Here is a 56907-nt window from a genome sequence, read left to right as displayed (position 1 = left end):
GCGCGTGACCCACGTCGTGTAGACGGATACGGTGAGCGTCTGCACGCCGAGGAACTCGGACGCGCCGACGTCGTTCAGCGTCTCGAGGAGGGCGAGGCTCACGCCGACCGCGATCGCCGGCCGCGCGAGCGGCAGCACGACGCGCAGGAACGTCTCGACGCGGCCCGCGCCGAGCGTGCGCGCGGCTTCGATCAGGCTCGCCGATTGCGTGACGAACATCGCGCGCGTGCACAGATAGACGTACGGATACAGCACGAAGCCGAGCACGGCGATCGCGCCCGGCAGCGAGCGCAGGTCGGGCAGGCGGAATTCGCGCGGGCTGTCGAAGCCGAGCATCCAGCGCAGCGCGGACTGCACGGGGCCGATCGGATGGAGCAGGTCGAGGTACGCGAACGCGACGATGTACGACGGTACCGCGAGCGGCAGCAGCAGCGCCCATGCGAGCGTGCGGCGTCCGGGGAAGTCGTAGGCGGTGACGAGCCAGGCGGCGCCCGTGCCGACGCACGCGACGATCGCGCCGACGCCCGCGAGCAGCGCGAGCGTGTTCGCCGTCGCCTGCGGCAGCACGAATTCGGCGAGGTGGCGCCAGTGCGACAGATCGGCGCCGAGCGCGGACCACGCGAGCGCGGCGAGCGGCGTCGCGACGAGCGCCGCGATCGCCGCGGCGGCGGCGAGCCACCCGCGCGCGGCGACACGCGGGGCGAGCGCGCGCAGACGCTCGCCGACGCCCGCGCGAACACGCGCGAGCGGGCGGCGCGCGACGGCGGCGTCAGTTGTCAAAGCCGACCTTGTCGACGAGCTGGCTTGCGCGCCTGCGGTGCTTCGCGATCTCGACGAGCGGCAGCGGATCGACCTTCAGCGGCCCGAAGCCGGCGATCACCGGATCGAGCGTCACGCCCGCGCGCACCGGATACTCGTAGTTCGCCTGCGCGTAGAGCGCCTGCGCGGGCGGCGACGCGAGGTATTCGAGCAGCTTCACCGCGTTGTCCTTGTTCGGCGCGTGCTTCGCGACGGCCGCGCCGCTCACGTTGACGTGCGTGCCGCCGCTCTTCGCGTTCGCGAACGTCGGGCGCACGACCTTGATCGCGTCGCCCCACTTGCGCGCGTCGGTGCCCGGCTCCGCGTGCTTCATGTGACCGACGTAGTACGCGTTCGCGAGCCCGACGTCGCAGATCCCGCCGAGGATGTCGCGCGCGACGTCGCGATCGCCGCCCGTCGCCTTGCGCGCGAGATTCGCCTTCACGCCGCGCAGCCACTGCTCGGTCGCGGCTTCGCCGTCGTGCGCGATCATCGCGGCGACGAGCGCGGTGTTGTACGGATGCTGGCCCGAGCGGATGCAGACCTTGCCTTTCCATTTCGGATCGGCGAGCGACTCGTACGTGATCGCGTCGAGCTTCATGTTCTTGTCGACGTACAGCACGCGGTCGCGCAGCGACAGCGCATACCAGTCGCCGCGCGCGCTGCGCAGGTTCGCGGGGATCGCGTCGTCGAGCGGCTGCGAGCGCACCGGCTGCGTGAGCCCGCCGTCGACGAGATCGAGCAGGTTGCCGATATCGACCGTCATCAGCACGTCGGCCGGCGAGCGCGCGCCTTCCGCCTTCACGCGCTCGAGGAGCCCGTCCTTGACGAACACCGTGTTGACGGCGATCCCGCTTTGCTTCGTGAACGCGTCGATGAGCGGCTGGATCAGCTTCGGCTCGCGGGTCGTGTAGAGATTGACTTCGTTCGCCGCCTGCGCGGCGGGCGCGACGGCGGCGAGTGCGAACGCGAACGCGAGCGTGCGCAGCAGCGGGCGGGCTTGCTTCAGGAACATGGAGGGCTCCGGCTAGGGACGTGCGATGGACGGACGCTCCGGCAGGCGGGGCGTGCGGCCGTCGCGGAATGAAAATTACAAAATGAAAGATTTGGATTGTAATGCGAAACGGGAACGATTCCCATATGCGAATCGTTCGCAAAACATCTGACGAATGGCGCGCGGCGGGCGGCACGGGCAAGGCGGGCGGGGCGGGCGGCGACGCGGACGCGGTTGCGCGTAGAATGCCGGCTTGACGATTTTTTGACGGAGCGCAGCAGGCGATGAACGACCCGCGCAGCAAGAAGAATCCGGTGTTCGGCGTGGCGATTCTGATCGTCGTGGCCGTCGTGCTCGTGATCGGCACGATCCTGTACAACGCGATTTCGCAGAAGCACGAATACGACGAAGCCCATCCGCAGGGGGCGTCGGCGAGCGCCGCGTCCGCGCACGGCTGATCGCGCGCGGGCGCCGCCGGCGCGCCGCGCGCGTCGCGCGTCAGCGCGCGACGGCCGGAAGCCGCGGCCTGACCCGCGTATAGAACACGAGCGCGAGGATCACGAGCCACGCGGCGCCGACGAAGAGCGCGATGCGCGTATCGTCGAAATACCCGAGCATCGCGATCACGAACGCCATGAACGCGATCGTGAGCGCCGGGCCGATCGGCCAGAACGGCACCTTGAACTTCAGCGCGGCGGTCTCGGCCGGGCTCAGCCGGCGGCGCATCGCGACCTGCGACAGCAGGATCATCAGCCAGACCCAGACCGTCGCGAACGTCGCGATCGCGGCGACCATCAGGAACACGTCCTTCGGCATCAGATAGTTGAGCACGACGCCGATGAGCAGCGCGCCCGCCATCACGAGCACCGTGACCCACGGCACGCCGCGCGCTGACATCGCGGCGAGCGCGCGCGGCGCCTGGCGCTGCAGCGCCATCCCGTACATCATCCGGCCCGCGCCGAAGATGTCGCTGTTGATCGCGGAGATCGCCGCGCTGATCACGACGAGATTCAGGATCTCGGCGGCGGAACGCACGCCGAGCGCCGAGAAGATCTGCACGAACGGGCTGCCGCTCGAGCCGACGCCCGTCCACGGGAAGATCGACATCAGCACGACCATCGTCAGCACGTAGAAGAGCAGGATCCGCACCGGCACGGCATTGATCGCGCGCGGAATCACGCGCTCGGGGTTCTTCGCCTCGCCCGCGCTCATGCCGATCACCTCGATTCCGCCGTACGCGAAGATCACGACCGACAGCGACGCGACGAGGCCGCCGACGCCGTTCGGCAGGAAGCCGCCGTGCGACCACAGGTTCGACAGCGACGGCGCGCCGCTGCCGCCGAGCTTCATCCCGGTGAAAAGAATGGCCGCGCCGCCGCCGATCATCGCGACGATCGCCCCCACCTTGATGATCGACAGCCAGAATTCCAGCTCGCCGAACACCTTCACGTGGCACAGGTTGAGCCCGCAGATGATCGCGACGACCGCGAGCACCCAGATCCATTGCGGCACGTCCGGAAACCAGAAGCCCATGTAGATGCCGAACGCGGTGATGTCGGCGATCGCGACGATCACCATCTCGAGCGTGTAGGTCCAGCCGGTGACGAAGCCCGCGAACGGGCCGAGGTTCTCGGTCGCGTAGTGGCCGAACGAGCCCGGCACGGGCTCGCGCACGGCCATTTCGCCGAGCGCGCGCATCACCATGTAGACGGCCGCGCCGCCGAGGATGTACGTGAGGATGACGGCGGGGCCCGCCAGCTGGATCGCGGACGCCGAGCCGTAGAAGAGGCCCGTGCCGATCGCCGAGCCGAGCGCGAGAAAGCGGATGTGCCGCGCGCTCAGGTGGCGCTGCAAGTTCTTCATCGTGTCTCCGAATGATTGATGTCGTCGGCCGGACGCAGCGGCCCGGCGCTCGCGCTCGAAAAGTTGTATAGACAACTTGGCGCGCGAAAGATCATACCAATCGGCGCGCGCGGGCAGTAGTCAGGGAATCCCTGAGTGCCCGCGCGGCGCGAAACGGTGGAAAGGCAGGGGTGACGCGGACGGCTCACTCGGGCAGGCGGATCACGCTCGCGTCCTTGCGGATCAGCAGCGACGACGCGAGCATCTGCTTGCACTGGTGCGCGAGCACCTTCAGGTCGTGCGTGAGATCGGCGCTCGCGTCCGAGCGCTCGGCGTCGACGACCATCGAATCGAGCTCGCGCGTCAATTGCCGGGTCGCATCGGCCTGGTTCGACGGCGGCGGGGTGCCGGCCTCGGCCAGCTCGAGATGCTCGCGCACGGCGGCCATTCCCCGCTCGAGCGCGGGCGGGTTGCTTTCCGCGCACGCATGGCGCAGGAGCGGCGCGGCCGCGGTGATCTGCGCGCCGAGCACGTGGGTCTGCACGAGCAGGTCGTTCAGCTCCGGCACGAACTTCTGGTGCGCCTTCGGCTCGAGCATCATCCGCTGGAACGCCTGGCCCAGGTTCGCGAACGCGATGTGCACGTTCTTGCGCGCGAGCCGGTATCGATAGTCCGCGTCGAGGCCGGGCGCGACCGCCTCGACCGCCGCGGCGACCGCGGGCACGGCCGCCACGCCGTCGGCGACGGGCACGGCGGGCGCGGTCTTGCCGCGGCCCACGCGCCACGTCGCTTCGAAGTACTTGCGGGTCGTCGCGAGCACCTCGGCGACGAGATTGCCCATCGCGCGGTATTCCCAGTACGGGAAGAGGCGGCTCGCCGCGATCGCGATCATGCAGCCGACGACGGTGTCGATCGCGCGCTCGCCGATGATCCGCATGTTGCCGGGCGCGAGCAGATGGAAGAGAAGCAGCACGTACGACGACGTGAACACGACGCTCGCCGCGTAGTTGAAGAGCAGCAGGCTGTAGCTCATCACCATCGACGCGAACATGAACGCGATCAGCACGTGCGGCTCGCGGACGGTGTAGATGAGCGCGAGACTCGCCGTGCAGCCGATCAGCGTGCCGACGATACGCTGCGCGTTGCGCTGCTTCGTCAGCGAATAGCCGGGCTTCAGGATGATGATGCTCGTCATCACGATCCAGTACGCGTTCGTGAGCGGCAGGAGGCGCCCGAGCCAGAAGCCGACCGCGACCGCGATCGTCACGCGCAGCGCGTGCCTGAAGCTCGGCGACCCCATGTTCAGGTTCGAGAAGATCAGAAGCGGCGACATCCGGCGCTTCTGCAGGAAGCGCGACAGCGCCTTGTCGATCTTCAGTTCGGTCTGCTGCGCATCGGCGCTGCCCGACAGGTTGCGGCGCATCTTGTCGATGAGGCGCGTGGCGCTCCAGATCCGGCGGAACGTCGCGAGCACGGCCGCGTAGGCTTCCGGGTTCGCCGCCGCGAACTGCTTCTTGCGCATCAGCTCGATCTCGTATTCGATCGCGCGCAACTCGGCCTTTACGCTGATCCGCGAATGCGGCAGCCGGTTCTCGAGCACCGCGAAGCCGATCTCCTCGAGATCGGCGGCCGCCTTGCGGATCAAATCACGGTAGAAGATGATCAGGTCCGAGCCGCCGAACGTGCTGCGCACGAGCGGATAGTCGGTGTGCGCGCCGACGAACATCTCGTGCAGGTCGACGCTGTTGATGAACAGGTTGAACATCATCGTGCGGCCCGGGTCGAGCTTGCCGCGGCGCAGCTTCGGCAGGTTGCGCAGGACGATGTCGCGCGCGGTCTCCTGCGTCTCGACCGCGGTGATCTGCTTCGCGACGAGGTTGCGGTAGCATTCGTCGAGATCCGCGTCGAGATCGTAGAAATCCGCCCGCGCGAGCAGGTACGACGCGCACGCGAAGAGGCTCTCGGCGAGCGCCTGCTGCTCGATCCGGCGCGCCTGCCAGCGTGACACGAGCGTCGCCCAGTACGTGTACCAGAGCCCGCCCGCGAGGATCCACGCCGCGTTGACGAGCGCCTGCAGCGGCGTGAACTTTTCTTCGAGCGTCATCACCATCATGAACAGCGTCGCGAAGCTGATCTGCGGCCAGCGGTTGCCGTAGACGACGATGAGCGACAGCGCGAACGTGAGCGGCACGATCGTGAGCCACAGCGCGAAGATGTTCGGCGTCGCGAGCCCGGTGGCGAGCGCGGAGAAGAAGCCGATCACGCTGCACGCGAGCATTTCGTTGTGCTTGTACTTGAGCGGGCCCGGCATGTCGACGACGCACGCGCCGAGCGCGCCCGTCGCGATCGTGAAGCCGAGCTCGCGGTCGTGCAGCACGATGAGGCTCAGCACCGCGGGCAGCGACACGCCGAGCGCGATCCGTAGGCCGCCGAAGAAATACTGGCTGTAGAAGAACTTCCTGATTTCGACCGAATAGCGCATCGATGGGCGAGTGAGCTGGCGACGAGGCGCCGGGGGTGTTCTGATTGGCGACGAGTCTATCGTATTTCCGCGACGCGAAAACCGGTGTTTCGGGGCGTTCGGCGTTCGGATTCAGACCGCGGCGCGGGGCGCAGGTTCAGCGCGTCGCCCGCGCATCGCGGTCGCGATGCCGGCCCGGCGCCGTCCGCGATCCGACGGCAGCGCGGCGCGGCTTGCGTCGCCGCGGCGACGCGACGGGTGCGATCGGCCGATCGGCCAGGTTCTCGCGCTGTCCTCCCTTTGCTATCCTTGGCTCCTCGACTTGCCGGGTATCCCCCCGGCGTCCTTCGCTCCGTTTCATGCTCCATCTTTTCTACTCGAACCGCCACGAGACGCTAGCCGACGCGCTGCTCGACGATCTTGCCGCCGCGTCGGACGGCGCGGGGCCGTGGGCCGCGCAGCAGGTGATCGTGCCGAGCGCGGCGCTGCGCCGGCGGCTCGAACTCGACGTCGCGAAGCGGCACGGCGTGTGCGCGAACGTGCGCTTCAGCTATCTCGCGCAATGGCTGTGGGCGCAGATCGGCGAAGTGCTGACGGTGCCCGTGCATTCGCCGTTCGCGCCCGATCGTCTCGTGTGGCGCTGCTACCGGCTGCTGTCCGACGACGGCGCGGCGCCGTGGCGCGCGTCGCCGCGGCTCGCCGCGTATCTGGCCGCGGCCGATGCGCCGATGCGCCACGAGCTCGCGCACCGGATCGCGACGGTTTTCGACCACTACCTGACGTATCGCCCGGAGTGGCTCGCGCAATGGCAGGAGGGCGAATCGATCTTCGCGCTCGAAGGCGCGCCGCGCCACGGCGGCGATGCCGCGCGCGACGACGAGACGTGGCAGGCGGCGCTCTGGCGCGCACTGCTCGCCGAGCTGTCCGACAGCGGAATGCCGCCTGCGCACCGGTTCCTGCGCGATGCCGGCTCGCTCGATCTCGACATCGTCGCGCATGCGAAGTGGCCGGAATCGGTCAGCGTGTTCGCGCTGCCGACGATGCCGCCTTTGCACATCGCGCTGCTGCGCGAGCTGTCGCGCTGGATCGACGTGCGCATCTACGCGCTCAATCCGTGCCGCGAATTCTGGTTCGACATCGTGACCGCCGCGCGCGCCGAATCGCTCGACGCGGCGGACCAGCTCGACTATCAGGAAGTCGGCCATCCGCTTCTCGCCGAATGGGGCCGGCAGACGCAGGCGCAGCTTCACATGCTGCACGAGCTGACCGAGAGCGCGGCGGCGAGCGACGCGTCGCGCTACGCGGAGAATCCCGCGCCGACGTGGCTCGCGCGCGTGCAGAACGCGATCCTCGAGCTGCAGCCGGAGGACGCGCTCGGCGAGCCGCCCGAGGGGCGCGGCATCGAGGTGCACGTATGCCACAGCCTCGCGCGCCAGCTCGAGGTGCTGCACGATCGTCTGCTCGCGTGGCTCGACGCGGATCCGAGCCTCGCGCCGTCGGACGTGCTCGTCGCGATGCCGGATCTCGCGGCGGCGGGGCCGCTGATCGACGCGGTGTTCGGCACCACGTCGGGCGCCGACGCGGCGCGCATCCCGTATCGGATCACCGGCCTGCCGCCGTCGCAGGCGAATCCCGTCGCACGCGTGCTGCTCGATTGGCTCGCGCTGCCCGAGCGCAACGTCGGCGCGCCGGAGCTGATCGAATGGCTGCGCGTCGACGCGGTCGCCGCGCGCTACGGCATCGACGCGGCGGCGCTCGAGACCGTGCAGACGTGGCTCGCGGCGGCGGGCGCGCGTCGCGGGCTCGCGCCTGACGCGCCGGAAAATGCGAACACGGCCGTGCCCGCGCTGCGCCATACGTTCGCCGATGCGCTGACACGGCTCTTCCTCGGCTACGCGATGCCGGACGGCGCGGCGCCCGTCTCCACGTGGTTGCCGATCTCGGGCGCGGAAGGCGGCGAGGCCGAGCTGCTCGGCCGGCTTGCACGCTTCACCGACGATCTCGACGGCTTCGCGCAGCGGATTGCCGGCGACCTGACGCCGCAAGGCTGGGGCGACGCGTTCGCCGACGCGCTCGCGCGCTTCTTCGATTCGGGCCCGGCATTCGCCGACGCGCTGTCCGGCGTGCGCGACGCGCTCGACGCGATGCTCGCCGCGATGGCGGAAGGCGCGGGCGGCGCCGAATTGCCGGCCGCTGTCGTGCGCGCGGGCCTGGCGGCGGCACTCGACGATCCGGCGCGCGGCGGCGTGCCGTGGGGCGGCGTCACGTTCTCGTCGCTGACGAGCTTGCGCGGGCTGCCGTATCGCGTCGTGTGCCTGATCGGGATGGACGACGGCGTGCTGCCGAGCCTGACGCGCGCGGACGAATTCGACTTGATGGCCGTGTTCGCGAAGCTCGGCGACCGGCAGCGCCGCGACGACGAGCGCAACCTGTTCCTCGATTTGCTGCTCGCGGCGCGCGACCGCCTGCTGATCGCCTATACGGGCCGCAGCATTCGCGACAACGCACCGCTGCCGCCCGCAGCGCTCGTCGACGAACTGCTCGACCATCTGGCGACGGTGTCGGCGGGGCCGGACGCGCCGCCCGACGCGATCGACGCCGCGCGCCGCGCGTTCGTGATCGAGCATCCGCTGCAGCCGTTCTCGGCCGAGTACTTTGCACCGGGCGGCACGCTCTTCACGTACGACGCGTCGCGCGCGACGCTCGCGCGTCTCCTTGCCGAGGGTGCCCAAGCGGCGGCGCAGCCGTTTTTCTCCAGGCCGCTGCCGGCCGAGCCCGCGGAGCCCGTCGCCTTCGCCGATTTCGAGCGCTTCTGGCGCCATCCGGCGCGCGCGCTGCTGCGTGCGCGGCTCGGCATCGCGCTCGCGGACGCGCAGGCGGAGCTCGTCGACACCGAGCCGTTCGAGCTCGATTACGCAGGCAGCGACGCGCTCGCCGAGCGTGTGCTGCCGCTTCTGATCGAGACGGCCGATGCGGCCGCGTTCGAGCATGCGCTGCGCGTCGCCGACGCGAGCCCCGAAGTGCCGGGCGGCGCGACGGGCGCGGTGCGGCGCGATCACGAGCTCGACGCGCTCGCGCAGCTCGCGGGCAACGTGCGGCGCGCGCTCGCCGACGGCGCGACGCGCGTGCCGTTCGCATTCGAAATCTCACCCGCCTGGCCCGCGGCCGGCGATGCGCGATGGTTCGGCGCGCACGATGCCGAACTCGCGTCCGCGGCGACGCGCGAGCCGTTGCGCCTGCATGGCGCGCTCGCGCGGCTGACGGCGGCGGGGCAGGTGATCTACCGCTATGCTCGGCCGGGCGCCCGCGACTATCTGTCCGCGTGGCTCGCGCATCTCGTCTATTGCACGATCGATCCCGACGGGCCGCGTCGCACGCTGTGGTTCGGCAGCGGCGATACGTTCGAATTCGCGCCCGTCGCCGCGCCGCTCGAGCAGCTTGCGCCGCTCGCCGCGCTGTTCCGCGCGGGCCGCCGGATGCCGCTCGCGTTTTTCCCGAGGAGCGCATGGGCGCTCGTGTCGGAGAGCGAATCGAAGGCGGCGGGCGTGTGGATCAACGATCGCGTCGCGGGCGAAGCGGACGACGCGGCGCTCGCCCTCGCATGGCGCGGCGCGAATCCGTCGCTCGACGAGCCGTTTGGCGCGCTCGCGCATCTCGTCTTCGATCCGCTCGTCGAGCATCTGCGGAGGGCGTCATGAGCCGCGCCGCGCAATCCGGCCTGTCGACGAGCGAGCTCGACGTCTTCGCGTGCGCGCTCGACGGCGTGAACCAGATCGAAGCGTCGGCGGGCACCGGCAAGACCTGGAACATCTGCGCGCTCTACGTGCGCCTGCTGCTCGAAAAGGATCTCGGCGCGGACGAAATTCTCGTCGTCACCTTTACGAAGGCAGCGACGGCCGAGCTGCACGAGCGGATTCGCGGGCGCCTCGCCCAGCTCGCGCATGCGCTCGACACGGGCGGCGACGGCAACGATCCGTTCGTCGCGCGCCTGTTCGAGACGACGCTTTCGCCCGAGCGCGGCATCGATCCGGAGACGGCCGCAAAGCGCGTGCGGCGCGCGCTGCGCGCGTTCGACCAGGCGGCGATCCACACGATCCACGCGTTCTGCCAGCGCGCGCTGCAGGAAGCGCCGTTCGCGGCGGCGATGCCGTTTGCGTTCGAGATGGAGGCGGACGACGGCGCGCTGCGCTTCGAACTTGCCGCCGATTTCTGGCGTACGCGCGTCGAGCCGGTTGCGGCGGCGCATCCGGCCTTCGCCGAGTGGCTCGTCGAATACGGCGCGGGTCCCGCGGCGCTCGACGCGCAACTCGCGCGGCGGTTGAAAAAGCCGCTCGCCGAGTTGCGCTGGGACGGACTGCACACGGGCGACGACGATGCGGAGGCCGCCGCCCGCGAGCACTTCGACGCGGCGGCCGGCATCTGGCGCGCCGAACGCGGCGCGCTCGACGCGCTGCTCGCCGACGCGCAGCCGTCGCTGAACCAGCGCTCGCACAAGCCGGAGGCGGTGGCCGAGGCGCTCGACGCGTGGGCGCGCTACTTCGAGCAGGCGAGCGCGGTGGCCGCATTGCCGCGCGCGGCGCTCAAGCTCACGCAGGCCGCGCTTGAAAAAGCGACGAAAAAGGGCGGCGCGACGCCGCGGCACGCGTTCTTCGACGTCGCGCAGGCGCTCGAGACGGCCGTCGGCGCGGTCGAGGCCGCGCAGCGCGCGCGCTGGCTGTCGCTCGTCGCGCAATGGCTCGACACCGCGCCCGCCGAGCTCAAGCAGCGCAAGCGCACACGTCGCGTCGTGTCGTTCGACGATCTGCTCGCGAACCTGCATCACGCACTCGAAGCGCATCCATGGCTGCGCGAGACGTTGCGCGCGCGCTATCCGGCCGCGCTCATCGACGAGTTCCAGGATACCGATCCGCTGCAGTTCGCGATCTTCGACACGATCTTCGCGCCTGCCGGCCCGCTCTTTCTCGTCGGCGATCCGAAACAGGCGATCTACAGCTTCCGCGCGGCGGACCTGCATACGTATCTCGCCGCGCGCGCGCGGGCGTCCGCGCGCTACACGCTCGCGGTGAACCAGCGCTCGACGCCCGCGATCGTCGACGCGTGCAACCGCGTGTTCAGCGCGAATGCCCGCGCGTTCGTGCTCGACGGGCTCGATTACGAGCCGGTGCGCGCCGGCGCGCGCGCACGCGCGCCGCTCGTCGATACGACGGATCCGCTCGCGGGCGCGGGCGACTTCCGTGTATGGACGCTGCCCGCCGGCGACGGCGGGTTGACGAAGCGCGACGCGCAGCGGCAGGCGGCGAATGCGTGCGCGGCCGAGATCGCGCGGCTGATGCGCGGCGCGCGCGAGCGCGCGGTGACGCTCGGCGGCGAGCCGCTGGCGGCATCGGGCATCGCGGTGCTCGTGCAGACCCACCGGCAGGGCAGTCTCGTGAAGCGCGTGCTCGCCGCATGGGGCATCGGCAGCGTCGAGCTTGCGCAGGCGTCGGTGTTCGCGACGATCGACGCCGAGCAGCTCGAGCGCGTGCTCGCGGCGATCGACGCGCCCGGCGACCTGCGGCGTCTGCGCTCGGCGCTCGCATCCGACTGGTTCGGGCTCGATGCGGCCGCGCTCTGGCGTCTCGAGCAAGGCGACGCGGCGCAGGGCGACGCCGAGGGCGCCGCGCGCGATGCCTCGGACGACGGGCGCGCGCGCGCATCGGCGAGCGCTACCGCGTCGCCTTCCGCGGATGCCGACGCGATGGGCTGGGTCGAGCGCTTTTCCCGCTATCGGCTGTTGTGGCGCGAACGCGGCTTCGCGGTGATGTGGCGCACGTTCGCGAACGAGCTGCGGATCGCCGAGCGGCTGATGGCCGGCCAGGACGGCGAGCGGCGCGTGACCGACGTCAACCATCTGGCCGAGCTGACGCAGGCGCGCGCCTCCGCGCAGCCGGGCATCGCGCCGACGCTGCGCTGGCTCGCCGCGCAGCGGCTCGAAGGCGGCGGTGACGATGCGCAACTGCGGCTCGAGTCCGATCGCAACCTCGTGCAGATCGTCACCGTGCACAAGTCGAAGGGGCTCGAATACGCGATCGTGTTCTGTCCGTTCCTGAACGACGGCGGGTTGCGCGAGCCGAGCGGCTCGGGCCTGCCCGATGCGCGCGAGTATCACGACGAAGCGGGCAGCGCGGTGCTGCATTACGGCTGCGACGACGAGGCGGCCGAACGCGCGTCGCGCGAAGCGATGCGCGAGCAGGCGGCGGAGCGCGCGCGGCTCGTCTACGTCGCGCTCACGCGCGCCGTCTACCGCTGCTATCTGGTCGCGGGCACGTATGTGTCGTCGCGCTCGACGAAGGAGGCGCGGCGCAGCGTGCTGAACTGGCTCGTCGCGGGCGAGGGCCGCGATTTCGACGCGTGGCTCAAGGAGCCGCCCGAAGACGCGGAGCTCGCCGAGCGCTGGCAGGCGCTCGCGGGCGGCCCGGTGACGCTCGGCGCGCTGCCCGTGCCGGCGCATCGCGAGCCGCTCGCGGCCGGCCACGAGACGGGAGCGACGCAAGCGGCGCGACGCGCGACGCGCGGGCTGCGCGACGCCTGGCGAATCGCGAGCTTCAGTTCGCTGACGTCGGCGCTCGCGCGCGAAGAGGGCGGTATTGCGAGCGTCGCCGACGAAGAGACGCGGCCCGACCACGACGCGCTCGCGGCCGCGGTCGGCACGGACGCGCCCGACGCCGCCGCACAAGCGGCGGCTGCCGTCGCGCACGAGCCCGCCGAAGACGACATCCTTGCATTCCCGCGCGGCGCGGCCGCGGGCGAATGCCTGCACCGGCTGTTCGAGCTGAGCGATTTCTCCGATGCGTCGACGTGGCCGGCGGCCGCGCTGCGCGCGCTGCACGAGCGCCCGGTCGAAGCGGAGCTCGCGCTCGCCGAGCGGCTGCCCGCGATGATGACGCGGCTCGTCGCCGATCTCGCCGCGACCGAGCTCGTGCCGGGCATGCGCCTTGCCGCACTCGATCCGGCGCGGCGCCTGACGGAAATGGAATTCCTGTTTCCCGCGCCCGCACTCGATTTCAACGCGTTGCGGCGGCTGCTCGCCGCGCACGGCTATCCGGACGTCGCGCTCGAAGCGGGCGCGCTTGCCGGATTCGTCAAAGGATTCATCGACATGATCGTCGAGCACGACGGCCGCTTCTGGATCGTCGACTGGAAGTCGAATCATCTCGGCACGACGCCCGATGCGTACGGCCCGCGCGCGCTCGACGCCGCGATGGCGCACCATGCGTATCACCTGCAGGCGCTGCTCTATACGGTCGCGCTGCATCGCTATCTGCGCGTGCGGATGCGCGACTACGACTACGACGCGCACATCGCCGGGTATCTGTATCTGTTCGTGCGCGGCGTGCGGCCCGGCTGGCGCAGCGGCGACGCGCCGGCGGGCGTGCACGCGCGACGGCCGGCGCGTGCGCTCGTCGAAGCGCTCGATGCGCTGATGCGCGAGGGGGCGGCATGAGCTCGGTCGACGAACGCTTCGCGTGGACGGGCGGCCTGGCCGACCGTCTGCCCGAGCCGGCCGATTTCGGCCTCGCGCTCGCCGAAGGCTTCGCGCGCCGGATCGGCATGCTGTCGCGCCGCCTCGGCGCACCTGCCGCGGCGGCGCGCTGGGCGGCGCGCGCGGCGTTCGCCGCGAGCCGCGCGACGGCGGCGGGGCACGTGTGCGTGTCGCTGCACGCGCTCGCGCAGCGCTACGACGAGCCGTTCACCGACGTGCGCGACGCGCTCGCGGCGAGCGGCGTGATCGCATTCGGCGGGATCGCTCGCGGCGGCGAGTGCCCGCTCGTCGTCGATCGCGACGGGCGCCTGTATCTCGCGCGCTACTTCGAATATGAGACGCGGCTCGCGACCGCGCTCGTCGCACGAGCCCGTTCCGGCGATGCCGCGGCGGGCGGCGCCGGCGAGCTCGAGCCCGAGGCGCTCGGCGAGCGGCTCGTTCGCTATTTCGGCCCGCAGAAGGAGCGGGGCGTCGACTGGCAGCGCGTCGCGGCGCTCGTTGCGCTGACGGGCCGTGTGACGATCGTGAGCGGCGGGCCGGGCACCGGCAAGACGACGACGGTCGTCGGCGTGATCGCGTGCCTGCTCGACGCGCATCCGGACTTGCGGATCGCGCTCGCCGCGCCGACCGGCAAGGCGGCGCAGCGGATGCAGGAGGCGCTGCACGCGCGCGCCGGCAGCTTGCCGGCCGAGCTCGCGATGCGCCTGCCGCAGACGTCGTACACGCTGCACCGGCTGCTGGGCGGCGGTCCGGGCGGGCGTTTCGCGCATCACCGCGACAACCCGCTGCCGTACGACCTCGTCGTCGTCGACGAAGCGTCGATGATCGACGTCGCGCTCGCCGCGCACCTGCTCGATGCGCTCGCGCCGAACACGCGCCTCGTGCTGCTCGGCGACAAGGATCAGCTCGCGGCCGTCGAAGCGGGCGCGGTGTTCGCGGAGCTGAGCGCGCAGCCCGCATTCAGCGCGACGGCGTGTGCGACGATCGCGCGCGCGCTCGGTATCGACGAGGCCGAGTTCGTGGCGGCGCTGCCGGACGGATTCGTCCGCGGCGCGGCGGGGATCGAGAAGGCGGGGGCGGGCGCGGGCGCACGCGCGGCCGTCATCGATGCGAGCGCGGCGGCGCGCGCTTCGGCCACTGCGGCCGCGCCGGCGGCGCGAGCCACGGCTACGGCGGCCGCCAAGGCCGCTGCCGAACCTGCGCCGCGCGCCGGCCGGCGCGGCGGCGCACGCGAATCGAAACGCGCCGCCGACGACGCGCAGGGATCGCTGTTCGCGTTCGACGACGAAAGCGCGCCGGGCGACGACGCGTCGGGCAACGACATGCCGGGCGGCGATACGACGGGCGACGCGCAGCAGAATCGGCGCGACACGCCGGACGTGCACGCGTCGTCGAACGTGCAGGACGTTTACGGCATGGGGGGCGCGCAGCGCATACGGGCACGGGCCGACAACGGATTTCCGGCCGATTTGCCGAGGGACGCGTCCGCCGCCGAGCGGGCCGCGTGGATCGACGCGGGCGAGCTCGCGTGGCTCGACAACGCGTCCGTCTCGTCACTCGAAGACGCCGCGACGAATGCCGCGTCGGGCGAGTGGCGCATCGCATCGGCGGCCGGAGCCGGCGCACGTGTACGTGCCGATGCGTTGACGGGCATGAGCGCCGATGCAGGCGCGGAGACGGGCGCTTCGGCTTCGATGATGATGTCCGCCGAAGCCGCATCGTCGGCAGCATCCGCCGTCGCGCCGCTGACCGACTGCGTCGTCTGGCTCGAGCGCAACTATCGCTTCGGCCTCGATTCGCCGATCGGCAGGCTGTCGCTCGCGATCCGCCGCGGCGCCGTGCAGGACGCACTCGATGCGTTGTCGACAGCAGACGATGCGGCCGCGCGCTTCTGCGACGACGGCGGCGCGACGCTGTCGGCCGCGACGATCGAACGGATCGCGCAGGGCTTCGCCGGCTACGCGGCCGCGCTGCGCGACGCACTCGCGACGCACTCGCCCGATCCGCTGCCGCTCTTCGACGTGCTCAACCGCTTCCGTGTGCTTTGCGCGACGCGCACGGGCGCGCGCGGCGCGGACGAGGTCAATGCGCGCGTCGCGGCGGAGGTGCGCCGCGCGGTGCGCGTGCCGCTCGCGATCGGCGCGCACTGGTTCGCGGGACGGCCCGTGATGGTGACGCGCAACGATTACGCACTCGGGCTGTTCAACGGCGACATCGGCATTGCGCTGCCAGACGCGCGCGGCGCGCTGCGCGTCTGGTTCCGAGGCGCGGACGGCCGCGCGCGCCCGGTGTCGCCCGCCGCGCTGCCGCCGCACGACACGGCGTTCGCGCTGACCGTCCACAAGTCGCAGGGCTCGGAGTTCGACGACGCGGCGCTGATTCTGCCCGCGTCGTTCAACCGCGTGCTGTCGCGCGAGCTCGTCTACACGGCGATCACGCGCGCGCGTTCGCGCGTGCAGGTGATCGGCTCGCGCGCGGTGCTCGCGCTGGCGATTGCGACGCGCACCGCGCGCGATTCCGGGTTGGCCGCGCGAATCGCAGACGCGCTGCGCGCTCGGCCGGAGGGGATGCGATGACGCTGCGCTACGCATTCTCGCCGGATGAGGTCGAACTGATGGCGGTCCGCGCGCAGGGCGCGGGCGGGCAGAACGTCAACAAGGTGTCGAGCGCGATTCACCTGCGCTTCGACATCCGCGCGTCGTCGCTGTCGGACGAAGTGAAGGCGCGGCTTCTCGCGCGCTCCGATCAGCGGATCACGCGCGATGGCGTCGTCGTCATCAAGGCGCAGGAGTACCGCACGCAGGAGAAGAACCGCGCGGCCGCGCTCGCGCGGCTCGATGTGCTGATCCGCAGCGCCGGCGTGACGCAACGCAAGCGGATTGCGACCCGGCCGACGCGTGCGTCGAAGGAACGCCGGCTTGCCGAGAAGAGCCGGCGCGGCGAGGTGAAGTCGGGGCGCGGCAGAATCGTCGATTGAACGCGTTTGGCTTTCGCCGCTCGATATGCAGAGTTTGGAGCTCGACGTTCGGCATTCGACGTTCAACGTTGGAAATTCAAAGCGGCAAGCCGCAAGCGACGCTCGGTGTCCGGCATGTCGCCCACACCTCGAGCGCGCCGATGATAACGATCGGCCGGGCTCGGCACGAAGGCCGGCGCGGCTAGGTCGACGCACGGCCCCGCAAATGCTGTTGTGTGCGCGCTTACGCCGGTGGACGGCGGTCAAACGGGATACCCGTTGCTCGGCATGTGAACGAAACCGAGGTTCGCGCGAGCGGCGCGGCATGGCAACCCGGAAGCCGCCGCGCGCCGTGGCCGCATCTGCACCCATCGCGCGCTTCGCATTCGGATCGAGCGTCCGGACATCGAGCCGACATATCGCCTATATCGCGCGGACATCGAATGGACAAATGCACGCGGCGCACCGCCGCGCCGCTCATGTATCCATTCGCCCATCCGTGTCCGCGAGGCATTCGCAAGCGAGACGGTGTTCGATCCGCACGCCGCCTCCGCCGCGCCTACTGCTCGTCACCGTCCGACGAGGAGAAATCGAAGTCGACGCAGAACACCTTCAGCGTCGTCCCGAGATGGATCGCGACGGCCGCCGTGTAGCAGTCGCGGCCGTCCGTCAGCGAGAAGTGCGGTCCCATCAGCGCGACGCGTCCCGGCGCCGCGACCGCGCGCTGGAAATACGCGCGCCGCGACCAGTTGCAATGCAATTCCGGCAGCAGCGGCGCGAGCCGCCGCGTCGTCACGCTCGGCGCGTCCGGCGTCTCGGCCGTGACCGACGGCTCGATCTGCTCGCCGTTCGCCTCGGCGACGAACACGCGCCGCACGATCGAATTCGTCAGCAGCCGCTGCGCGGCGCCGCGCAGGTCCTGGGTCTCGGTGTAGTCGGCGGCGCCCGCGAGCACGATCCGCTCGATCGTGTCGAACCCGGGATGCACGGCGCCGCCGCGCCGCTCCTGCGCGCGCTCGGCGAAGCGCGCCCATGCGGCCTCGATGCGTGCCGGCGCGTAACGGCGTGCGCGCTCGAGCGACGGATCGGGCTGGCCGAAGCAGAAGCCCTGGACGAAGTCGACGTCGGCGTCCATCAGGATCTGCAGCGCGTCTTCGTTCTCGACGCCCTCCGCGAGCACCATCGTGCCCGCGTGGTGCAGCATCGTGACGAGGTGATGGACGATCCGGTGCGCGTCGCTCGCCGCGAGCGAGCGTTCGACGATCGAGCGATCGAGCTTCACGATGTCGGGCTTCATCTGCCAGATGCGGTCGAAGTTCGAGAAGCCGGTGCCGAAATCGTCGATCGCGATCAGGAAATCGCCGTGCTGGATCATGTCGAGCGTGTGGGCGAGCGCGGCTTCGTTGCGCGACGGCTGCTCGATCACTTCGAGCACGATGCGCGTCGGCGGCAGCGAGAAGTGCGCGCACAGCGCCTCGATGAACTCGCGCGGCGCGATGCCGGCATCGAACATCTGGGGCAGCACGTTCAGGAACAGCCAGCACATGCCCGTGTCTTGCGCGGAGAAGTTCGCGGCGTGCAGGCAGCGGGTCAGGCGATCGAGCAGGATCGTCTCGCCGCGCGCCTGCGCGCGCGCGAACAGCGTGTCGGGCGAGATCGGCGCGCCGTTCGCGTCGGTCGCGCGCACGAGCGCCTCGTAGCCGACGACGCGCTTGTGCGTGATCGAAATCACCGGCTGAAAGGTGCTCGAAAGATTTATGTCGTGATATTGCGCGCACCAGCCTTCGTCGCCGCGAGTGAACTGCGAGATCAGGCTGTCGGGCGAGAGCCCCTGTGATTTGGGCATGTTGTCAGCATCGCCGCCACGAGCGGCAAAGGGCGCGCGCCGCGCGGCGGACGTGCGCGCGAGCGCTCATAAGGACCACGCGGCGAAAGACGAAGTGCGTCATTTCTGCGTCCGGTGGGGAATTGAATCGAGTGTAACGAATGTCGGCGTGTATTGCGCATCGGGGATACGCTTAACCCGGCGTCGCATTGTCGCGTCGCCGCGCCGGACGAAAGCAGGCACTGGACGACGGGCGAGGCGCGCCCGCCACGTGGCGGCGGGCGGCCGGCGGCATGGGGCGGGAATTCTCTGCAAGCGTTCGCCCGCTTGCAGGCCGGCGAACGCTTGTCGATGCGGCGGATGTGGCTGTCTGTCGATTCAGGCGAATGAAGCGAATTCGACTCACCAGTCAGTACAGATTGAGGGCGCGAAGCGGGATCTGGCCGCGCGGGGGCGTATTAGCGCACGCGCTGTCGTTCAGCATGCGGACGATCGCGCGTGCACTGCCGGCAGCGATATCCGCGCTGTTCGACGCCCGATGATCTGTTCACCGAACGGAATCGGGTGTCCGAAGTACTCGAGATGGACACCCGATAGGGTAGGCTCGACGTTCTGACTCACCAGTTTGTACACGCGATCCGGCGGACGCATTGCGTCGCGCGATCCCGCCGCCGCGTCGCACCGCACCGCCGCACGCCGTCGCACCGCCGCACGCCGTCCGTCGTCACGCAGCCTCGTTGCGCTGCGATCGGATGCCGGGAATCCGCTTGATCGCGCCGGTCGCGAGCGCGGTGCCGAGCAGCACGATCGCGCAGCCTTCGAGCATCGCGAACGATACGCGTTCGCCGAGGAAGAGCGCGCCCCACAGGATGCCGAACACCGGGATCACGAACGTGACGGTGATCGCGCGCGCCGGCCCGATATGCGCGATCAGGTAGAAGAAGATGAAGTAGGCGATGCCCGTGCACGCGATGCCGAGCGCGAGCACCGAGCCCCACGCGTGCGCGGAGACGGGCGCGGCGGGCCAGGTCGCGAGCGCGAACGGCAGCAGCAGGATCGTCGCGCCGACCATGCTGCCCGTCGCGTTGACGAGCGGATCGACGCCCGTGAGCTTGCGTTTCGTGAAGTTCGCGGCGATCCCGTACAGCAGCGTCGCGCCGAGCGCGGCGGCGGCGGCGAGCGCGGCCGTCGCGGGCGAGGCCGGATTCGCGCCGTGCGGCGAGAACACCTGATCCCAGACGAGCGTCAGCACGCCCGCGAAGCCGACCACGAGGCCGAGCGCGCGCGGCAGCGACAGCGAATCCTTGAGCCACAGATAGGCGACGAGCGCGCCCCAGAGCGGCGTCGTCGCGTTGATGACCGACGTGACGCCCGCCGACAGCGTGAGCTCGGCGAACGCGAACAGGCAGAACGGCGCGGCGGAATTGAGCAGGCCGACGACGAAGAGCGGCCATGCGTGCTTGCGCAGCAGCGCGGCGAGTTCGCGCGGCGAGTAGCGCGCGAGCATGAGCGCGACGAGGAAGAGGGCGCCGATGCCGACGCGCAGCGCCATCAGCGGCGCGACGCCGAATTCGGTGACGCCGATGCGAATGAAGAGGAACGACGCGCCCCACAGCGCGGCGAGGACGATCAGCAGGGAGGCGTTCTTGATGTTCATCGAGGATCGGACACTTGGCGGTCGAGGGGGATCGGCCAAGCATCTTACACCGCGCTGTGGCGCGTTGTTTCAGGCTGCGATGAAACAGCAATGTTCGGGAACGTGCGCGAGCGCCGCGCATCGTCGGCGACCGGCCGCCGCGAAGGCGAAGCCGGCGCGCCGTGCGCCGACGTCGGCACGCCGACGTCGCGCGGGCGAAGGTTCAGTGATGGCGCCAGCCGCGGCCGCCGCCGCCCCAGTAGCCGAAGTTGAGCGACAGCGAGGGCGCCGGATAGTAGTACGACGGATACGCGGGCGCGACGTAGACGGGCGCGGTTTCCACCGGCGCCGCGTAGTAGCCGCCGGCCGGGTAATAGCCGTACGGGTAATAGCAGCCGGCGAGCGCGATGCTCGCGAGTGCGGCGGCGACAAGAGTCTTGTTCATGATGGTTCCGCAGTCGTGCGTGCGGAGAAGGATTCGATGCTTGCGAGCTTAGACCGCTCTCGTGTGAAACGCTGTGTGAAACGGTAACGGATCATTTCCGCCGCTCGCCGCGACGCAATCGTCGCACGAATCGCCGCGCTCGGACGGCATCGCGAAACGGCCGGGCGATGCGCGCCGCGACGAAGGCGGCGTGCATCGCCCGCATGCAAGGACGCGACCGCCGGAGCGGCGCGCCCGATTCGCGGGCTTACTTGCCGACTTGGCTGCCTACGAGGCCGCCTGCGGCCGCGCCGCCGATCGTCGACAGGGCGTTGCCGCCGATCGCCGCGCCGGCGACGCCGCCGATGCCCGCGCCGATTGCTGCGTTACGTTGCTGGCGAGTCATCGTATCGCATGCCGACAGACTCGCCACCGTTGCGATGAGCATTGCGCATACCCCAATACGCCGAATCGATTTCATTGTTCAATCCTCAGATGAAAGAGATGCGTGGGCGCGTTTTGAACGCCGCCCACATTCAAAAATCTACGCGGGCGGCGCGTATTGCGCTGTAAGGACTTGTTAGAGCCCTATCGCTTTCGTAATCATTTGTTTCGCCCCCGGCGCGCCATCGCGCATACGTAACGTAAAAGCCCGCGCGAGGCGGGCTTTCGGGGCACTGCCGCGGCGCGCGCCGTGTTACTGGCGGTGATAGATCTCCGAGCCGCTTTTCACGAATTCGACGGCCTTCACTTCCATGCCTTTCCTCAGCGCATCGGTTTCCGACATGCCCTGCTGCGCGGCGAACTCGCGCACGTCCTGCGTGATCTTCATCGAGCAGAAGTGCGGGCCGCACATCGAGCAGAAGTGCGCGACCTTCGCCGAATCCTTCGGCAGCGTCTCGTCGTGGAATTCGCGCGCTTTGTCCGGATCGAGACCGATGTTGAACTGGTCTTCCCAGCGGAACTCGAAGCGCGCCTTCGACAGCGCGTTGTCGCGCACCTGCGCGCCCGGGTGGCCCTTTGCCAGATCGGCCGCGTGCGCGGCGAGCTTGTACGTGATGATGCCTTCCTTCACGTCGTCCTTGTTCGGCAGGCCGAGGTGCTCCTTCGGCGTCACGTAGCAGAGCATCGCGGTGCCGAACCAGCCGATCATCGCGGCGCCGATGCCCGACGTGATGTGGTCGTAGCCCGGCGCGATATCGGTGGTGAGCGGCCCGAGCGTGTAGAACGGCGCTTCCTTGCACCAGTCGAGCTGGAGATCCATGTTCTCCTTGATCAACTGCATCGGCACGTGGCCGGGGCCTTCGATCATCACCTGCACGTCGTGCTTCCACGCGATCTGCGTGAGTTCGCCGAGCGTCTTCAGCTCGCCGAGCTGCGCTTCGTCGTTCGCGTCGTAGATCGAGCCGGGACGCAGGCCGTCGCCGAGCGAGAAGCTTACGTCGTACGCCTTCATGATTTCGCAGATCTCTTCGAAGTGCTCGTACAGGAAGCTCTCCTTGTGATGCGCGAGGCACCACTTCGCCATGATCGAGCCGCCGCGCGACACGATGCCCGTCATCCGGTTCGCGGTGAGCGGCACGTACTGCAGGCGCACGCCCGCGTGGATCGTGAAGTAGTCGACGCCTTGCTCGGCCTGCTCGATCAGCGTGTCGCGGAAGATTTCCCAGGTGAGGTCCTCGGCCTTGCCGTTGACCTTTTCGAGCGCCTGGTAGATCGGCACCGTGCCGATCGGCACCGGGCTGTTGCGGATGATCCACTCGCGCGTTTCATGGATGTGCTTGCCGGTCGACAGGTCCATCACCGTGTCGCCGCCCCAGCGGATCGCCCACGTCATCTTGTCGACTTCCTCGCCGATCGACGACGTGACGGCCGAGTTGCCGATGTTCGCGTTGATCTTCACGAGGAAGTTGCGGCCGATGATCATCGGCTCGGTTTCCGGGTGGTTGATGTTCGCCGGGATGATCGCGCGGCCGCGCGCGACTTCGTCGCGAACGAACTCGGGCGTGATCTCGACGGCCGCGTTCGCCCCGAACGCGGCGGCGCCGAACGCCTGGCCGACGTGCTGGCGGCCCATCATCGCGGCGAGCTTCGCGCCCGCCGGGCCGCTCGCCTTCAGGCTTTCCAGATACTCGGCGCGGCGCTGGTTCTCGCGGATCGCGATGTATTCCATCTCGGGCGTGATGATGCCCTGGCGCGCGTAGTGCATCTGCGTGACGTTCTTGCCCGCCCGCGCGCGGCGCGGGTGGCGGTGCAGGTCGGGGAAGCGCAGCTCGGCCGTCGCCGGGTCCGCCGCGCGTTCGCGGCCGTACTCGCTCGTGAGACCCGTCAGCGTTTCGGTGTCGCCGCGCGCGTCGATCCAGCGCTGGCGCAGCGCGGGCAGGCCCGAGCGGATGTCGATCTTGACGTCCGGGTCCGTGTACGGGCCCGACGTGTCGTAGACATAGATCGGCGGATTCTTTTCGCCGCCGAAGCTCGTCGGCGTGTCGGATTGCGTGATTTCGCGCATCGGCACGCGAATGTCAGGTTGCGAGCCCGTCACGTAGACCTTGCGCGAGTTCGGCAGCGGGGCGACGGCGGCGGCGTCGACGCGGGCGTCGGCCGACAGGAATTTGGGATTGGCGTTCATGCGATCTCCTGTGTCGACCCGAGTAGGCGCTTTAGCGCTTGCTTGGGTCCCATGCAAAGCGGATGTGGGGGCGCTAAGCAGGAGACGAGATTCGCGACGCGACGGGATTCAGACGTGGAACAGCGGCGAAATCCTGACGCTTCCCTGCGCTGGCATTATCCAGATCAGGTTCAAAGGGTATTTCTCACCCGCGCCGCACGATCGCTTGATCGAATGCATTGCAGGACCCCCGCGTTAGCAAGCGCAAAAGATACACCGGGTCGGCCGCGGTTTCAACAGGGGACAGATCGATTGCGCGCGAACGCGCGTCCGGCTGCGCATGCTGCGTCGCGGCGGGGCGGCCTGGGCGGCGTCCGTGCGCGCGCGTTCGAGGCGCGCGGGCGGCGCGTCGCCTTGCGCGTCGAGCCGGCGCGGGCAGGGTGCGGCGACGCGTTTGCGCACCGCGCGATCGGCCGCGCGCCGACGCAATCGCCGGTCCCGAAGAAATTTTTGCGCGCCGTTGTCATATCCGTCGCTGTGTCCCGACTATTCGGCTCCTCAACCAATAACGATGGAGCTATCCCATGAAAAGGAATCTGATTGCTGTCGCGTGTGTCGCCGGTTTCGCGTTCGCCGCGCCGTTCGCGCATGCGCAGAACGATGCGATGTCGAAGGATGCGATGTCGAAAGACGGCATGGCGATGTCGAAGGACGCGATGTCGAAGGACCAGATGGGCAAGAAGAAGGATCACATGGCCAAGGGCGGCATGAAGAAGGATCACATGGCGAAGGACGCGATGCAAAAGCCGATGTCGTCCGACAAGATGAGCCCGATGTCGAACTGAGCGACGCCGTTTCCGGTGGATTTCATGGCGTGACCCGGCGCGGCCGCCCATTCGCTGTTCGGGCGGCCTTTTTTCTCGCGACGCCGGGCGCCGCGGGAAGCCGGATCGCGACACGCATGCCGGCGTGCGTGGCGTACGCGCCCGCGCCCGGCACTGACCGATGAGTTTCGATATGTCGATTTCATTTTCCGCTTCGACGCGCGCCATCGCGGCGACGCTCGCGCTCGGCGCGGCGTGCGTCGCGCAGGCGGCCGCGGGCGGCGCGTGCACCGCGCGCAGCCCCGACGGCCGGCAGGCGCTCGTCGAGCTCTACACGAGCGAGGGCTGCAGCAGCTGTCCGCCCGCCGACGACTGGCTCGCGCGGCTCGCATCGCATCGCGCCGCGCCGCGCATCGTGCCGCTCGCGCTGCACGTCGATTACTGGGACGGCCTCGGCTGGACCGACCGTTTCGCGCAGCATCGTTTCACCGAACGGCAGCGCGCGCTCGCGTCGCGCGGCGGCGGCAGCTTCGTCTATACGCCGGAGGTCGCCGTCGCCGGTCGCGAGCTGCGCAACTGGCGCGATGCGGACGCGTTCGAGCGGCGCGTCGTCGCGACGGCCGCCGAGCCCGCGCGCGTCGGCATCGCGCTGTCGGCCGCGCGGCGCGCGGACACGCTCGACGTCGAGCTGTCCGTGACGCCGCGCGCCGGTGCGCCGCGTGCGGTCGTTGCGTATCTCGCGCTGTACGAGAACGGCATCGAGTCGCAGGTGCGCGCGGGCGAGAACCGCGGCGCGACGCTGCATCACGAGCGCGTCGTGCGCCAGTGGATCGGGCCGCTCGCGTCCAAGGCAAGCGCGGCCGCGCCGCTCGACGTGCAGCGCCGGCTGCCATTGCCGGCGGGCCTGCGCGCACAGGACGCGGCGCGCTACGGCATCGTGGCGTTCGTCGAGGATCCCGCGACGGGCGACGTGCTGCAGGCACTCGATCTGCCGCTGTGCGGTTGAGCGGCTTGCGCCCGCATTCGATCAAGGAAGGAGGGCATTGTCCATGAATGCAACGACAACGATGAACGCGGCGGCGAAGGTTACGGCCAACGCGCCGACGAACGCGTCGACGAACGCGTCGACGAACGCGCCGACGAACGCGCCGATCGACGGGACGATCAGCGCGGCGCCCCAAGCAGCCAACAACGCAACGACCGGCGCAACGACCGGCGCAACGACGACCGCCCTTCGGCCGCGCAGGCCGATCCATCCGTCATGGGTGCGCGCGAGCCACTGGCTCAACGCGATCGCCGCCGTGACGATGGCGCTGTCGGGCTGGCGGATCTACGACGCGTCGCCGATCTACGCGGGCTTCACGTTCCCGCGCGGCATCACGCTGGGCGGCTGGCTCGGCGGCGCGCTGCAATGGCATTTCGCCGCGATGTGGCTGCTGTTCTTCAACGGTGTGTTCTATCTGACGATGAGCGTCGCGACCGGACGCTTCAAGCGCAAGTTCCTGCCGCTGAGCGCGAAGGGCATCGCGCGCGATCTGCGCGACGCGCTGCGCGGCCGGCTGTCGCACGACGATCTGTCCGTCTACAACGCGGTCCAGCGCGCGGCGTACGTCGCGGCGATCGCCGATCTCGTGCTGCTCGTGCTGTCCGGGCTCGTGATCTGGAAATCGGTGCAGTTCCCGCTGTTGCGCGAGCTGCTCGGCGGCTACGACAACGCGCGCGTCGTGCATTTCTGGGCGATGGCGTTTCTCGTCGCGTTCTTCGTCGTGCACGTCGCGATGGCGGCGCTCGTTCCGCGCTCGCTGCTCGCGATGCTGAGCGGACACTAAAAGGAGTCATCCATCATGTCCGAAAACGACAAGAAAAAGCCTGTCGGCGACGACGCGCGGATCGACCGCGCATCGCTGCTGATCGACGTGCGCAAGTCACTCGCGCTGCCGTCGCGGCGTCTGTTCGGCAAGCGCGTGCTGACGCTCGGCGGCCTCGCGATGCTGACGGGCTGCACGCTGCGCGACGATGCGTCGGTCGACGATTTTCTCGAGAAGGTGTCGCGCGCGAACGATCGCGTGCAGGCCTGGCTGTTCGGCCCGACGCGGCTCGCGCCGACGTACACGGAAGCCGATCTCACGCGCCCGTTTCCGTTCAACGCGTTCTACGGCATCGACGACGTGCCGCACGTCGACGCCGACGACTACCGGCTCGTCGTGTCGGGCCTCGTCACCGGCATGCGCAGCTGGACGCTGCCGGAGCTGTACGCGCTGCCGCACGCGGAGCAGATCACGCGGCACATCTGCGTCGAAGGCTGGAGCGCGATCGGGCGCTGGGGCGGCACGCCGTTTCGCGAATTCCTGCGTCGCGCCGGTGCGGACACGACCGCGAAATACGTCGGCTTCAAATGCGCGGACGACTATTACGAGAGCATCGACATGCCGACCGCGCTGCATCCGCAAACGCTGCTGACGTTCGAATACGACGGCAAGCGCTTGCCGCCCGAATACGGTTTTCCAATGAAGCTGCGGATGCCGACGAAGCTCGGCTACAAGAATCCGAAGCACATCATGGAGATATTCGTGACCAATACGTATCCGGGCGGATATTGGGTCGACCAGGGATACAACTGGTTCGGCGGATCGTGACGCAATCGCGCGAAGCCGCGCGGGCAGGGCGGCGCGTTCCCGCTCGCCCGCGCGCGGCGCATGCGGTTTCGCGCTTTTATCCCGAATTTCCGAAAACGAAAATGCTGTTTTGCCGCGAATGAAATGTCGCGCCGAAACGTCACCGAGCGCGCGTTCGATTCAAGCCGACATTCATTTTCCATTCCTTAATGCATAATGCTGGCGGTGTGCGGCCGTCCGGCTGCGCACGTCTTTATTCGAGTCCGTTCGCCTCTTTCGGTCATGTTCGCCGCCGCACGCTCCGACCTGTCGCTTCGCACGCCGCCGTCTCTCCCCATTCCGGATTCATCGAGGCCGCTCGCCGGCAGTCTCGCCGCCTCGCCGCCGAACGTGCGACACCTCGTGCGGGCAGGCTGACCGATGACGCCGTTCGACCGTTTCCTCGCCTTCCTCGAGCGCCATCCGCCCCGCCTGCCGCAAAGCCGCAGCGGCCGCGTCGTGCTCGCGCTCGCGTTCATCTATTTCGCGTGGGGATCGACGTATCTCGCGCTGCACGTCGCGCTCGAATCGTTTCCGCCGCTGCTGCTGTCCGGGCTGCGCAACCTGCTCGCGGGGATCGGCCTCTTCATCTTCGCGATGCGGCGCCGTCCGGTGCGGCCGACGCTCGTCGAGATTCGCAACGCGGCGCTCGTCGGCACGATGCTCGTCACGCTGTCGTCCGGTTTCATCGCGCTCGGGATGCGCACCATCAGCAGCGGCTCGGCCGCGGTGACGGTCGCGACGGTGCCGCTCTTCGCGACGGTGATCGCGTCGGTCGCGGGGCGGCGCATCGCGGCGGGCGAATGGGCGGCCGTCGCGCTCGGGATGGTCGGGATCGTCGTGCTGAATTCGGGCGGGCCGTCGTCGCCCGGCTCGACGCTCGGCAGCATCACCGTGCTCGTGGGGGCGCTCTTCTGGGCGGGCGGCGCGCATCTCGCCGCGCGGCTCGCGCTGCCGCACGACCTGTTCCTGTCGACCTCGCTGCAAATCGGCCTCGGCGGCGCGGCGTCGACCTGCATCGCATGGGTGCTCGGCGAGCGCATCGAGCACGTCGCGTTTCTGCCCGGCGTCGCGTTCGTCTATCTGATGCTCGCGGGCACGATGGCCGCGTACGTCGCATACGGCTACCTGATTCGCCACACGAGCCCGATCATCGCGAGCAGCTGCATGTACGTGAATCCGGTCGTCGCCGTCGCGCTGGGCGCGCTCCTGCTCGGCGAGCCCGTCACGCTCGCGACCGTGATCGCGACCGTCGCGATTCTCGGCAGCGTCGGGCTGTCGTTCGTGTTCGATCCGGCGCGCAAGCGGATGCAATAACGGCGCGCGACGTGGCGGCCGATGGGGCGCGCGGCTCGCGCGACGTTCGCCCGTTTCCGCGCTCGGCGGTTTCGCGCGCGCCGATACGCCGCCGCGCAATCCGGCGGCGCTGGCGAGGTAGCCGAGTGCTTGCATCGCGCGGGGCGATCGTGGAGCCCCGCGTATCGATATCGATCTCGTCGAGCGGCGGCGGCATGTTCTCGGCGCGGCCGGCATGCGCGATGCGTGCCGGCGCTGCTCGCCCGCGCGCCCCGGCCGGCATCATCTGCGCCGCGTCCGGTTTCTCGCGTAACCAGTCGCGTTTTTCCGCGTGCGCGCGTCGGCCTGACGTCGGCCGAGCGCGGCGCGCTGCTGCGCCGCCGCGTCGAGCGCTTATCGCGCGCCCGCGCGGCCGCGGTGATGCACGAGTGCCGCGACGACCGAGAACAGCAGACCGACCGCGCACATTCCCATCCAGCCCGTCGCCCGCCACGCGGCGACGCCCGCCGACGAGCCGATCGCGCCGCCGATGAAATAGCAGACCATGTAGACCGTGTTCACGCGGCTGCGCGCGTCGGGCTTGAGCGCATAGATGCGCGACTGGTTCGAGATCTGCGCGGCCTGCACGCCGACGTCGAGGACGATCACGCCGATCACGAGCCCGACGAGGCTGCGGCCCGACGCCGCGAAGATCACGAACGACGCGGCGATCAGCGCGATCGCGAGCGTGATGATCGCGCGCGGCCCGCGCTTGTCGGCGAAGCGGCCCGCGTACGGCGCGGCGAGCGCGCCCGCCGCGCCGACGATCCCGAAGAGGCCCGCCGCCTGCGGACCGAGATGGAACGGCTCGCCCGCGAGCAGCAGCGTGAGCGCCGGCCAGAACGCGCTGAACGCCGCGAAGATCGCGGCGCCCGTCATCGACGCCTCGCGCAGCCCGGGCAGCTCGCGCGCGAGCCGCCACATCGACGCGAGCAGCTTGCCGTACGGCAGCGCCGACGTCGGCGAGCTGCGCGGCAGGCGCGCGACGATCACGGCCGCGAGCGCGGCGAGCGCCGCGACCGACGCGCCGAACACCGCGCGCCAGCCGAAGTATTCGGCGACGAAACCCGCCGCCGTGCGCGCGAGCAGGATGCCGAGCAAGAGCCCGCTCATCACGGTGCCGACCGCTTGCCCGCGCGCGGCGGGCGGCGCGATCTCGGCGGCGAACGGCACGGCCTGCTGCGCGATCGTCGCGAGGATGCCGATCGCGAGGCTCGCCGCGGCGAGCACGGCGAGCGTCGGCGCCGCCGCGGCGATCACGAGCGCGGCCGACAGCCCGGCGATCTGCAGCAGGATCAGCTTGCGCCGGTCGAAGCGGTCGCCGAGCGGCGCGAGCGCGAACATGCCGGCCGCGTAGCCGAGCTGCGTCGCGGTCGGCACGACGCCGATCCACGACGCGCTGTCCGGAAACGACGCGCGGAACGCGTCGAGGAGCGGCTGGTTGTAATAGATGTTGGCGACGGACACGCCCGCGATCGTCGCGAGCAGCAGCAACAGGCTGCGCGAGTCATGGCTGGGCGCGTCGGCGGAGACGGAAGGCGACGAGGGCATGGTGCGTGTGGACGAAGTGCGGCGCGCACGACGCGCGCGCCGTCCGGATCTTCGAGCGAGACAGGAGAGGCGAAACGCCGGGAGCGCCGATCATACCGGACGTCCCCGAAGTCTGCTGGCGGCGGCGCGATCGCAGTGCGCGCGCATGCCGTTAATCTCGCCTTAAGCGGCCGGCTTGCATAGTGGCGTCCGAGCGAGTCGTGGGAGCGTTCGTATTTCGCTGCACCGCCGTTGCCGGAATCCGGCTCGCTTTGCGCAACCGGTGCGACAAGGAGAGCCCAATTGAACCAGCCCGCCCGTCCGCATGCCGCCGCCGGCATGCTCAACAAAGTCCCGGAAGTCACGCTGGCCTTCTGGATCGTCAAGATCATGTCGACGACGGTCGGGGAGACCGGCGCCGACTATCTCGCCGTCCACGTCGGACTCGGCGCCGCCGTCACCGGCGCGATGATGTCCGGTCTGCTGGTCTGCGCGCTCGCGCTGCAATTGCGTGCGCGCGCTTACGTGCCGTGGATCTACTGGCTCAACATCGTCCTCGTCAGCATCGTCGGCACGCAGATCACCGATGCGCTGACCGACGGCCTCGGCGTCAGCCTCTACGTCAGCACGCCGCTCTTCGCCGCCGCGCTCGCGGCGACGTTCGCGCTCTGGTATCGCCGCGAGCGGACGCTGTCGATCCACACGATCGTCACGCCGCGCCGCGAGTGGTTCTATTGGGCCGCGATCCTGCTGACGTTCGCGCTCGGCACGGCGGCGGGCGATCTCGCGACCGAGGCGCTCGGCCTCGGATTCCGGCTCGGGATCGTCGCGTTCGGCGGCGCGATCGCGCTCGTCGCGGCCGCCGCGCGCTTCGGGATGAACCGCGTGCTCGCGTTCTGGCTCGCGTACATCCTCACGCGTCCGCTCGGTGCGTCGCTCGGCGATTTCCTGTCGCAGGCGCAAGCATACGGCGGCCTCGGGCTCGGCACGATCAAGACGAGCGCCGTGTTTCTCGCGGTGATCGTCGCGCTCGTCGCGGGGCTGAGCGTCGCCGCCGCGCGCGCGGATCGGCTTGGCGCGCCGGCGCGCGGACGCTGAGCGTCAATCGATGCAAGCCCCGTCTTCAACCGTTTCGTTCGAGTTCTTTACAAGGAGAAGCAGCATGATCAAGCGCAAATTCATCGCATTCGCCGTCGCGCCGGCATTGGCGGCCGCCGCGTTCGGCATCGGCATCGTGACGCCGGCAGGCGTCGCGCCGAACGTGGCCGAAGCCGCGACCGTCTCGAAGCTCGGCGACCTGTCGCCGTTCCGCGCGATCGCGGTCGACACCGCGAAGCTCGTCGACAAGGGCGATCTCGCCGGCGCGAAGGCGCGCATCAAGGATCTGGAGACGTCCTGGGACGACGCCGAGCCGTCGCTGAAGCCGCGCGCGGCGGCGGATTGGCACGCGGTCGACAACGCGATCGATCGCGCGCTCGCGGCGCTGCGCGCCGATCGGCCGCAGGCTGTCGCGTGCAAGCAGGCGCTGGCCGATCTGCTCGCGATCATGGACCGGACGAGCGGCGCGCACTGAGCGCGGCGTCTTCCGCGGCGAGGCGTCCGGTTTGCGCGCGGTGTCCGCCGGTGCGCCCGGGCGGCGCGCGGCCCGGGCCGATCGTGGATGACAGGCCGGCGCGGAACGGCGCCGGCCGCACGGGCAAACACGGCGCCGCGCGACTCGTGCGGCGCCGAAGCCGGTTCACGTCGGCTCGTGTCGTTCAGCGCCCCGGCGGCGGCTCGTTCGGCGAAGCATGCGCGTACGCATGCGCGTACGCATGCGCACACTCATGCGCACACTCATGCGCGCTGCCGCGTCCGTCGCGCGCCGCGCGCCGCGGCATCACGTTCGATCTCAATCGATCAGCGCGCCCGTCGGCTCGAAGAACGGATGCGGCCCGTCGCTCGCATCGACGTACACATGATGCGACGCGAGCCCGCCGTCCGGCGTGTAGCGATGCACGGCGAACGCGGGCGGCTCCATCGAGAACGACGACGGCCCGTCGTCGCGCAGGTCGAACGTGACCTGATGCGCGGGCGCGGGCACGGCCGACGCGATCGTGCCGCCGAAGCGCGCGAACATCGTCCGGTGCACGTGCCCGCACAGCACGCGCTCGACGTTCGGAAAGCGGCGCAGCAGCGCGTCGAGCCGGCCCGACGCGTCCGGATCGAGCCGCATCGCGTCCATGTGGCCGATGCCGCACGCGAACGGCGGATGATGGAGCGCGACGATCACCGGACGGTCGCGCGCGGCGTCGAGCTGGCCGGCGAGCCACGCGAGCCGCGCGTCGCACAGGGTGCCGCCGCTCGCGCCCGGAATCTGCGAATCGAGCGCGATCACGCGCAGCGGCCCGAGGTCGAGCGCGTACTGGACGAATTCGCCCGCGCGCAGCTCCGCGCGCGCGGGGAACGCGCGTCGCAACGCCGCGCGGTCGTCGTGGTTGCCGACGAGCAGGTAGTACGGAATCTCGAGCGGCGCGAGCAGCGACTTCAGGTGCGCGTATTCTTCGTCGTCGCCGAAGTCGGTCAGGTCGCCCGTGACGAGCACCGCGTCCGGACGCGGCTCGAGCGCGTTCAGGCGCGCGACGCAGCGCGCGAAATGCGCGGCCGTGTCGACGCGCTTGTACGCGAGCATGCCGGGCCGCTTGATGTGCAGATCGCTGATGTGGGCAAGCAGCATCGTCGTTCCTCGTATCGTTCGTGTCGTTCGTGTCGTGAGCGTGGGGCGCGTCAGGCGAGCGCGATGAGGCCGTCCGCCGCGATCGCGACGCCGACCGCGGTGCCGCGCGCGAGATCGACGCGGCCCGGCATGTCGATGACGAGCGCGTCGGGCGCCGCATGTTCGACCGTCACGCGCGTGCGCTCGCCGAGAAACGCGCAGTTCGCGACCGCGCCGCGCAGCAGCGCATCCGACGGGTCGACGAGACGCGCATCCTCCGGTCGAAAGAATAGCTCGTTTGCCGGCGACGCGGCGGCGACAGCGCCGCCCGTCGTCACGAGCGCGCCGTCGCGCCACACGCCTTCGAGCCGGTTCAGCGTGCCGATGAAGCGCGCGACCGCGCGGCTCGCCGGACGATAGTAGACGTCGCGCGGCGTGCCGATCTGCTCGATCTTCCCCGCGCTCATCACGACGATCCGGTCGCCGAGCTCCATCGCCTCGGCCTGGTCGTGCGTCACGTATACCGTCGTCACGCCGAGCTCGCGGAGCAGCGCGTTCATCTCGCGGCGCAGCGCGTCGCGCAGCTGCGCGTCGAGCGCGGTCAGCGGCTCGTCGAGCAGCAGCACGCGCGGGCGCACCGCGAGCGCGCGGGCCAGCGCGACGCGCTGACGCTGGCCGCCCGACAGCGCGTCGATCGGCTTGTCCGCGTGCGCGGTAAGCCGCATCATCGCGAGCAGCTCGTCGACGCGCTCGCGCAGCGCGCGCGGATCGGTTCCGCGAATCCGCAGCCCGTAGCCGACGTTGCCGCGCACCGACAGGTTCGGAAACAGCGCGTAGCTCTGGAACACCATGCCGACGCCGCGCTTTTCGATCGGCAGCGCGGTCACGTCGTCGGCGCCGAATGCGATCGCGCCGCCCGCGTCGGGCACGTCGAGCCCGGCGACGAGGCGCAGCGTCGTCGTCTTGCCGCAACCGGACGGGCCGAGCAGCACGAGCGTCTCGCCCGCGCCGATCGCGAGATCGAGCGGCTCCAGCACGCGCGCGCCGTGGAAGGTCTTCGCGCAACGGGTCAGGGTGATCGGTACGGATTCGAGTTTCATCGGCGAGGCGGCGGAAAGGTGGCGGACGGCAGCGGACGGCGGCGAAAGGGGACCGCGAAGGCGGCGCAAAGGTAGCGGGTAATCAGCGACGCTTGCGCGCGTCGTGGCGCGTGCCGGACGGATCGACGCCGAGTCGCTGCATCGCGACGAGAAGCGGCAGCGTCATCAGCAGGAACAGGATCGTGTACGCGCTGCCGATCTCGATGCGCAGCGACGCGTACGTGTCGGCGAGGCCGACGGGCAGCGTCTTCGTGTCGGGCGTGTGCAGCATCCACGTGAGATTGAATTCGCCGATCGACAGCGTGAGCACCGCGAGCGCGCCCGCGACGATGCCGGGGCGCAGGTTCGGCAGCACGATCGTCGTGAAGCGCGTGACGAACGGTGCGCCGAGACTCGCCGCGCCTTCTTCGAGCGTGCGCAGATCGGCGCGCGCGGCGACGGCCGCGACCGCGCGGACCATGAACGGCAGCGTGAACACGACGTGCCCGACGACGATGAACCACACGCTCGTGCGGAACGCGGCGAAGCCGCCGTAGACGGCGAGGAGCGCGAGCGCGGACGCGAGGCCCGGCAATGCGACGGGCAGCACGAGCGCTTCTTCGATCAGCCGCGAGACGCGGCCGCGGCTGCGCGCGAGCGCATAGCCGGCCGGCACGCCCGCGACGAGCGTGACGGCGAGCGTCGCGAGCGCGACTTCGAGCGACAGGAATATCGAGCCGTGGTACTGCGTCCATACTTCGCCGAGCCAGCGCAGCGTGAGCCCGCTCGACGGCCCGCGGAAATAGTTGACCGTGAGCCCGGCGAGCACCGACATCGCGACGGGAACGATCAGGAACGCGCACAGCGCGAGCGTGACCGCCCATTGCGCGGCGGCGAGCCAGTCGAACGATGCGCGGCGCGGACGGCGGGCCGTTGGCGACCCGTTGGAGTCGGTCGCGGCGGCGGGGCGGGCGAGCGCGGCGGCGTCCTTGATGGTGGGCGTCATGGGGGCGGAAGCGATGTAAACGTTTTCGTCGACAGGATTATCGGGCGCGTCGATGAAGAACTGATGACGGCGCGGCGGGAGTCGTCGGGATGGAAAGTGGTCGATGCGCGGGTTTGACGCGGAGCGCGCGCAATGCGCGCTTGCGCGATCGAATGGAATGGATGCGCATTGCAGTACGGCAGTTTTAAACGTTTGAACGACGAGCGGAAAATGCCGGCGCCGCATTCGCCGAAAGCGGCGAGCGCCGCGACATGTCGACGCTGCGGCGAGTCGCGCAAGGGAAACGACGGCGGGCCGTGTCGAAGCGAGCGTGAAGCAAGAGAGAGGAGCTAGAAGCCATGAATGCGAAAACGCCTGCGCGCATCGCTCGAAACGTCGCCGAGCATTCAGTCTAATTGCCGGTTCCCCCGATGTTGCCCCGCATTCCATTACGTTATATTGAGCTGCCGAATGGTGTTGAGGAGTCCGGGAAAACGGACCGGGCATCAGGCGCGTCGTCCGCGACATACGTCGACCGGCGCGTCGTGCGGCACGTTGCGGGGCGATTGTTGATGACCAGGAATGAGAGTGGCGTCCCCGCTCTTTTTTGTTGTCTACGAGGAGGGAGTGATCGATGCAAACGATATCGATGGAGCAATGCAGGCGCATTCATGGCGGAGATAACCTGATCGACGGCACGTTCAACCTGTTGGGCGGCACGTTCACGATCAACAGTAGCTCGCTGAGTACGCTGCTCACCAATGCCAATACGCTCGTCGTCAATGCGAACAATTGGCTGACCAACCCGAAGGGGCAGTTGTCGTCGACGAAGCAGTAACCGCCGGCGCGACGCGCGGCCGATACCCGCATCCGGGGGCTCGGCCGCGGCGCGTCGATCCGACGCGGCTGGACGAGGCGCGCTGTCCGGGCGTCTCGACCCAAGCGGCCCGCGTCGGACTTCCTTTCCTTTTCTTTCCATTGCGGCGACGATCCGTTCGCCATTGCGTCTTCGTCAAGCGGATGCGGCCGTCGCCTGGCCCGTCAGATTGCGCGCGAGCGCAAGCACCGCCCACGTGACGATCCCGAGCAAGATCGACAATCCGGCCGCCGTCGCGATGTTCGCGTTCAGCGTGAACTCGGTGTAGATCGTCATCGGCAGCACGTCGAGATCGGTCGCGAGCGTGAACGCGGTGCCGAACGCGCCCATCGCGGTCGCGAAGCAGATCGCGCCCGCGGCGACGAGACCCGGCGCGAGCGCGGGCAGCACGATGTCGCGCAGCACGTGCCACGGCGACGCACCGAGGGAGCGCGCGGCCTCCTCGAGCGACGGATCGAGCTTCGACGCCGCCGCGATCACGGTGACGATCACGCGCGGAATCGAAAAGTACAGATAGCCGACGAAGAGGCCCGCGACCGAGTACGCGAACACCCAGCGATCGCCGACGAGCTTCTGCGACAGCATGCCGATGAGGCCCTGCCGTCCGGCGAGCATGATCACCATGAAGCCGACGACGACGCCCGGAAACGCGAGCGGAAACGTGAGCAGCGCGATCAGCGTGCGCTTGCCCGCGAACGCGCGGCGCGCGAGCAGGAGGCCGGCGATCGTCGACAGCGCGAGCGTCGCGAGCGTGACGGCCGCGGACAGCGCGACCGTCGACACGAGGCTCTTCATGTAGCGCGCGTTCGACAGCAGTGCGACATACGTGTCGACGAACGCGCCGTTGCCCGACACCCGCGCGAGCGAGACCATCGGCAGCAGCCAGAACGCGACGAACACGGCGAGCGCGGGCGCGAGCAGCGCGATGCGCCAGCGCGACGGGAACGTGAGATCGGACATCGTGATATCGACTCGTGCGGATGGCGGATAGCGGATGGCGGATATCGGCCGGTTATTGCATCACTTGCAGATACTGCTTGCCGAACGCCTGCTGGCCGGCCGCGAGCTTGCCGAAGTCGACGCTCTTCGCCCGCGCGTACTCGCTCGCCGGCAGGAACTTCGCGGCAGCATCGGCGGTGAGCGCCTGCGCGCGCACCGGCCGCAGATACGCGCTCGCCCACAGCTTCTGGCCTTCGTCGGACAGCACGAAGTCGAGCACCTTCTTGCCGTTCGCATCGTGCGGCGCGCCCTTGACGAGGCTCATCACGTACGGCACCGAAATCGTGCCTTCCTTCGGAATCACGAATTCGACGTTCGCGTGGTCCTTGTATTTCGCGCGATACGCGTCGAAGTCGTAGCCGAGCAGGATCGGAATCTCGCCGGACAGCGCGCGCGCATACGCAGTCTGCTTCGGCACGATCGGCTGGTTCGCCTTCAGCTTGCGGAACCAGTCGAGCGCGGGCTGGAAGTTGTCGAAGCTGCCGCCGAGCGCCTGGTTCACCGCGACGGCGCCCGCGTAGCCGACGAACGCGCTCGACGGATCGAGATAGCCGACCATGCCCTTGTACTCGGGCTTCAGCAGATCGGCCCACGAACGCGGCACGGGCTTGCCGTCGAGCGCGTCCTTGTTGACGAAGAAGCCGAGCGTGCCCGAGTGGATCGCGAACCAGTAGCCCTGCGGGTCCTTCATGTTCGCGGGGATGTCGTTCCAGTTCGCGGGCTTGTACGGCGCGATCACGCCCTTGTCCTTCGCCTGGAACGCCGACGACACGCCGAGATAGACGACGTCCGCGACCGGGCTCTTCGCTTCGGCGAGCAGTTGCGCGATTGCCTGGCCCGAGTTCTTGTTGTCGAACGGCACGCGGATGCCGGTCTTCTGCTTGATCGCCGCGATCTGCGCGGCCCAGTCGGCCCATTCGGGCGGGCAGTTGTAGCAGATCGCGGTTTCTTCCGCGTGCGCGGCGGACGCGCCGAGCGACAGCGCGAGTGACGCGAGCGGGATGAGCGCGGCGGCGCATGCGCGGCGCACGGCGGCGAGCGGCGAGCGCGGGAACGACGAACGGCGGACGGTCACGAGGGTCTCCTTGCAGGGGCAAAACGAACGAAGGCGAGAGCGGGATTCATGCGATGCGAGACATGCGCGTCTCGCGCGGCGGCGCGACGGTCGCGCCTTCGCGCACCGTGTGCGGCAGCGTCAGCGCGGGCCGCGGATGACGCTCGCCGGCGATGCGCTCGGCGAGGCGCCGCCACGCGGCGCGACCGATCTCGCGATTCGGCGTCGCGACGCTCGAAAGCGGCGGCGCGAGCAGCTCGCCGACCGCGAGGCCGTCGAAGCCGAGCACCGAGATGTCGTCGGGCACCGCGAGGCGCGCGTCGCGCAATCCGCGCATCACGACCATCGCGAGCCAGTCGTTGCTGCAGAAGAGCGCGGTCGGCCGCGTCGCGCGCGCGGTCAGATGCGCGAGCATCGCGCTCGGCAGCGCCGGCGTGTTGAAGTCGATTTCGAGCGCGGGCAGCGGATCGAGACCGTGCTCGTCGAGCGCTTGCGCGTAGCCGCGCACGCGCTGCCGCGCGCGGTCCGATGCGTCGAGCGAGCCCGCGAGCATCAGCACGCGCCGATGGCCGCGCTCGATCAGCATCCGCACGCCGTCATACGCGGCGCGGCGATTGTCGACCGCGACCGACGGACGATGCGGCGTGTCGTTGTGCATGAGCACGTAGAGCGGGCCGTCGCGGTCGAGTTCGTCCAAGAGCGGATGCGCGTCGGCGTCGGCGACGGTCAGCATCAGCCCTTCGACGCGCTGCGCGCGCAGCGTCTCGATCGCGTGACGCTCGCGCGCGGCGTCGTATTCGGTCGACATCACGATCAGCTTGAAGCCGGCTTGCGTCGCGAGCTCGTCGACGCCTTGCAGACATTCGGCGAACACCGGATTCGCGAGCGTCGGCAGCACGACGCCGATCAGTTGCGTGCGGTCGCTGCGCAACTGCCGGCCGAGCGGGTTCGGGCGGAAGCGCAGCGTGTCGATCGCGGCGCGGATCTTTTCGAGCGCCATGGGACTGACCGTATGCGGCGCGTTGATCGCGCGCGACACGGTGGCGATCGAACAGCCGGCGAGCGCGGCGACGTCTTTGATGGTCGGCGTCATGAAGCGTGCGGTGGATGCGTGTAAACGTTTTCGTCGACGGGATTATCGGGACCGTCGATGAAGAACTGATGACGGTGGATCGCCGGCGATAGGAAGGGTGACGTCTGACGAATTAGGGCGGGTGGTGGATGATGGAAGACTCGGGCGAGTCGTTGTCGACGGGGCGTTTTGATGGGATCGCTGTGGGCTAGGGGTTTAGCGCGAAGGGATTGGGCGACGAAAGCGTATTGAGGGACCGGACCGGTGGTAGAATGCGGTCCGCCCTTGCCGGGGTGATGAAATTGGTAAACATAGCGGACTTAAACGATTGAGTGCCCGGTCGGAAACGGCTGGTGCAGAACCCTTCAAATTCGGCGAAACCCCTGGCGCGCGACGCGCCGAGGCAACGCCGAGCCAAGCCCCGCGGCGGCCGTGAAAGCGGCGGCGGGGAAGGTGTAGAGACTAGACGGGGGGCGCCTAAGGTCTACGCGGTGAAAACCGCGTTCGGACGACGGCGAAGGCATAGTCCAGCGCACGAACGGCGTCGCACGGCGCCGGCTTCGAAAGAAGCAGTGTGACGAAAATCCGCCGCCTTAATTGGCTTGCCGGTTCAAGTCCGGTCCCCGGCACCAACCAACTCTGTAGCCTCGCCGATCCTATCTGCCGTAAACCCAATCCAGCAGGGCTATTCGTGCCGTTGCCCAGGTAGTCATATCGAGCCGTTTTTGCACCCGCGTGCACCAGGCTTGCACCACGGCACCACGGCACCACGATTTGTACCAGAGGGCGAGACGGCGACATACCCGAAACGGGGGGCCTGCGCAGGTACGCCGCCTGGGCGCTGGCCAGTCGGAGACGTTCAAGAGCAAAGCCGATGCGGTAGCGTGGGCGACCGCGAAAGAACACGAGATCACCATCGGGAAGATCAGCCGGGAACGACGCACACACTGATGCGGACGTGATGCGCGAGTACGAAAGGCGCGTGAGCCCGACGAAACGTGTGGCCCGATGGGCGGCGATCCGGTTCGCGGTGTTCATCCGCGCTTTGCGGGCCTGCCGCGACGCCGTTCGCCAGCGTGACCGGTCAGAGCCTTATCTGGCGGGTTACAGGTACTGCCGCGTCATCGACACCGAAAGCAGTTTTGCAATTGGGACTGGAACGAGCCAAGATCGGAAAAGCCAAAGCCCGCTGGTAGCGGGCTTTGGGGGCGTGCTGCAAATTTGCTACAGCACGGAGTGAGAGGCTTGCTGGACAGGGCTTCCAGCTCCCACTCCATCTCCTGAACTACGGGGCGGGCACCAATCACCCATCTTCGACGTATTGAAATCGAAAAAACTGACGCTCTTGCAAAGTTGCTTTGAGGAGGGACGGGGCATCCTTGATCGACGGGAGCCCGTGAGGTCGTTTCGGGCCCAATCAAGCGTCGCCGAATGGATTTCCTTTTTTGGCGGATGGCGTCTGCGTCTTCGTTGCCAGATGGTTCTGCAACCAGTAGGCAGCCTTGTTTAAGCCAAGCGCGTGCCAGTCCTGACCGATTTCGCAGATGAATATTCGATCGTCCGATGCGGTTGCCGTCGCAAGTGCATTCGCTAGCTCCCTGGCGCCTCGATCAGTGTTGAGCACCAGGAACGCGCCCATTTGATGAAGATGCAAGAACTCGTAATCGTTGCCAGAAAGCTGCGCCGCGATGTCCTTGATTTTTCTATGCTGCTCTGTTGGGGCGCCAATAAAGATGCTGACAAGATAGGTCACTTTCGCGCTCATGCGTGCCCCCTCGGTGTCGTGGTTCAGGAAATGACGATTTTGATTGTGACACAGCGGGGACGGACATTTCTCGAAGATTTGCAACGAGCGTCGACGTCGGATCGCGCGCTTGCCGTCACGACAGGCGCTTCGCGGCCATAACCGGTCTGCCGCATCGGCGAGCTATCCGTCACTCGACCGGCCCGGGTTTGCTTCAGCGCGGACGTCGAACGTCTAGGCGAGCAGCAGCAAGGCATCCGCGAGCGACAGCACCGTGGTGCGCGAATCGAATGCGGTGGAGAACAGATGTTCATGGACCACCTGATCCGGGTCGTAACAGCAATCCTTGACCGTGTACAAGCGGAAGTCCGCGTCGCTCGCATACGCGACCGACGACAGCACGACGCCGGTCGACGCAATGCCGACCATGATCAGCGAATCGATACCTTGTGCGAAAAGCCGTGCCTGCAGATCGGTGCCGAAGAACACGCTGGCGCGATGCGCGATGATGACCGGTTCACTGGCCTGCCGGCCTAATTCCGGCGAGGTCCCGTCGTCGACGAAAAGGCCAAGTTGCTTGATTCCCTGTCCATTCTTGTTCAATGGACTGACCTCCGGATAGCCCGGACTGAACCGGAGGTTGGCGAAATAGACGCTGACGCCTTTGGCCCGCGCCGCGTCGCATAGCTTGCGCGTATTGGCGAGCAAGGCCGGTGCGACCGATGGAAAGAGCCCGAGAATGTCGGTCTGATAATGCATGACGACAAGCGCGGTTTGCGCCGGCACGATTGCCGGAATCTGCGAACTCATGCGCTGCGCGGACGCGCTGCTGATCCCGTCGTTCCCGCTGCCGCCGGGACTCGCGCCGGCTGCCATTGCGCTATCTAATACGTTTTCCGGATTCATGACTGACGCCACCCAATAGTCGCTGGCAACGCTACTGCCTCCATTTATACGTCTCCTTTGCTTCGGCATGCGGTTCATATTCTCAACCTGAGAACGTCGAACGCAGCGAAGCATCTTTTTGTCAATACGACGCTTCGCTGCCGTGGAAATAGTACTTCATGTCGTCACGCCGGCAACTATGAACAAAGAAGTGCAAGGATCAGGGCCTGTCGGCGCTCGGCGAGTATGCGATCGACGAGATCGTGTTGCGCGGGCCGCCGGCGACGGTGGTGACTCGCAATCGATCGGCGAACCTGCGCGCGACGTCGAAGACAAACCGCGATGGCAACTGGTCGAATGCGAAGCTCGCCGATGTCGTCGGCGACATCGCGCGTCGCAACAAGTGGGCCGCCGCGTGCTCGATCGACGTTGTCGTGCCGCGTGCGGACCAGTTCGGCGAGAGCGACTTGCACTTCGTCACGCGGATCGCGCGGCAGTACGGGGCGACCGCGACCGTGAAGGCCGGCAAGCTGATCGTGATGCCGATCGGCGGCGGCAAGAGCGCGAGCGGCAAGGCGCTGCCGTCGCTCGTGCTCAAGCCGGATCGGCTGATCGATTACGGGATTGCGTTTCCGGATCGCGCGAGCTTCGCGGCCGCGCGCACGAAGGTGCATGACGCGAAGTCGGGTAAGAAGATCGATCTCGTCATCCCGAATCCGAAGGCGCCGCCCGGTGCGGCGGCCGTGCACACCGAGCGGCACGCGTTCGCGAGCCCGCAGGCGGCGAAGGCCGCGAAGGCCGCTGCATCCGCGCGTCTGGCGAAGCTCAACCGGCACACGGCCACGAACCGATTGCGGATGCTCGGCCGCCGCCGACGTGGCGGCGGAGAAGACCGTGACCTTGACGGGTTTCAAGCGCGACGCGGACGGCGACTTCCTCGTCGAGTCGGTGACGCACGAATACGCCGGCCGCAGTTGGGAGACGGAAGTCGCGCTCAACGCCGGCAACAAGGGCAAGGCGAAGGCCGGTCACGGCAAGAAGCAGGCGAAGAAAATCAACCTTGTGATCCCGTCGACAGAATAGTGCCGTGCAGGTCATTCGTAGCAGAGGCTGCTTACAGTCGACGAGAGCGACTATCTCAACCGGCATCGGTAATCCGTTGAAACAGTCGATGTGTGCCGTCCTTACCCAAGGGTGCGACAGGGAATATATCGATATAAATTTCCTCGAATCCTCGGGCAAGGATCAATGCAACGATTTTTGCGGAGTCTTCAGAAGCCGATCGCAATAAATCCAAAGCTCCTGTTTTGGGGTTTTCCTCCGCCGTCGCCCGTGTTGGCCTGGAAGGAATTCTGGTTGACGAACGGAACGGCTACGCCATCCAAATTGCTTTCGTTGGTGCCGCCGTAATTGTTTTGGGTTGCAACGACTGCAGGAACTGTCGAGAAGCCAGCATTGAAAGAGACGGTGTATTTCCCCGTATCGATTCTTTCGACGGCGAAGTTTCCGCTGCCACTTTTGATGGTTCCATCTGCATTGACGGAACCCCATATAATCCGAGAATCGGCCATTTCTTTTCTCCAAAAAAATTAATTGATTTTAAAATGGTTCACCATTCCATTGTGGCGAGGATGTCAACAATCAAGGCATGCTGCCCGTTGAATTTCCAGAATGGAACTGCCGCGTATATAGATGATAGGGCGTGGTGGCGTTGATTGAAGGCTACCAATTATGGTAGGTGTTAGAGGGGGGTATTTGTAGCGGGGTCGAATTAATAACTATGTTCTATTAAGACAGTGGATCAATCTGTTTGCTGTTAATGATATTGGCTGTTTGTGATGTCGAGTGCGTGTTTTGAGTGTCGTCCGAGGTGACTTGAACGGCATTTTTATTTAGGGGCAATGTGAAAGGCGAAATTTCGGCGAGCGCAGCGAAGAGCGCCCCGCCAGTAGCGTCGTCGCTGTGGCTGTCGGCATTCGTGCTCGACGCGAACTGGTGGATGTCGCTGCTCGTATCGATTCCGACGGGCGGCTACATCTGCCTTCAGTGGCTACTACCGGATCAAAAACAAGGGCCGTCGTGGGGCAAGCATGATTAAGGTTCCGAAGAAAACGCTCGCGGGTGTGGTTGGCGTGATCGCGGCCGGCGTGCTGGCGGTGGCCGTGCCGAAGTTCGAAGGCGTCAAGCGGGTGGGCTACCTCGACCCGATCGGCATTCGTCGCGCCAGCGGTCAACGCTGCCGAAGTCGCGTTTGATCGCGGCCTCGGGTGTGCGGTCAATTGACCTGCTCGCGCCGAGGTTCTCGAAGTGGATTTCGTGCAGGATCATCGAATTCGCGGCGACCAGTTCCTCGCGCTTCAGACCGTTTGGCACGAACACGGGCGTGCTCCCTGGGGCGATCCCAGCCAACTGGTCCGTGATGGCGTTCAGACGTTTGACGGCACCGCCGGAGTTGTGCTCGTAATGGCCGACGATCAGTCTTTCGGACAGGTCCGGCAACTGGGCCGGATCGCAGGACAACGCTTTCATCTGGCATATCGCGGTCGTCCCCCAGATATGCATCAATGATGGAGTATCGGGTAAGCCACCAACCCGAAGAGTGCCGCAGCGGTCACGATCACTGGTTCCTGGAGCTTCTTGAAGCGCAACAGCAGCAGAACGGTTGCAATGGCGAGGACGGCTGTTGGTATGTCAACGATCGAGCGCTTCGCGATGACGAGAACGGAGCCCGTGATCGCACCGACGGCCGCCGCCGTGATACCGTCGACGAACGCCTTGACACCGGGGCGGTGTCCGTACTTCTTGACGTAAGGCGCGGGGATGACGGTGAACAGATAGCAAGGCAGGAACGTGCCGAGCGCGGCGACACACGCGCCGGGCAGGCCCGCCACCAGGTACCCGATAAAGCCGACGGTAATCACGACCGGCCCCGGCGTGATCATGGCGACCGCGACGGCGTCGACGAACTGCTTGTCGTTCAGCCAGTGATGTTCTGTCACGACGCCGCCATACAGGAACGGCACGATCGCGAGCCCCGACCCGAACACGAATGCGCCCGCTTTCGCGAAGAACGCGCCGATCTGCACAAGCTGCGGAAGATCGATACCACTAAGCAGACCGCTTGTAGCCGGCAGGCTGGCGCCGGCGAGTGCGTTCAAGCCGCTCTTGTGCAGCCATTTGGGCGGAGCGCGCCATAGCCAGCCGATTAGGCCGGCGACAATGAAGAGCCAGGCGATTTCCGATTCCGTGATGAAGGTGACGGTGGCAAGCGTCAGGAAAATGGCCCAGAGCAGCTTGTCGCTGCCGACGGTCTTCGTCGTGAGCTTGTAGGCGCTCATTGCGATGATGCCGACCACGGCGGCCCCGACGCCATAGAAAACCGCCTGCATCCATGACAGACCGCCGAACTGGGCGTAAGCGAATCCGAGTGCGAGCACCATCAGGAACGACGGCAGCACGAACGCGAAACCGACAAGCGTTGCGCCGAGTACACGGTAGTGGACGAAGCCGAGGTAGATCGCGAGCTGGGCGGCCATCGGCCCGGGTGCAAGCTGCGCCAGCGTGAGCCCTTCCTTGTAGTCGGCTTCCGTGATCCAGCCGCGGCGCTCGACGAGATCACGACGCATATAGCCGGCGAGCGCGACCGGTCCGCCGAAGCCGAATGTGCCGAGACGCAGCATGTACCCGACAAGCTGGCTCAATGAGTATGTCGGAGCAGTTGCCGTCGCGGTGGTCATGAACATCCCCTGGTTTCGCTCTTCCCGTTCGACGCGAAGTATGCGTAAAGCGCGTCGAGCACCGCGCCCATCTGTTCCAGCAACTGATCGTCGTTTTCAGCGCGTTGACGTGTGCCAGCCATGACGGCCTCGAAGCCGACCGCTTCGGGTACTGCGGGACCGCCGACATCGAGCGCATGCACGATCTCGCCGAGGCGCATCAACGCAGGGTCCTTGTCGAGCCCGAAGCTCGTGAGCAGCACCTCGAACGTCACGCGCTCGCCGACGTGGGTGAACGCGGCGCCGTCGAAATCGAAGCCCAGTGCGTCGGGCGGGCAATTCGCCGGCGACGCGAGCCAAATGAAGCGGGCTCGTGCGTCGATGAAGCGGCGGATCAGCCATGCGCTGGCGACGCGATCGACCCACATGCGCTGACGCGTCGCCCAGACGCGCCCTTGATACTCGCCGATCGCGAGCCGGCGGATCGGGCGCTCTGTGGCTTGCGGCTCACCAGGCGACAGCACCGTGTCGACAAGCGCGATGAAGTCCTGCCAGGCAACTTCCGCACGGATTGCCGAGTCGGCGGGGAAGTAGTCGATCGCGCGGATGGTGTCGTAATCCTTGCGCAGACGCCGCAGCAAGCGCGCCAGTTCCGTGGCGGATTGCCCAGAAAGCGTCTTGCGGGCATTCGAGAGCGCCCGAGTGAAGGTGGCGTAGTCCTCGTCGCGATCGAAGAGCGCGCGGAATTCCCGTTCTTGCGATGCGTCGAGGCTCGGCGCGCGTAACAGATGGGCGGTACCGCCGCTTTCGCCGATCGCGCCCGCGAGTTCGCGCAGTGTGCTTTCACGCTCTTCCGCGTACGGAAGCAGGTAAATGCCGTCGCGCAATACCGCGCAGCCCTTTGCCTTGAGCGCGCGCCAGAACCGCATACGAGCCGTCGCGTTCTCCGTCGGAAGGGTCAGAACAAGGAGCGACCAGGTCGAGATAGTATCCATGTAATGAATACTACTCACGCGTTATAATCTCTACAAGTTTTACTTCGAGGGCTTGCCGCGTGGCGTCGCTCCCCTATTGTCGCGGGCCGCTGTTCGAGCGTACCCGCCACGCGATTCACGGCTCCACGACAAGCGCCGTGTGCATGCCTGCTTCATAGTGCCCCGGCTTGTTGCAGATCAGCGCGTAGTGGCCGGGCGCGAGCTTGAATGACATGCGCTTGCTTTTGCCCGGTGCAATGTCCTCGACTTCCCCGATTTTTTTCAGCTTGTGCTCCAGCACCTGCCCCTTGCTGACGGGCAGCGCATTGTCGGCGAGGTCAGTCTTCAGCACGACGAGTTCGTGCTTCATGTCGTTGCCCGCGGCATTCTTGACGTCGAGTGTGACGCGGCCCGCCTTCACGCTGTGCGCCTCGAGCTGAATCGAGTCCGATAGCAACGTCGCCTTGACGGTTTGCTGCGCCCAGCTGGCATCCGGCGTTATGCCAAGCGCGGTCGCACTGGCGAGGATGGCGGTTCTGTAAGTGACGCGCATGGCTACCCCCTCTGAATCGAATCGATGCGCCTGCCGAGCGTCGAGCGATTGTGCCGTGCGCGGGTTCGTCGAGCACGCAAACGCGCTTGCCTGAACGACGGCATGAACGCTTCCTGCGGTGGGCGGTACGTGGAGTAAACGCGCTCCGTGGGCGGCTTATTCCTGGGGGCGCGTGTGTGCAATTCGGCCCGAGACGCCGAGAAGAGAGGTAACGAGAAACAGGGCGACCGGACGGCGCAGGAGAGAGCCCGCGTCTGGCCACTCGTTCACTGTTCCGTCAGTGAATCGGCCAAGGCCCTGCTACCTACCGGTAGGCGGGCCGGCTTCTACACCAAGTTTAATAACGGTTTTCACAATGGCCAATCCCGTCATTCCCCGGATCGGCGGAAGGCGTTGTCTTGCGGATCACATCATCCCGCGCTTTCCGAAACTCGATTGCTACGTCGAAGTGCTTGCGGGCGGGGCCGCGCTTTACTTTTTGCGACCGTCGGCCAAGATCGAGGTCATCAACGACAGCAACGACGAACGGGTGAACCTTTATCGAGTCGTCCAACACCATCTTGATGAGTTCGTGCGTCAGTTCAGATGGGCATTGACGAGCCGACAGGTGTTCGAATGGCCCAAGCATCCGATCCCGGAAACGCTTGCCGATATCCGGCGTGCGGCGCGGTTCTACTATCTTCGGAAAAGTTGTTTTGGCGGCAAGCTGGAGAGGCAGATCAGTACGATGTCCCGTTTCCGTTCGCGGAATACGAGAAGCTGGTCGAGCGACTGCGATCGATCAAGGGACGCGCGATCGTCAGTCTCAGTGATCATCCGGGGATCCGGCGCGTGTTCGACGGCTTTCGCATCGAGAGCGTGCCGATTCAGTGCACGGTGGGCGGGGGGAAGGTCGTCGAGCGCCGCGAACCGATCATTTTCAGTTGGGACGCTGCGGCGCAGCCGGTGGGACTGTTTTGATGAATGCCGCCGGCGCGGCAATCGCGCCGGTTGGTTCAGATATCAACGTAGGCGGGGAGCAGGTCCTGATCGACGAGCCGGATCTCGATGCGATTCGCGGTCGCCACGTGCTCGGGGTTGTCGACCGAGAACGGCGCGTCTGTAACGCTGACGATGACCGTGCCGGTCTGTTTGCCTTTGGCGAGTACGGGAATCAGTGCGCGGGCCTCGGGGACCTGCTGCTGCGTAATGACCTTCGGCAGGTAGAGCATCCAGCCGACGCCGGGCTTGTCGTCGAAAACCTGTTTGTCGAAGTAGCCTTGGGGCGATGCTTCTACGACAAGCGGATTGAATGCGGCGACGATCGCCTTGATCACATCGGCAAAATCGTCTGCGGTGGCGTAACAGGCCGGCACTCGCAAGCTCACGCTCAACGTATCGGGAACCACCTTTGCGTCCGATACGTGACATGAGATCGAGGCGCCTTCCTCGACGCTCGTTGCGACGTTCCAGATCGCAGCATGCGACACGCCGTGTTTGTTTCCGCGACCTCGCTCTGTCAAGACCGCGAGCGCGGGCGTGGACGGTGCTCCATCGGACTCAAAGGCAGGGTAGCTACTTGCCTCCTCCAGAGTGTCGCCCGTCAAGCACCAATTGGCACGCGCCATTGTCGGACTTTTCGTCGATAGCAAGTCGACGAGTCGCGATTCGCGTGCGAGCATCTCTTCATAGTCACGAGACGACAGAGTCGTGTCCCGGAACATCGTATTGATTTCCATGTTCGATCACGGTTGATAGACGGACGGAATACCCATACGAGCAAGCGCCGTGGCCATCTTTTTTTGAGCGAGCGGCGTTGCAAAGTACCACATCAGACGTGCGGGGGGATTGGCGCGCACGACGGTACCTTGCGAAATGATTTGGTCCTGCATGCTTCTGAATCCCTCAAACCACTGATCGGCTTTAGGTATGGTGCCGTCGAGAAACTGATCGTAGTTGCCCTTTGTCTCTTGAAGCAGGCATTCGCCCGGCTGAAATCCATCGAAATCAACACCCAGCCAGCGCCATTCCTCGCTCCAACGGCAGGCTTCGGTATCGAACGGAAAGCCGGTAATGCGCGCTTGGTAGCGATAAGAATTCCAGTTTACACCGTGATTTTGGCGGATCCGTGCGCCTGCGTCAGGTGGGCATTTCTTGCAGCTCTCTCCGGTGCGCGGCAAAGCCCGCACATCCGGCGTCGCCTTGCTGTCTTCCTTCGGCGTGTCACCCGACAGACTCGCCGTTCCCGCCACCGTCGCCCCGCCCAACAAGGCGACGCCAACGCGCGCCAAGATCGGACCAAGCTCCACCGCCGCCGCTTCCACGATCGGAACCACCAATCCCGCCATGTTCCAGCCCTCCGTCCGGGTGTTCGATGCGCCATCTGATGACGCGTAGATAATCATGAAAACGCGCGTCGGCCGAGCGGCCGGGGCGCGTGATCCACGCCTTCGTCGCGGGCTTTTCGTAGAAGCCCGGCGCATACGCATCGAGCCTCAGAAACGCGACGATGTTCTCGTCTTTCTGAATACCGAACGCGCGTGCGGCGCGATACGCGGTCCATAGCCGGGACGGCAAGCCGCCGTCATCGGCGAACGCCGGATTCTCCTTCACGAGATCCTGCCGAACGCGCTCGACGAAGCCGCGCTCGTCGATTTCCGCCAGTCCGGCGACCTGTTCAGCGGTCAGTTCAAGCATGCGGATGCACTCCGGTCAGCCGTCCGTCGATCTCGACGAGCCAGTCGTACGTCGCGACGAAGAATTGCGTGCGCTGCGGGGCGCTCATTACGCGCGCGATGTCGGGCATGATGCGCGCATCGTAGAACCGGAGCAGCGCCGTGTGACCGTTCGGGAGCTGTACGTCGAGGTACTCGCGCAATTCGGCGGCGAGTCGATCGAATTGATATGCGCTGATCAGCCACGAGACGCCGATCGGCCCGGCCGCGAGCTCGGCCAGCACGCGCCGGATCGGCCCCGGCGCGAGCGCGTAGTCGATCAGCCAGGGGCCGTGATCGGCGAGCGACGCGTCGGGCGTGCCGTCGAAGAGCGCGATCGAAGAGTTCGCGCGGCGCAGCGGCGGGGCGTCCGACGCTTCGGCGAAGAGCAGGGCGTCGACCACCGCGAAGAGCCGCGCAGGCAGTGTGATTTGCTCGCGGCGCATCTCGAAATGCGCTTCGATATTCGGCGGCGTCATCATCCGCGTGCCACCATCGTCGCGGCATTCTTCGCCGCCGCCTTCAGGCATTCGAGGCAGAGCGTAGGGGAAGGGGCGACCGCGGCCGTCGCTGCGGCCACCGATCCGCCGGGCGAACCACCATCCCCGCGTTCGCCCGAGCCGACATCGTCGATCGTTCCCGTGCCCTGCGACGCGATCAGCTCCGCGCCGCAGGCCGTGCGCATGCCCTCGACGGCGGTGTCGCGGTCGCCGATCGTGTGCGGGTAGCGGCGTCCGAGCAGATCGGGGAGGATCGGGAAAACGCCTTTGCAGCGCGGGCAAAGTACCTTGTGGCCGACGCCGGCCACATTGCGTCCGTTGAGCGTGAACGTCGGCGAGCCTTCGAGCACCTTGCCGCCGTGCGTCGTCGTGTCGCCGACGCAGATGATCGCGCGTTTTGCCACTTCGCCCTCTCATGGAAATTTGCACGCAAATTTACCATTGAGCGGGCGGTGCTCGGTTTTTACGGTTGTACGGTCACGGCACCTGTCAGGCTTGACAGTTGTGCGGCACTCCGTCATGTCACGCACGCACACCGGCGTAGCGATTGCTGATTATCGCGCGCGCCGCCTGGACGCTCGCCCCCGCGACAACATCAGCGTCGCCGAAACACTGCGATCAGCTATCAGGAGACGCTCGATAGGCGCGTCGAGCGGCATTCGAATGGCGGTTCCGCTCTCTGCGCGTGTCAAAAACGATGCCGGATACCCACGGTAGCCGTGACCTGCGTATTCGTCGACGATGCCCCCAAGCCGTTGATGGACGCAAATCCGAGCGTCGCATCCGACGACACGCCGAATTGGCGCTGGTACACCGCTTCCGCGTACACGTCCGTGCGCTTGCTCAACGCGTAATCCGCCATCAGCGTGACCTGGTGCCACTTGGGATCGCCTGCGGGCGCGGCGCCGTCGTACCGACCGTCGGTGAACGTATAAGCACCCGCGAGCGACATGGCTGGCGTCAGCGCGTAGCGCGCGTTGATCTCGTAGTTGTCGAAACGCAGCGTCCGCATCGCGCCCGGCGGCGACGCCGGGGCGGTATCGTCGAGCATCGCGTGGGTCCAGAGGACGCCGACGGTCGCGCGGTCGAACGTATAGCTGCCGCCTGCGCCCATCACGCGCTGGCGCGCGGCCGGAAAGTTCGGCATGTCGTTGGTCGAGAGCGCGCCGTTTGCCGTCGCGCCGCCACGGTTGAGCTGCAGATAAGCGGCGGCAAGACTGATCGGTCCGTTGCCGTACGACACGCCGGCGCTGTAGGCGCGGTTGTGCGAAAAGCCTGCCTGGTTGCTGAATCCGTACATGGCGCCGAATTGCACTCCGGCGACAGCAGGGCTCGCGTATTTGACCGCGTTGTCGATGTAGAACGAATCGTCGATGTTGTCGTTGTCGAATGGATGGGCGGCCAGATTGTTGCCGTCGCCATTGCTCGCGAGCGCCATCGGTCCGAGGTAATCGACAACCGAATCGTATTGCCGGCCGAACGTCAACGTGCCGTAGTCGTCGCTCTGCAAGCCGACGTACGCGCGGCGTCCGAACACGGTGTTCTTGTAGGATGGCGAACCATTGTTGAGATTGAATCCGCTTTCGAGCCGGAAGATCGCGCGCAGTGCGCGGCCCAGATCCTCGGCGCCGCTCAGGCCGAACACCGTGTTCGACAGCAGGCCGCTGCCTTGCTGCCACGCACTCTTGCCCGACTGATTGTTTGTGTACGCGATGCTCGCGTCCAGCAGGCCGTAGAGCGTGACGCTGCTTTGCGCGTGTGCCGTCGCGGCTGCGCCGAACAGAGTGGCGTAAACCGCGCCGATGACTTGTTTCTTCATATTGGGATCTTTGAGAGGCTCGATCGAAAAGGAAGACTAAACGACCTTCAAGCGCAACCGGCGTCCGGCGCGACGTCTCGATGCTCGAGACGTCCGCCTAACGCCCGTGACGCTTGTCGGAAAGGTGCATGTGAACCGAAGGCCCGAGGCGAGTCGATCGATTGCCTTCGGGCTATTTCGACGCCACGTGTCGAATCGTTGCTGCCATGAAATGAGGCTTCCCGTTGCAACTTGGGACAAGCCGACAACGATCAATCGGTTGCGCGCATGCGCGTCGTGGGCGCACGGGATGCGGGCGGACGCGCCGAGCGGCGGATCGTGCCGAACTCGGCTTCCGGCAGGACGCACATGATCGACGACATCGCGTCGGATACGCACGCTCTCGCCAATTCCAGTTGCAGGCATGCTTGTCCGGTCTTGTTGTCGATGACCGCCGTGTAGATGTCGAGCGCGGGACCCAGCACCCGATGCAGCAGGCGGCGCACCTCGGTCAGGTTTGCGGTGCGGACGCGTATCGACATCAGAACCCGATGATCCGTCTTGCTCGTACCCGGCCGGATCGGGACGGTTCGATCACGAACGGTCGACCTCGATGCGTGGAAGGAAGGCAGTGCGATCGAATCGGAGTGGAGTCTGAGCGGCTTCATGCGTTTGTCTTCGCGCCACGGTGCGGCCTGCGTCACGGAGATCTCGTCTGGAACATGACGGGCATTCTAAGAATCGGCGGGACGATTCGGTGTATAGAGTGCGCACGCATCCGAAAAAATCGCGTAAACCAAGTGCCGCCGCGCGATGCGGAGCGGCGTAAAGCAGGAAGAGGGTAGCCGGCGCGAGCGGATCGCGCTCGATGTCGATAGCCGAACCGTACTCCGTGCGATCCGGCGTCGTCGATTTGGCGCGGCCGGGCATGAAGGCCATGCTGGTGCGAGGATTCGCACGACGCGACGGATATGGCAACAAGTCGTTCAGCGCGAGCAGTGTCGTGCACGCGACAGGCCAATGGCCGAGCCCAACGGCGAGCTTTCCACTGAAGCCGAACCTCCGGTCGCGTCCGTCAAACGAACTCGAACGTGCGCTCTCGGCGTTGCCGAGCGCGTCCGCGTGAACCGACTGCATGCGTACTGCCGGCCGCATCGCTGATGACCCGTACGTCGTACCCGGCCTGGGCTTTGAGCAGCATCGTTCCATGCCGGATGACGCGCTCGGATTGCGGCACCCAGAACATGTCGTCGGGAACCGATGTCTCGGCGGGATCGGGCATTTTCCTCGCATCGTGCAGCGAGCCGCTCTCATACCCTTTCGCTCGCCATTTGCGCAGCACGCGGTCGATTTGCGCGTCGAGCGCTCGTTTCTGGTCCGCAGACAAATGGTCTTCGCCGAAGCTCAATGCGACGGCGATCGCGATATCCTCGATGTCGTGCGATACGAAGATGTTTTGCCCGCACATGCCGCCCGCTGCGTCCGCGATCGCGTTTGCGTCGTCCTGCAGTTCGGTATGAGCGTCGCGCCAAGCGCCGATGCCGACCGTCGGCGCGCTGCTCGTCTCGTCGGGCATCGCGGCGGCCTGTCGTGGCCGATGAAACGAAAGACTGACGATGGCGGGCGGCCGCACCTCGTCGTACAGCAAGTAGTAGTAAGCGGCGGAGAGGATGGCGATCGGCACTGCGACGGGAGCAATCGCCCAGATCGCGCCTTCCGACGCATAAGCCGCAACCGCGACAGCGAGCGCCGGAACCGCGAAGGCGAGCAATTTGCCCGCAAGGAAGCCGAGCGTGAAGGGCAGCGGCCGGATGATCGGCCGTTTGCGCCGGTTCAGCCATTTGCCGGGAACCGGCCGCTTCAACAGCCGATGGAACAAGAGCGCGATGAATGTCACGACCAACGCCGTGCTCGCGTATGCAAAGTACTTCGAATTGGCGAGCGACATCAATTCGGACATCACATCGAGTGGAACGTCATGCCCGGCGATTGGCGGCGAGATCGTCCGGTAATGCCGCACGAACGCGATGGTCAGGTGATAGGCCGCGTACGCGGATGCGCCCGTCGGAACCAGCCAGTCGAAAAACCACCGCTTGGCCCACCCGAATCGGCCTGCCTCCATCTTCGGCGGCGGCATGCGCAGATAGCGGTTCTTGAAAACGGACAGGTTATTGCGCCACGTCGTTCTATCAGGATGTTTCATCGTTGGAATCGGTTGTCGTCGTGATGGCTGGCGAATGCGAAAGCGCGGCGCGCGCCGCATCGGCCAAGCGGCCCGACCGGGTTATCGGCACGTATCGAGAGAACTGAATGGCGCGCTTGCCGCATGCGCGAGTTGCGCGGCAAGCGTCCTAAAACTGCTTGGTCAACTCGACTCCACCATAGACCGAACGCGGCTGCCCCTTCGTCTTGTTCACGCCGGCAAAGCCGCCGATCGTGAATCCCGCGCCGAGCTGAATGCCCGTCAGCACGAGTCCGCCCTGTGTCGCGTGATAGTCGGGGTCGCCGTGCCTGATCACTTCGACGCCGGCCCACGCATTGCCGAACGCGCGATGCAGAAACCGCAGCCGGCTCCAGTATGCGTCGGGACCGAACGTATAGTTGGCGATGCCATGCACCGCCCAGTCGCGTCCGAACTGATGCTGGCCTTGCAGGCCGACCACGAAGCCGAATTGGCTCCCGTCGGCGTGCGCGTTCGCGCCGGGCGGGCTGACGTGATTGTGGCGATAGCGGCCGCCCGCCGAAAGCTCGATCCATCCGCCTTGCCACGCCGTCTGCGCGCCGAGCGCGAGTTCGACGCTTTGCCCGCGTACGCGCACCGTTTCGCCGTTGGCGCCGTATCGATAGTAGTAATCGCCGATCGCGAGACGATCGACCAGATAGCGGCTCGAGAAGAACGGTGCGACACCGCCCAGGTACTCGTAGCGCTCGCCTTGCTCGCCGATCGACGCGCCGCCGAACAGCAGCGGCTCGCCGGCGACGGCCGCTTCGCTAGAAATGGCGAAGGCCGCGATGAACAGGAGCCGGAGCGAAGTCCTCGGTTTGATCGGCGCGATGAGGGGCATGGCTTGTGTCGCTCGCATGGTCGGTTGATGCATCGTGTGCTTTGACGTCGTAGAAGTACATCGAGCCTGTCGGCGTTTCGAGTTCCTCTCTTTTTTCCAATGCGATCCAGTCGGAGCGCTCGGCGTCCGAGACATGCTGCGTCAGCATGGTGCGCGCGTCGATCTCGCATTCGGCGATGCTGGCGATCAACCGCACGTCGTCGACGTCGTGGGCGAGATAGGCGATCGCGACGGGAACCGGTTCGCGCAACGACTGTTGATACAGCAGCCCCGCACGCCAGCGGAAGTGCTTGTCGAACAGGCCGACGTGGTTTTCGCGATTGCCGGTGAGACGCGCGAACCATGTCGGCGGCGGGACTTTTCCGGCGCCCCAGTCGAACTGCAGGCTGCTGCCGAACAGAAACGCCTCGAGCAGATGAACCGCCTCCGCGGGCTCCCAGTCGAATCGCAATCCGAACCTGCATTCGGCGTCGGGGGCGTGCGGATCGAGGTCGACGGAGGTGACCGTCGCACGCGTCTGCACGGTGAGGTTGGGCAGATAGAGCGCGATGTCGATGGATGCGCCGGGCGGCGGTGTCGACGCGGCGATGCCGGCATAGAGCGAGCCTTGCGTCGACAGGTTTTCCGTCAGCCCGAGCGAGCCGTGCCCGCCGTACGTGACGCGCATCGGGATGTGCAGCGGGAAACGATATTCGGCGCGTCGATTGCGCGCGCGATGCAGACTGAATCGGATGATCGCAAGCGCCGTCACGATGTTGTTGAGCGACCACAGCGAGTTGGCGATGTCGACGCTCGCCGTCAGCGTGCCGTTCGCGGTCCGGTAGAAGCCGATCGGCAGGCCGAGTATCGTGACGACCGCGATGGCGGTCGTCGGCACGAGCCATAGCCACGCTCGCCCCGCGATCGACAGTTTCTTGTTCGTGACCGAAAAGCGGATCTTCCGGCGAAAGAACCCGAACGACGTCAGGACGAACGTGAAGAACCTGGCCATCTCGTACTGCTCGTTCACGAACAGCGCGCCGTAGCCGCGCGCGAACTTCACATATACGACCAGGGAAAGAATGTAATAGAGCAGGAAGTACGCGATGAATTCCCGCATCGGCGCGGTGATCGGCAGGATGCCGAAGAAAAACACGGCGGGCGACGACACGTAGAAGACGAGCTTCTGCCAGCCCTCGAAATAAACGAGAATCGACGCCAGATAATTGAGCCGCTGCGCGAGCGTGAGCCCGCGGCCCGTCAGGATGCGCTCGCGTCGGAACATTTGCATCGCTCCCATGCCCCAACGCAGCCGCTGGGCCAAGTAGGCGTCGATGCTGTGAGGCGCGAGGCCGAACGCGAGCGATTCCGGCTGATAGACCGATTTGTATCCCTTTTGATGCAGCCTGAGCGACGTGTGGATGTCCTCGGTGACGGTGTCGACCGCGAATCCGCCCACCGCTTCGACCGCGCTGCGCCGCAGTACCGCGCAGCTTCCGCAGAAGAACGCGGCATTCCAGGTGTCCTTGCCGCGCTGGATCACCTTGAAGAACAGGGATTGCTCGCTCCACAGCCATCGGCCGGATGCGCGGTGGTTGAAGGAATCGGTGTTGTAGAAATCCTGCGGCGTCTGGACGAAGGCGACCGCGGGGTCCTTGAAGTAGCCGAGCGTGCGCTTGAGGAAGTCCTTGCGCGGTGCGTGATCCGCGTCGAAGATCGCGACGAACTCGCCTTGGCTGTGCGACAGTGCGTGGTTCAGGTTGCCTGCCTTGGCGTGAGTGTTCTGCGCGCGGGCCAGGTACTCGCATCCGAGTTCGCGAGCGAGCGCGCGCATCGATTCGCGATTGCCGTCGTCGAGCAGCCAGGTCTTGTGCGGATAATCGATGCGCAGCGCGGCAAGCAGCGTCTGACGCACGAGGTCGACCGATTCGTTGTACGTCGGGACGAACACGTCGACCGTCAAGCCGTCGGGCGACGCAGGCACTATTCGGGCTGCCTGACGATACGTCATCAGCAGAAACAGCAGCCCGCTGACGAAGCCGAACAGTTCCGCGCAATAAAGCGGCACCGAGAACAACGGCACGTGCCAGTTGATCACGGTGACGCGCCAGCCCAGGTACCATATCCCGCTTATCACGTAGGCCGCGGCGAGTATCGACAGATACGACGGCGGGCGTTTGATCGGCATGTCTCGCATAGGCCCCCTCGACCGAATGTCGTCGCGACGACGATCCGGATGTGGTTGATTCGAGCGACGAGCTTTCCGCATCGACGACTCGAGCGGGCGGATGGCTCGAGGCGCGCGTTCTTCGGCTTACGAAGCGACGACGCGATTGCGGCCTTCGTGCTTCGCGCGATAGAGCAGCTTGTCTGCGGCGCTCAGGATCTCGTCGACGGTGTCGCCGTCGCGTCCGTATTGAGATACGCCGATGCTCACGGTCACGGGCGTATGCCTGCCGTCGATGCCGAACGATGCGTTCGCGATCGAAGTCCGGACGCGCTCGGCGATTCCGCTCGCGGCGTCGGCGAGCATCCGCGGCAGCAGCACCATGAACTCCTCGCCGCCGACTCGCGCGATGTGATCGTACGGGCGGATCGCGGTGAGACATTGCCGCACGAAATTGCGCAGCACGACGTCGCCGACCTGGTGGCCGTAGTTGTCGTTGATCGTCTTGAAATTGTCGAGGTCGAGCGCCAGCAGCGAAAACGCGGTGCCGTCCCGCTTCGCGCGCGCGATCTCCGCCTGCATCTGCTCGATGAACTTGCGGCGGTTCGATGCGCCCGTCAGCGGATCGGTGGTCGCGAGATGCTCGAGTTTCTGATTGGTGCG

At 67.1% G+C, this 56907-nt stretch carries 50 protein-coding genes, 3 pseudogenes and 1 riboswitch (2 of these 54 only partly in view); of the genes and pseudogenes, 18 read left to right on the top strand and 35 right to left on the bottom strand.

The annotated features are described in order from the left end of the window. A protein-coding gene (locus BG90_RS01515) for an ABC transporter permease (RefSeq protein WP_045568029.1) crosses the window boundary here: on the bottom strand, nt 1-780 show its start. It extends 933 nt beyond the left edge of the window; only the first 780 of its 1713 coding nucleotides appear in the window; its start codon is at nt 778-780; its stop codon lies beyond the left edge, outside the window. Beyond that, entirely contained in the window at nt 770-1813 is a 1044-nt protein-coding gene (locus BG90_RS01510) for a Fe(3+) ABC transporter substrate-binding protein (RefSeq protein WP_010114696.1), read from the bottom strand. The genes BG90_RS01515 and BG90_RS01510 overlap by 11 nt, the downstream gene beginning before the upstream one ends. Nucleotides 1814-2076: 263 nt before the next feature. Here BG90_RS01510 and BG90_RS36585 point away from each other — a divergent pair, with 263 nt between their 5' ends. Then, complete coding sequence (locus BG90_RS36585; protein ID WP_010102611.1) at nt 2077-2250, top strand: hypothetical protein; 174 nt, start codon at nt 2077-2079, stop codon at nt 2248-2250. Nucleotides 2251-2290: 40 nt separating this feature from the next. Here the strand turns inward: BG90_RS36585 and BG90_RS01505 are convergent, their stop codons facing one another. From BG90_RS01505 to BG90_RS01500, 3 genes are read right to left on the bottom strand one after another with little or no spacing between them, the layout of a single operon-like run. After that, a complete protein-coding gene (locus BG90_RS01505) occupies nt 2291-3655 on the bottom strand; it encodes an amino acid permease (RefSeq protein WP_045568028.1) in 1365 nt (454 codons plus the stop codon). Next, on the bottom strand, nt 3652-3843 hold the full coding sequence (locus BG90_RS31550) for a hypothetical protein (protein WP_010102614.1): 192 nt from the start codon (nt 3841-3843) through the stop codon (nt 3652-3654). The genes BG90_RS01505 and BG90_RS31550 overlap by 4 nt, the downstream gene beginning before the upstream one ends. Next, nucleotides 3840-6116, bottom strand: coding sequence for an FUSC family protein (locus BG90_RS01500; RefSeq protein ID WP_010114704.1), 2277 nt, complete (start codon nt 6114-6116; stop codon nt 3840-3842). Before BG90_RS01500 ends, BG90_RS31550 begins: the two co-directional genes overlap by 4 nt. 338 nt (nt 6117-6454) lie before the next feature. Between BG90_RS01500 and recC the strand changes: the two genes are divergently transcribed. The 4 genes from recC to arfB are packed head-to-tail and all read left to right on the top strand — an operon-like array spanning nt 6455 to nt 16594. Further along, nucleotides 6455-9793, top strand: a complete 3339-nt coding sequence (gene recC / locus BG90_RS01495; protein WP_010114711.1) for an exodeoxyribonuclease V subunit gamma — start codon at nt 6455-6457, stop codon at nt 9791-9793. After that, entirely contained in the window at nt 9790-13578 is a 3789-nt protein-coding gene (recB, locus tag BG90_RS01490) for an exodeoxyribonuclease V subunit beta (protein WP_045568027.1), read from the top strand. Before recC ends, recB begins: the two co-directional genes overlap by 4 nt. Then, nucleotides 13575-16193, top strand: coding sequence for an AAA family ATPase (locus BG90_RS01485; RefSeq protein WP_045568026.1), 2619 nt, complete (start codon nt 13575-13577; stop codon nt 16191-16193). Before recB ends, BG90_RS01485 begins: the two co-directional genes overlap by 4 nt. Further along, nucleotides 16190-16594, top strand: coding sequence for an alternative ribosome rescue aminoacyl-tRNA hydrolase ArfB (arfB, locus tag BG90_RS01480; protein ID WP_010102642.1), 405 nt, complete (start codon nt 16190-16192; stop codon nt 16592-16594). The genes BG90_RS01485 and arfB overlap by 4 nt, the downstream gene beginning before the upstream one ends. Nucleotides 16595-17132: 538 nt before the next feature. Here the strand turns inward: arfB and BG90_RS01475 are convergent. The 5 genes from BG90_RS01475 to thiC form a co-directional block, all read right to left on the bottom strand. Further along, nucleotides 17133-18419: a sensor domain-containing phosphodiesterase gene (locus tag BG90_RS01475; protein WP_010114728.1), complete on the bottom strand. Its 1287-nt coding sequence runs from the start codon at nt 18417-18419 to the stop codon at nt 17133-17135. Nucleotides 18420-19122: 703 nt separating this feature from the next. Then, complete coding sequence (locus tag BG90_RS01470; protein WP_010114731.1) at nt 19123-20055, bottom strand: DMT family transporter; 933 nt, start codon at nt 20053-20055, stop codon at nt 19123-19125. Nucleotides 20056-20257: 202 nt separating this feature from the next. After that, nucleotides 20258-20479 (bottom strand): hypothetical protein, encoded by a 222-nt coding sequence (locus BG90_RS01465; RefSeq protein ID WP_010102648.1) that lies wholly within the window; start codon nt 20477-20479, stop codon nt 20258-20260. A 247-nt stretch (nt 20480-20726) separates the two neighbouring features. Then, on the bottom strand, nt 20727-20939 hold the full coding sequence (locus tag BG90_RS01460; protein WP_025989747.1) for a glycine zipper 2TM domain-containing protein: 213 nt from the start codon (nt 20937-20939) through the stop codon (nt 20727-20729). Between the two features lie 216 nt (nt 20940-21155). Further along, complete coding sequence (gene thiC / locus BG90_RS01455; protein ID WP_010102654.1) at nt 21156-23087, bottom strand: phosphomethylpyrimidine synthase ThiC; 1932 nt, start codon at nt 23085-23087, stop codon at nt 21156-21158. Between the two features lie 123 nt (nt 23088-23210). Continuing rightward, nucleotides 23211-23328: riboswitch (TPP riboswitch) on the bottom strand. Nucleotides 23329-23650: 322 nt separating this feature from the next. Between thiC and BG90_RS01450 the strand changes: the two genes are divergently transcribed. The 5 genes from BG90_RS01450 (at nt 23651) to BG90_RS01430 (ending at nt 27861) form a co-directional block, all read left to right on the top strand. Then, nucleotides 23651-23911: a pentapeptide MXKDX repeat protein gene (locus tag BG90_RS01450; protein ID WP_010122495.1), complete on the top strand. Its 261-nt coding sequence runs from the start codon at nt 23651-23653 to the stop codon at nt 23909-23911. 160 nt (nt 23912-24071) lie between these two features. Then, the gene (locus tag BG90_RS01445) at nt 24072-24896 is read left to right on the top strand and encodes a DUF1223 domain-containing protein (RefSeq protein ID WP_045568025.1); all 825 of its coding nucleotides are present in this window, start codon (nt 24072-24074) and stop codon (nt 24894-24896) included. Then, nucleotides 24877-25719: a cytochrome b/b6 domain-containing protein gene (locus BG90_RS01440; RefSeq protein ID WP_414629725.1), complete on the top strand. Its 843-nt coding sequence runs from the start codon at nt 24877-24879 to the stop codon at nt 25717-25719. Before BG90_RS01445 ends, BG90_RS01440 begins: the two co-directional genes overlap by 20 nt. A 15-nt stretch (nt 25720-25734) precedes the next feature. Further along, on the top strand, nt 25735-26526 hold the full coding sequence (locus BG90_RS01435) for a molybdopterin-dependent oxidoreductase (RefSeq protein WP_010114741.1): 792 nt from the start codon (nt 25735-25737) through the stop codon (nt 26524-26526). A gap of 399 nt (nt 26527-26925) precedes the next feature. Beyond that, nucleotides 26926-27861 carry an EamA family transporter gene (locus BG90_RS01430; protein WP_010114743.1) on the top strand — a complete coding sequence of 312 codons (936 nt, stop codon included), beginning with the start codon at nt 26926-26928 and terminating at the stop codon, nt 27859-27861. Nucleotides 27862-28233: 372 nt separating this feature from the next. Here BG90_RS01430 and BG90_RS01425 read toward each other — a convergent pair whose 3' ends face one another. Then, nucleotides 28234-29430 carry an MFS transporter gene (locus tag BG90_RS01425; RefSeq protein ID WP_010114746.1) on the bottom strand — a complete coding sequence of 399 codons (1197 nt, stop codon included), beginning with the start codon at nt 29428-29430 and terminating at the stop codon, nt 28234-28236. A 318-nt stretch (nt 29431-29748) separates the two neighbouring features. Between BG90_RS01425 and BG90_RS01420 the strand changes: the two genes are divergently transcribed. Next, nucleotides 29749-30507, top strand: coding sequence for a COG4705 family protein (locus BG90_RS01420; protein ID WP_025989749.1), 759 nt, complete (start codon nt 29749-29751; stop codon nt 30505-30507). Between the two features lie 64 nt (nt 30508-30571). Further along, the gene (locus BG90_RS01415; protein WP_010114750.1) at nt 30572-30982 is read left to right on the top strand and encodes a hypothetical protein; all 411 of its coding nucleotides are present in this window, start codon (nt 30572-30574) and stop codon (nt 30980-30982) included. Nucleotides 30983-31300: 318 nt separating this feature from the next. Here BG90_RS01415 and BG90_RS01410 read toward each other — a convergent pair whose 3' ends face one another. The 3 genes from BG90_RS01410 to BG90_RS01400 all read right to left on the bottom strand — a co-directional run bounded on the left by BG90_RS01410 (nt 31301) and on the right by BG90_RS01400 (nt 34189). Beyond that, nucleotides 31301-32125 carry a phosphodiesterase gene (locus BG90_RS01410; RefSeq protein ID WP_010114754.1) on the bottom strand — a complete coding sequence of 275 codons (825 nt, stop codon included), beginning with the start codon at nt 32123-32125 and terminating at the stop codon, nt 31301-31303. A gap of 50 nt (nt 32126-32175) precedes the next feature. Next, complete coding sequence (locus tag BG90_RS01405) at nt 32176-33204, bottom strand: ABC transporter ATP-binding protein (protein WP_010114756.1); 1029 nt, start codon at nt 33202-33204, stop codon at nt 32176-32178. A gap of 82 nt (nt 33205-33286) precedes the next feature. Continuing rightward, complete coding sequence (locus BG90_RS01400) at nt 33287-34189, bottom strand: ABC transporter permease (RefSeq protein WP_010114758.1); 903 nt, start codon at nt 34187-34189, stop codon at nt 33287-33289. Between the two features lie 613 nt (nt 34190-34802). Between BG90_RS01400 and BG90_RS01395 the strand changes: the two genes are divergently transcribed. Further along, nucleotides 34803-35006 (top strand): hypothetical protein, encoded by a 204-nt coding sequence (locus tag BG90_RS01395; RefSeq protein ID WP_025989750.1) that lies wholly within the window; start codon nt 34803-34805, stop codon nt 35004-35006. A gap of 174 nt (nt 35007-35180) precedes the next feature. On the opposite strand, the gene BG90_RS01390 is transcribed toward BG90_RS01395, so the two are convergent. From BG90_RS01390 to BG90_RS01380, 3 genes are all read right to left on the bottom strand, one after another. Further along, nucleotides 35181-36005 (bottom strand): ABC transporter permease, encoded by an 825-nt coding sequence (locus BG90_RS01390; protein ID WP_010102690.1) that lies wholly within the window; start codon nt 36003-36005, stop codon nt 35181-35183. A 52-nt stretch (nt 36006-36057) separates the two neighbouring features. Beyond that, nucleotides 36058-37074: an ABC transporter substrate-binding protein gene (locus BG90_RS01385; RefSeq protein ID WP_374189767.1), complete on the bottom strand. Its 1017-nt coding sequence runs from the start codon at nt 37072-37074 to the stop codon at nt 36058-36060. Nucleotides 37075-37165: 91 nt separating this feature from the next. Then, complete coding sequence (locus BG90_RS01380; protein ID WP_010102694.1) at nt 37166-38191, bottom strand: LacI family DNA-binding transcriptional regulator; 1026 nt, start codon at nt 38189-38191, stop codon at nt 37166-37168. 961 nt (nt 38192-39152) lie between these two features. Here BG90_RS01380 and BG90_RS36065 point away from each other — a divergent pair. Further along, nucleotides 39153-39410 carry a hypothetical protein gene (locus tag BG90_RS36065; RefSeq protein ID WP_158335878.1) on the top strand — a complete coding sequence of 86 codons (258 nt, stop codon included), beginning with the start codon at nt 39153-39155 and terminating at the stop codon, nt 39408-39410. A gap of 177 nt (nt 39411-39587) precedes the next feature. On the opposite strand, the gene BG90_RS01370 is transcribed toward BG90_RS36065, so the two are convergent. Both BG90_RS01370 and BG90_RS01365 read right to left on the bottom strand, forming a co-directional pair. Then, a complete protein-coding gene (locus BG90_RS01370) occupies nt 39588-39935 on the bottom strand; it encodes a hypothetical protein (RefSeq protein ID WP_010114766.1) in 348 nt (115 codons plus the stop codon). A 213-nt stretch (nt 39936-40148) separates the two neighbouring features. Next, nucleotides 40149-40820 carry a cysteine hydrolase family protein gene (locus tag BG90_RS01365; RefSeq protein ID WP_374189758.1) on the bottom strand — a complete coding sequence of 224 codons (672 nt, stop codon included), beginning with the start codon at nt 40818-40820 and terminating at the stop codon, nt 40149-40151. A gap of 200 nt (nt 40821-41020) precedes the next feature. On the opposite strand from BG90_RS01365, the pseudogene BG90_RS01360 reads away from it, so the two are divergent. After that, nucleotides 41021-41882, top strand: a pseudogene (locus tag BG90_RS01360) (phage late control D family protein); the annotation flags it as partial. A 188-nt stretch (nt 41883-42070) separates the two neighbouring features. On the opposite strand, the gene BG90_RS34485 reads toward BG90_RS01360, so the two are convergent. Continuing rightward, on the bottom strand, nt 42071-42370 hold the full coding sequence (locus BG90_RS34485; protein ID WP_124072289.1) for a hypothetical protein: 300 nt from the start codon (nt 42368-42370) through the stop codon (nt 42071-42073). Nucleotides 42371-42702: 332 nt separating this feature from the next. Here BG90_RS34485 and BG90_RS01355 point away from each other — a divergent pair, with 332 nt between their 5' ends. Together BG90_RS01355 and BG90_RS37120 are read left to right on the top strand one after the other, a co-directional pair. Next, nucleotides 42703-42897 (top strand): hypothetical protein, encoded by a 195-nt coding sequence (locus tag BG90_RS01355; protein ID WP_010102700.1) that lies wholly within the window; start codon nt 42703-42705, stop codon nt 42895-42897. Beyond that, nucleotides 42890-43015 (top strand): annotated as a pseudogene (locus BG90_RS37120) (lysozyme); the annotation flags it as partial. The gene BG90_RS01355 and the pseudogene BG90_RS37120, both read left to right, overlap by 8 nt. On the opposite strand, the gene BG90_RS36060 reads toward BG90_RS37120, so the two are convergent. From BG90_RS36060 to BG90_RS01335, 4 genes are all read right to left on the bottom strand, one after another. Then, nucleotides 42981-43328, bottom strand: coding sequence for a superoxide dismutase (locus BG90_RS36060; RefSeq protein WP_157135613.1), 348 nt, complete (start codon nt 43326-43328; stop codon nt 42981-42983). The pseudogene BG90_RS37120 and the gene BG90_RS36060 sit on opposite strands and share 35 nt — an antisense overlap. Nucleotides 43329-43360: 32 nt before the next feature. Further along, nucleotides 43361-44536 carry a chromate transporter gene (locus tag BG90_RS01345; RefSeq protein ID WP_025989754.1) on the bottom strand — a complete coding sequence of 392 codons (1176 nt, stop codon included), beginning with the start codon at nt 44534-44536 and terminating at the stop codon, nt 43361-43363. Further along, nucleotides 44533-45510 carry a chromate resistance protein ChrB domain-containing protein gene (locus tag BG90_RS01340; RefSeq protein ID WP_025989755.1) on the bottom strand — a complete coding sequence of 326 codons (978 nt, stop codon included), beginning with the start codon at nt 45508-45510 and terminating at the stop codon, nt 44533-44535. The genes BG90_RS01345 and BG90_RS01340 overlap by 4 nt, the downstream gene beginning before the upstream one ends. A gap of 115 nt (nt 45511-45625) precedes the next feature. Beyond that, the gene (locus BG90_RS01335; protein WP_010102708.1) at nt 45626-46042 is read right to left on the bottom strand and encodes a plastocyanin/azurin family copper-binding protein; all 417 of its coding nucleotides are present in this window, start codon (nt 46040-46042) and stop codon (nt 45626-45628) included. A 355-nt stretch (nt 46043-46397) separates the two neighbouring features. On the opposite strand from BG90_RS01335, the pseudogene BG90_RS01330 reads away from it, so the two are divergent. Then, a pseudogene (locus BG90_RS01330) lies at nt 46398-47002 on the top strand (DNA adenine methylase). A 35-nt stretch (nt 47003-47037) separates the two neighbouring features. On the opposite strand, the gene BG90_RS01325 reads toward BG90_RS01330, so the two are convergent. From BG90_RS01325 to BG90_RS01280, 11 genes are all read right to left on the bottom strand, one after another. After that, the gene (locus BG90_RS01325; RefSeq protein ID WP_025989757.1) at nt 47038-47760 is read right to left on the bottom strand and encodes an immunity 52 family protein; all 723 of its coding nucleotides are present in this window, start codon (nt 47758-47760) and stop codon (nt 47038-47040) included. Nucleotides 47761-47766: 6 nt separating this feature from the next. Next, nucleotides 47767-48360, bottom strand: coding sequence for a restriction endonuclease fold toxin 5 domain-containing protein (locus BG90_RS30935; RefSeq protein WP_232239090.1), 594 nt, complete (start codon nt 48358-48360; stop codon nt 47767-47769). Continuing rightward, entirely contained in the window at nt 48245-48718 is a 474-nt protein-coding gene (locus BG90_RS37115) for a hypothetical protein (RefSeq protein ID WP_045568024.1), read from the bottom strand. The genes BG90_RS30935 and BG90_RS37115 overlap by 116 nt, the downstream gene beginning before the upstream one ends. Further along, complete coding sequence (locus BG90_RS01315; protein ID WP_082094582.1) at nt 48711-49217, bottom strand: DUF4123 domain-containing protein; 507 nt, start codon at nt 49215-49217, stop codon at nt 48711-48713. The genes BG90_RS37115 and BG90_RS01315 overlap by 8 nt, the downstream gene beginning before the upstream one ends. Continuing rightward, nucleotides 49214-49639, bottom strand: a complete 426-nt coding sequence (locus tag BG90_RS01310) for a PAAR domain-containing protein (protein WP_045568023.1) — start codon at nt 49637-49639, stop codon at nt 49214-49216. Before BG90_RS01310 ends, BG90_RS01315 begins: the two co-directional genes overlap by 4 nt. Before the next feature lie 284 nt (nt 49640-49923). Further along, on the bottom strand, nt 49924-51054 hold the full coding sequence (locus BG90_RS01305; protein WP_010114776.1) for a porin: 1131 nt from the start codon (nt 51052-51054) through the stop codon (nt 49924-49926). Between the two features lie 251 nt (nt 51055-51305). Then, nucleotides 51306-51737: a hypothetical protein gene (locus BG90_RS37110; RefSeq protein ID WP_232288870.1), complete on the bottom strand. Its 432-nt coding sequence runs from the start codon at nt 51735-51737 to the stop codon at nt 51306-51308. 371 nt (nt 51738-52108) lie between these two features. Then, the gene (locus BG90_RS01295) at nt 52109-53236 is read right to left on the bottom strand and encodes a hypothetical protein (protein WP_010114777.1); all 1128 of its coding nucleotides are present in this window, start codon (nt 53234-53236) and stop codon (nt 52109-52111) included. Nucleotides 53237-53384: 148 nt separating this feature from the next. Next, nucleotides 53385-54098: a cellulose biosynthesis protein BcsS gene (gene bcsS / locus BG90_RS01290; RefSeq protein WP_010114778.1), complete on the bottom strand. Its 714-nt coding sequence runs from the start codon at nt 54096-54098 to the stop codon at nt 53385-53387. Continuing rightward, nucleotides 54025-56265, bottom strand: coding sequence for a glycosyltransferase (locus BG90_RS01285; RefSeq protein ID WP_010114780.1), 2241 nt, complete (start codon nt 56263-56265; stop codon nt 54025-54027). Before BG90_RS01285 ends, bcsS begins: the two co-directional genes overlap by 74 nt. Before the next feature lie 126 nt (nt 56266-56391). Next, nucleotides 56392-56907, bottom strand: the final stretch of a protein-coding gene (locus tag BG90_RS01280) for a sensor domain-containing diguanylate cyclase (RefSeq protein ID WP_010114781.1). 849 nt of this gene lie beyond the right edge of the window; the window shows 516 of its 1365 coding nt (coding positions 850-1365); its start codon lies off the right edge, out of view; the stop codon is at nt 56392-56394.

The organism is Burkholderia oklahomensis C6786 (assembly GCF_000959365.1).
In the GTDB taxonomy this organism is placed as follows: Bacteria; Pseudomonadota; Gammaproteobacteria; order Burkholderiales; family Burkholderiaceae; genus Burkholderia; species Burkholderia oklahomensis.
Note: the sequence above shows the minus strand (reverse complement) of the source record. Positions and strands in the feature narration are given on the sequence as shown.

What these genes read in the sequence shown, in the direction of transcription:
- BG90_RS01510 (WP_010114696.1), bottom strand. Translation starts at nt 1,813, where the DNA reads ATGTTCCTGAAGCAAGCCCGCCCGCTGCTGCGCACGCTCGCGTTCGCG.
- BG90_RS36585 (WP_010102611.1), top strand. Translation starts at nt 2,077, where the DNA reads ATGAACGACCCGCGCAGCAAGAAGAATCCGGTGTTCGGCGTGGCGATT.
- BG90_RS01505 (WP_045568028.1), bottom strand. Translation starts at nt 3,655, where the DNA reads ATGAAGAACTTGCAGCGCCACCTGAGCGCGCGGCACATCCGCTTTCTC.
- BG90_RS01500 (WP_010114704.1), bottom strand. Translation starts at nt 6,116, where the DNA reads ATGCGCTATTCGGTCGAAATCAGGAAGTTCTTCTACAGCCAGTATTTC.
- recC (WP_010114711.1), top strand. Translation starts at nt 6,455, where the DNA reads ATGCTCCATCTTTTCTACTCGAACCGCCACGAGACGCTAGCCGACGCG.
- recB (WP_045568027.1), top strand. Translation starts at nt 9,790, where the DNA reads ATGAGCCGCGCCGCGCAATCCGGCCTGTCGACGAGCGAGCTCGACGTC.
- BG90_RS01485 (WP_045568026.1), top strand. Translation starts at nt 13,575, where the DNA reads ATGAGCTCGGTCGACGAACGCTTCGCGTGGACGGGCGGCCTGGCCGAC.
- arfB (WP_010102642.1), top strand. Translation starts at nt 16,190, where the DNA reads ATGACGCTGCGCTACGCATTCTCGCCGGATGAGGTCGAACTGATGGCG.
- BG90_RS01475 (WP_010114728.1), bottom strand. Translation starts at nt 18,419, where the DNA reads ATGCCCAAATCACAGGGGCTCTCGCCCGACAGCCTGATCTCGCAGTTC.
- BG90_RS01470 (WP_010114731.1), bottom strand. Translation starts at nt 20,055, where the DNA reads ATGAACATCAAGAACGCCTCCCTGCTGATCGTCCTCGCCGCGCTGTGG.
- BG90_RS01465 (WP_010102648.1), bottom strand. Translation starts at nt 20,479, where the DNA reads ATGAACAAGACTCTTGTCGCCGCCGCACTCGCGAGCATCGCGCTCGCC.
- BG90_RS01460 (WP_025989747.1), bottom strand. Translation starts at nt 20,939, where the DNA reads ATGAAATCGATTCGGCGTATTGGGGTATGCGCAATGCTCATCGCAACG.
- thiC (WP_010102654.1), bottom strand. Translation starts at nt 23,087, where the DNA reads ATGAACGCCAATCCCAAATTCCTGTCGGCCGACGCCCGCGTCGACGCC.
- BG90_RS01450 (WP_010122495.1), top strand. Translation starts at nt 23,651, where the DNA reads ATGAAAAGGAATCTGATTGCTGTCGCGTGTGTCGCCGGTTTCGCGTTC.
- BG90_RS01445 (WP_045568025.1), top strand. Translation starts at nt 24,072, where the DNA reads ATGAGTTTCGATATGTCGATTTCATTTTCCGCTTCGACGCGCGCCATC.
- BG90_RS01435 (WP_010114741.1), top strand. Translation starts at nt 25,735, where the DNA reads ATGTCCGAAAACGACAAGAAAAAGCCTGTCGGCGACGACGCGCGGATC.
- BG90_RS01430 (WP_010114743.1), top strand. Translation starts at nt 26,926, where the DNA reads ATGACGCCGTTCGACCGTTTCCTCGCCTTCCTCGAGCGCCATCCGCCC.
- BG90_RS01425 (WP_010114746.1), bottom strand. Translation starts at nt 29,430, where the DNA reads ATGCCCTCGTCGCCTTCCGTCTCCGCCGACGCGCCCAGCCATGACTCG.
- BG90_RS01420 (WP_025989749.1), top strand. Translation starts at nt 29,749, where the DNA reads ATGCTCAACAAAGTCCCGGAAGTCACGCTGGCCTTCTGGATCGTCAAG.
- BG90_RS01415 (WP_010114750.1), top strand. Translation starts at nt 30,572, where the DNA reads ATGATCAAGCGCAAATTCATCGCATTCGCCGTCGCGCCGGCATTGGCG.
- BG90_RS01410 (WP_010114754.1), bottom strand. Translation starts at nt 32,125, where the DNA reads ATGCTGCTTGCCCACATCAGCGATCTGCACATCAAGCGGCCCGGCATG.
- BG90_RS01405 (WP_010114756.1), bottom strand. Translation starts at nt 33,204, where the DNA reads ATGAAACTCGAATCCGTACCGATCACCCTGACCCGTTGCGCGAAGACC.
- BG90_RS01400 (WP_010114758.1), bottom strand. Translation starts at nt 34,189, where the DNA reads ATGACGCCCACCATCAAGGACGCCGCCGCGCTCGCCCGCCCCGCCGCC.
- BG90_RS01395 (WP_025989750.1), top strand. Translation starts at nt 34,803, where the DNA reads ATGCAAACGATATCGATGGAGCAATGCAGGCGCATTCATGGCGGAGAT.
- BG90_RS01390 (WP_010102690.1), bottom strand. Translation starts at nt 36,005, where the DNA reads ATGTCCGATCTCACGTTCCCGTCGCGCTGGCGCATCGCGCTGCTCGCG.
- BG90_RS01380 (WP_010102694.1), bottom strand. Translation starts at nt 38,191, where the DNA reads ATGACGCCGACCATCAAAGACGTCGCCGCGCTCGCCGGCTGTTCGATC.
- BG90_RS01370 (WP_010114766.1), bottom strand. Translation starts at nt 39,935, where the DNA reads ATGAGCGCGAAAGTGACCTATCTTGTCAGCATCTTTATTGGCGCCCCA.
- BG90_RS01365 (WP_374189758.1), bottom strand. Translation starts at nt 40,820, where the DNA reads ATGAATCCGGAAAACGTATTAGATAGCGCAATGGCAGCCGGCGCGAGT.
- BG90_RS34485 (WP_124072289.1), bottom strand. Translation starts at nt 42,370, where the DNA reads ATGGCCGATTCTCGGATTATATGGGGTTCCGTCAATGCAGATGGAACC.
- BG90_RS36060 (WP_157135613.1), bottom strand. Translation starts at nt 43,328, where the DNA reads ATGAAAGCGTTGTCCTGCGATCCGGCCCAGTTGCCGGACCTGTCCGAA.
- BG90_RS01345 (WP_025989754.1), bottom strand. Translation starts at nt 44,536, where the DNA reads ATGACCACCGCGACGGCAACTGCTCCGACATACTCATTGAGCCAGCTT.
- BG90_RS01340 (WP_025989755.1), bottom strand. Translation starts at nt 45,510, where the DNA reads ATGGATACTATCTCGACCTGGTCGCTCCTTGTTCTGACCCTTCCGACG.
- BG90_RS01335 (WP_010102708.1), bottom strand. Translation starts at nt 46,042, where the DNA reads ATGCGCGTCACTTACAGAACCGCCATCCTCGCCAGTGCGACCGCGCTT.
- BG90_RS01325 (WP_025989757.1), bottom strand. Translation starts at nt 47,760, where the DNA reads ATGGAAATCAATACGATGTTCCGGGACACGACTCTGTCGTCTCGTGAC.
- BG90_RS37115 (WP_045568024.1), bottom strand. Translation starts at nt 48,718, where the DNA reads ATGCTTGAACTGACCGCTGAACAGGTCGCCGGACTGGCGGAAATCGAC.
- BG90_RS01315 (WP_082094582.1), bottom strand. Translation starts at nt 49,217, where the DNA reads ATGATGACGCCGCCGAATATCGAAGCGCATTTCGAGATGCGCCGCGAG.
- BG90_RS01305 (WP_010114776.1), bottom strand. Translation starts at nt 51,054, where the DNA reads ATGAAGAAACAAGTCATCGGCGCGGTTTACGCCACTCTGTTCGGCGCA.
- BG90_RS01295 (WP_010114777.1), bottom strand. Translation starts at nt 53,236, where the DNA reads ATGAAACATCCTGATAGAACGACGTGGCGCAATAACCTGTCCGTTTTC.
- bcsS (WP_010114778.1), bottom strand. Translation starts at nt 54,098, where the DNA reads ATGCCCCTCATCGCGCCGATCAAACCGAGGACTTCGCTCCGGCTCCTG.
- BG90_RS01285 (WP_010114780.1), bottom strand. Translation starts at nt 56,265, where the DNA reads ATGCCGATCAAACGCCCGCCGTCGTATCTGTCGATACTCGCCGCGGCC.